This is a genomic window from Kribbella sp. NPDC051936 (assembly GCF_040680955.1).
Lineage (GTDB): Bacteria > Actinomycetota > Actinomycetes > Propionibacteriales > Kribbellaceae > Kribbella.
The window spans coordinates 55,508-111,282 of record NZ_JBFAXS010000015.1; the positions used below are offsets into that span (position 1 = coordinate 55,508).

The following is a 55,775-nucleotide window of genomic DNA, read 5'->3' on the forward strand; positions in this document are numbered from 1 at the left end:
CGACGACGACGTGCCACACGATCGTCAGCGTGCGCAGCGATCCGTCCAGGCGACGCCCGGCGACGCGGATCTCGCCGAGCCGGTCCAGGGTGTTCAACTCGTCAGCAGTCCAAGTACTCACGTTTCCGCCTCCACTGTGCGGGTCAGGCCTCGGGGATCGGGCGGCCGAAGGCGGTCAGGGTGATGTCGTCGGGCTCGGGGCCGCCGCGTTTGCCGGTTTCGAGGGTGTCGAGGGTGGCGAGTTCGCCGGGCGTGAGTTCGAAGTCGAAGGCGTCGAGGTTCTCGGCGATTCTCGCGGGCCTGGTCGACTTGGGGATGACCGAGCGGCCCTGCTGGAGGCCCCACCGGAGCATGACCTGGGCCGATGACTTGCGGTGGGCGGCGGCGATGCTGCCGATGACGGGATCTTCGAGGGCGCTGGCGTGGCCGCTGTCGCGGTAGAAGGTGATGCCGCCGATCGGCGACCAGGCCTGGTTGAGGATGCCGTGGTCGCGGTCGAACGCCTGAACCTCGCGCTGCTGGAAGTACGGGTGGATCTCCAACTGATTCATCGCCGGGACCACGGTGGTCGCGTCGAGGAGCGCGCGGAGGTGGTCGACCATGAAGTTGCTGACGCCGATCGCGCGGACCTTGCCGTCGGCAAGGAGCTTCTCCAGGGCACGGTACGCCTCTAGCGTCCGGCCGAAATCGCTCGGCAGCGCCTGGTGGAGGATCAGCAGGTCGATCTGCTCGACGCCGAGCTTGCCCGCGCTCTTGGCGAACCCGTGCACCTCGCGCTCGTTGCCGTACGCCGCGGCGGTGTCGATATGGCGGTAGCCGAGATCGAGAGCGGCCGCGACGGCGGCACGGGTCTCGTCGGGCGGCGTCTGGAACACGCCGAGGCCGAGCGCGGGCATCTGGACACCGTTGTTGAGCGTCAGGGTCTGCATCAAAGAGTCCTTCGGAGGGGCTCGCGTACGGTCCAACTGGCGAGGAGGTTCAGTGCCTCCTCGGCAGGCGAGTCGGGGGGTGCGGTGTAGATGTTGACGCGCTGGCCGGGATCGCCGGCGAGCTCGAACGCTTCGTAGTCGAGCTCGATGTCGCCGACGACCGGGTGGTGGAAGCGTTTGCGGCCGGTGCGGTGGTAGCGGACGTCATGGGCGGCCCAGCGGCGGCGGAAGTCCTCGCTGCGGGTGGACAGCTCGCCCACGAGGTCGGAGAGATCCTTGTCGTAGGGATCGCTTCCGGCCGCGGCCCGCAGGAACGCTACACAGTCGTTGGCTGCCTTGTCGTAGTCGACGAAGAACTCTGTCGCACTGGGGTCCAGGAAGCAGAAGCGGGCGCTGTTGGGCGGCCTGTGAGGCCCAGCCTGGTCGTACAGCGGGCTGTACAGGGCTCGGCCCAGGTCGTTGGCGGCGAGCACGTCGAAGCGACTGTTGCGCAGATACGCCGGCATCGGCATCTGGTCGAGAATGCGCTGGACGACCGGACGCACACGCTTCTTCCCCGGCGTACGGCGCGGTGCGTGAGTCGCGGGTGTGGCCGCCGTACGGACCAGGCGGTAGAGGTAGTCGCGCTCGGCCTCGTCGAGCTGCAGCGCGTGCACGAGCCCGTCGAGGACGCTCTCCGAGACGCTGCCGGCACTTCCGCGCTCCAGGCGGGTGTAGTACTCGACGCTGATCCCGGCAAGCAGGGCGACCTCTTCGCGCCGGAGGCCGGCTACCCGCCGGTTCGCGCCGTACACGGGTAGACCGGCCTGATCGGGGGTGAGCCTTGCCCGACGGGTGGTGAGAAACTCCCGCAGGTCGTTGTTGACGGCCATACCTTCACGCTACGTCGTCGCCACGCACCTACCAGACCCTGTCAGTACCCCTCTGACCAGGTGAGCGTGACGGGCGCCGCGGATCATCGCGAAGCTGGTCGCGGAGTCGAAGTACGACGTCGCTCAGCACGGCGGCCGCTCGGGCAGCCACCTGATCACGCGTCCACGGCACGTCGAACCTCCCGCGGCCGGGTCGTACGTTTCTCGATCGACTTCCGGCCGGCCTGCTCTGCCGTCAGCGGTACGACGCGCTGCACGAAAACACCTGGCAGGTGAATCGCGTCAGGGGCAAGCTCGCCGACCTCGACGACCTGCTCGGCCTCGACGATCGTCAGCCGGCCGGCCATCGCCGCGACCGGGTTGAAGTTGCGGGCCGAAGCGTGGAACACGCAGTTGCCGGCCCGGTCGGCGACTGCCGCGCGGACCAGGGCGACGTCGGTGACGATCGCCTCCTCGAGCACCATGTCCCGGCCCTGGATCGTCCGCACCTCCTTGGCCGGTGAGGCGACCGCGACGGTGCCGTCCGGCGCGTACCGCCACGGCAGCCCGCCCTCGGAGACCAGCGTGCCGACGCCGGTCGGGGTGAAGAACGCGCCGATCCCGGCGCCACCCGCGCGCAGCCGCTCGGCGAGCGTGCCCTGCGGTGTGAGTTCGACGGTCAGCTCGCCCGCGAGGTACTGCCGGGCGAACTCCTTGTTCTCCCCCACGTACGACGCGATCACCCGGCTGATCCGCCGGCGTTCGAGCAGCAGGCCGAGTCCGGCACCGTCGACCCCGCAGTTGTTCGACACCACGGTCAGATCACCGGCGCCCTGCTCCAGCAGCGCCTCGATCAGGAACCACGGGATCCCGGCCAGCCCGAACCCGCCGACCGCGACACTCGAACCGTCCGGGATGTCCGCGACCGCCTGCGCCGGGGTGGCGACGACCTTGTCGAGGCTCACGAGCCGTCCTCCGGGAGATAGGCGATGACGGCCGGCGTCACCGCGTCGGCCCGTTCGGCCTCCATCGGCGCGTCCGGGCGGCTGACCGCGCACGCGAGCTTCACCGGACGGCCTCGAAGATCGCGGCGATGCCCTGACCACCGCCGATGCAGAGGGTCTCCAGGGCGTACCGGCCGTCGCGCCGGTGGAGTTCGCGGGACAGGGTGGCCAGGATCCGCGCGCCGGTGGCACCGACGGGGTGGCCGAGGGAGATCCCGGAGCCGTTCGGGTTCAGGCGCTCGTCGAGCGGGTCGACCTTCCACTCGCGCAGGCAGGCGAGGACCTGGGACGCGAACGCCTCGTTGAGCTCGATCAGGTCCAGGTCGTCGAGGGTGAGGTCGGCGCGCGCGAGGGCCGCGGCGGTGGCCGGCACCGGACCGATCCCCATCACCTCAGGCCCCACACCAGCGACCGCCCACGAGCGCAGTGCCACGAGCGGGCGAAGGCCGCGGCGCTCAGCCTCCTTTCGGGTGGTGACGACGCAGACGGCGGCGCCGTCGTTCTGCCCGCTGGCGTTGCCCGCGGTGACGGTCGCGCCGGGGTCTTGTGCGAGCATGACCGGCCGAAGCGCGGCGAGGCCCTCGAGCGAAGTGTCGGGACGCGGGTGCTCGTCGGCGGTGACGAGCGTGCTCGTACCGCGCCGGCCAGGAACCTCCACCGGCACCACCTCGTCGGCGAACCGGCCTTCGGCCTGCGCGGCGACGGCGCGCTGGTGGGACCGCAGCGCGACCGCATCCTGCTCCGCACGGGAGATGCCGTAATCGCGGCGGACGTTCTCGGCCGTCTCCAGCATCCCGCCCGGCACCGGATGAAACTTGCCGCCGGCCGTTTCCCTGGCCCGAATCAGGCGGTCGCTCAGCTCCACACTGCCGCGGACGCCGGTCCGCAGACCGAGCGCGTAGTGCTCGACCTGCGACATCGACTCGGTGCCGCCGGCAACAACCAGCCGAGCCGCCCCGGTGGCGACCATGCCTGCCGCGTACAGCACGGCCTGCAGGCCCGATCCGCAGCGGCGGTCGACCTGCACCCCGGGTACGCCGACGCCGAGGCCCGCGTCGAGGGCGGCGATCCGCCCGATCGCCGGCGCCTCGCCGTTCGGGTAGCACTGGCCGAGCACGACGTCGTCGACATCACCTTCGCCCAGACCGGTCCGGCGGACGAGTTCGGTGAGAGCGGCCGTGGCGAGGTCGGCGGCCGACAGCGCGGCCAGCGCACCGCCGAAGCGGCCCACCGGGGTACGGATCGGTTCGCAGATCACCACATCGCTCATGCCCTCGACGGTAGGCCGCCAGGACCGATATGGAGAAATACTCATTTACGCTCGACTGAGACTCTGCCAGTATCAATCACGTGGAGCTCCGTCACCTGCGGTACTTCGTCGCCGTCGCCGAGGAACGGCACTTCGGGCGCGCCGCCGCCCGGCTGCACATGGCCCAGCCGCCGTTGTCGCAGCAGATCCGCCGGCTGGAGAGCGAGCTCGGCCTGCAGTTGTTCCGGCGTACGACGCGACGCGTCGAGCTCACACCCGCCGGCGAGTCGTACCTGGTCCGGGCCCGGCAGATCATCGCGGCGGTGTCGTCCGCGGCAGGTGAAGCCCAGCGGGTCGCGGCGGGGCTCCAAGGGCGGCTCGTGATCGGCTGCGTGGGCTCGGCGACGTACAGCCTGCTGCCGCATCTGGTGCGGACGTTGCGCGAGGAGCTGCCCGACGTGGAGGTCGCCGTCCAGGGCGAGATGCTCGCCCCCGAACAGGCCCAGGCGCTCGCGGACGGGCGGATCGACCTCGGGCTGCTACGGCCGCCGGTGGAGGACGAGTCGCTGCGGGTCGACGTACTGCGCTCCGATCCGCTGATCGTCGCCGTACCCGACGGCCATCGGCTGGCCGGTAGACGCCGCGTGCGGCTGGAGGAGCTGGCCGACGAGGACTTCGTGATCCACGCGGGCGCCGGGCGATCGGTGATGCACGACACCGTGCTCGCACGCTGCCGGGCGGCCGGGTTCGAGCCGCGGGTACGGCACGAGGTGGCGGAGACGTCAACGTTGGTGACCTTCGTCGCGGCCGGGCTGGGGATCGCGATCGTGCCCGCGCCCGTTGCCGAGCTGAAGGTTCCCGGGGTCGCCTACCGCGCGCTCAGCGGCTCGGCGACCGTCGAGCTGGCGGCCGCCACCCGAGCCGACGACGCAGCACCACACCTCGAGCGCGCACTGACGGTCCTCACAGGACTGGTTCAGTAGGTACGGCTTTCGTCGTCCTGCGAGCGTCGCTACGTCGCCGCAAGGGTCAGTTCGACCTCGTTGCGGTGGAGGGTTAGTTGGCCGCCGGCGGCTTCGGCGCAGCGGCGGGCGATGTCCAGGCCCAGGCCGGTGGAGCCTCGGTCGCTGCGGCCGCGTTCGCCGGCGCCGAGGGGGATGCCGGGGCCGTTGTCGGCGACGACGATGCGTACGACGCCGGCCGCCCGGGTCAGAGTGATCCGCGCGGGCGTGCCGTCGGGGGTGTGGGCGACGACGTTCTCCACCAGGGCGTCGAGTGCCGCGCCGAGGTCCTCGGCGGAGGAGCGCACGGTCGCGGGCGTGTCCGGCAGGTCCAGCGCCAGCTCGCGGCCCTGGTCCTCGAACAGCGGCTCCCAGAATGCGGCCCGCTGACGCGTCACCTCGACCGCGTCCGAGTGCGGCACGCGTCCTTCGCGTTGCGGTCGGCGGGCGGCGCTGATCACCGCGGTCAGCGTCCGTTCGAGACTGTTCACCTGGGTGTTCAGCTCCTCGGCGCTCTCCCGGTCCGGTAGCGCCTCGACCTGCAGGCGAAGCGCGGTCAGCGGCGTACGGAGCCGGTGCGACAGGTCCGCGACCGCCTCGCGTTCGACCGCGATCACCTCGTCGATCCGGTCCGCGAGTCCGTTCAGCGCGGCGCCGACCTTCGCCACCTCGGCGGGTCCGGTCGTCGGGGCCCGGGCGTCCATGTCACCGCGGGCCAGGCGTTCCGCCGTACTCGCGGTCTCCTCCAGCGGACGCGCGAGCCGGCGCGACACCAGCTCGGCGCCGGCGATGCTGAGCAGCAGTACGAGCAGGCTGCCGCCGATGAGGAACAGGACGCGCGGCACCAGGCCGTCGTACAACTCCTCGGCGGTCAGGAAGACACAGACCGAGGCGGGCCCGGCCGGCGTACCGACGCCGACGTCCACCGCGAGACCGCCGTCGACGTCGCGGTAGTCCGCGTCGCCGAGCTTCGGCGGCCCCTTGCCGTCGTCGCCGTCCGGGTCGTCGCCGTACCCGGCCGGAACCTCCTTCGGAGTCGGCACCCCGCCGGGCGGCGGCTCGCCCAGCGTCGTACCGTCCGGCATCCGCACCGAGATCCGCCCCGGCTTGTCCGCCAGACCGTTGATGTACGCCGTGATGTCGTCGTTCGTGCGGCCCTTCTCGCCGACGTAGTACGCGACGCTCTCGGCCAGGTACCGCGCCTTGTCCTTGGACTCGTTGGCCGTCGTACTGCGGAGCAGGACCACCAGCGGTACGGCGAACGCGAGCACGACCAGCGTGGTCATGCCGACCGAGAGCAGCAGGATGCGGCGGCGCATGCTCACCCGTCCGCCGCGAGCTTGATACCGACACCGCGCACGCTGTGGATGAACCGTGGAGCGGCGGCCGTCTCGCCCAGCTTCCGCCGTAGCCACGAAAGGTGTACGTCGACGGTCCGGTCGCCGCCGCCCCACGGCAGCCCCCAGACCTCCGCGAGCAGCTCCCGCTTGGTCACCACGGCCCCGGGCCGTCGCGACAACGCCAGCAGCAGGTCGAACTCCTTCCGGGTCAGATCCACCGCGGCGCCGTCCACGGTCACCTCACGGCTGCGCGGATCGATCCGCAGTCCGCCGATCTCGACCGTCGTCTCGCCTTGCTGGTCGTGCCCGAGCCGACGCAGGACGGCGCGGATCCGGGCATCCATCTGCGCCGCGCTGAACGGTTTGATCACGTAGTCGTCCGCGCCCGCGTCCAGCAGCCGTACGACGCTCGCATCGTCGTCGCGCGCCGTCGCCACGATCACTGGTACGTCGCTGACCGCGCGCACCATCGCGAGCACGTCGCGCCCGTCGAGATCGGGAAGCCCGAGGTCGAGCAACAGCACCTCCGGCCGCTCGCGCGCGACCGCGGCGACCCCGTCCGCGCCGGCCGCCACCGCCGACACGACATGGCCGGCCGCCGTGAGGGACTTCCCCAACGACGCCCGGATCGCATCGTCGTCCTCGACCAGCAGCACCCGCGCCATGCCACCGAGCGTATCCTCCGCCCGCTCAAGGCAACCTCAAGCCGGAATCAAGCGGACGCCCACCACTCACCAACCTCCGGCCCGGCCGCTCGGCCACGCCTGACGGCGCACTGAGCGCGGCCCAGACGTGGGGTTACTGAGTGGTGGAGATCCGGGGCGGCTTCAGTCCGGTGGAGCGCAGCTCCAGGCCGGCGAGCCGCGCGATCACGTCCGCGTCGCCGTCGCGCCAGGCGGCGACCGGGTCGTCGGAGATCTTCGCGAGCTTGTGCATCGGCTGGTTCGCCATCGCCCGGAGCGCGAACAGGTCCAGATCCGCCGCGCTGTCGATGAACCGCTGCGCCGCACCGGCCCGCCGCGCGAACCGGATCCGCCGCGGCACCCAGATCAGCACGGCGAACAGCACCGGCAAGCCGATCGTCACCGCCGCGAGCACGTACGCGAGTTGCTCCACCGCGTGCGCCTGGTCCCGCCCCGCCTGCGCCAGCTTCCCCGCGGCCCCGGCGGCGCCGTCGATCGGCGACCGCAACTGGTCCCCCACCGCCGGCACCTTCCCGATCGGCTCGGACAACCGCCGCAGATCCCCCGCCAGCCCGTCCCCCGCCTCGGCCGCCTTCCGCCCCGGCGCCCCCAACGCGTCGGTCACCTGGAAAACGACCTGCCCCAGCTGCACACAAACCCACACCCACGCCACCAGCATCACATCGCCGACCACCTGCCCGAAACGCTTCGCCCCGGTGTCGGCATAGAGCTTCATGGGCGGCCTTCCGTGGGCTACAGGTTGCTACGCAGGTTCCAGAGGAGCGGATAGTAGCGGAGGTCGAGGCGGCTGCGAAGGTAGGTGGCGCCAGAGGATCCGCCGGTGCCCGGTTTGGTGCCGATCATGCGTTCGACCATGACGACGTGGCGGGCGCGCCAGGCGGCGGCCAGTTCGTCGTGCTGGACGAGGGCCTCGGCGAGTTCCCAGACGGCGGCGTAGTGGGAGCGGTCGCCGGCGACCTTGCGGAGAGCGTCGCGGACGGCGTCCTCGGAGCCGGTGTCGAAGCCCGCCTTCCGGAGCACCTCGAGGTACGCGTCCCACAGTGTCGGCTCCTCCAGCCGACGCCGCAGGCGGTCCTTCTCGGCGTCGCTCAGACCGCGGAACCGGCGGACGAACGACGGGTCCTTCGCGCCGGACAGGAACTCGACCTCGCGGAACTGCACCGACTGGAACCCGGACGCCGGCGACAAACGGTGCCGGAACTCGCCGAAGTCCTGCGGCGTCATCGTCTCCAGGATGTCCACCTGCTGCGTCAGGACCCGCTCGATCGTGTGCACCCGCCGCAGCAGGTGCTCGGCCAGCCACAGCTCGCCGGCGAGCATCGCGTCCCGGGACGCGGTCAGCTCGTGCAGGACCTGCTTGAACCACAGCTCGTACACCTGGTGGATCGTGATGAACAGCAGCTCGTCGTGGGCCGGCGGGTCGGACTCCAGCCGCTGCTGGTCGAGCAGCTCGGCGAGCCGCAGGTAGCTGCCGTACGTCAGCCGCCCGCCTTCCTCACCGAAATTCACGTCGACCCCGCCCCACTGCCCCGCCACGCCGTCACCAGTGCTCATGACACGGAGACTAACCGACCACTTCGTGACTGGTCAGTGATTCGTTCGTTGGACCTTGGGTACGCCGAGTTGAGGAGCCGCATGTCCGCCACGGTCGAGACACCGATCGTCCCGGGGCCCGTCCAGGGTCCCACCAGGGAAGAGCCGCTGATCGAGGCGTTGCTGCTCGACGACTACCGGTCGCTGGTCCACCTCGCCTACCTGATCCTCCCGCCTTCGATCAGCCGGGCGAGGCGGGTGGCGGCGGCGCACGCCGTGGTCCAGCGGGCGCTCCCGGCGGGCCTCGCGCTGCCGGCCGATCTCGCGCTGCCGTCGAGCCTCACCGTGCCGCCGGACGTCCGGCTGCCGGCGACCAGGCACCGCGAGTTCATGCGCCGCCGGGTGATCGAGGAGGCGACCCGGCAGGCGGAGCGGCGCTCGTTCCCGGCGCGGCTCGGCGGCGTCCTCGCACCGTCCGACAAGCTCGGCTTCGACCCCTGCACCACGCGTCCCGACCGCACCGCCCACTCCCGCCGCCGCGCCCGCGGCCGCCGGGTGACGATCACGTTCACGCTTGTCCTCACCACCGCGATCGTCGCGGCGCTCCTGATGTCTTGACGTAGCGTCGCGACCCACCTACCTTCGGTCACACCGCTGCGCCGATTCCTTCCCCGCCCCACCACCCCAGTCGCTTCCTACCGCCCCAGGGAGATCTGTGATGTCCGTTGGAATCGTTTCCAGCCTGTCCCTGCTGATCGCTCTCGGCGCGCCGCCACCGGCGCCGGCTGAAACCCCACTGGTGACCATGACCACCCAGGCAACGATCTGCAACAAGTACTGCGATGCGCGCGACCCCGCGCTCGCGCCCGGCGACCGCGCCCCGGTCTCGACCACGCTCTTCGGCCGCACGATCACCCTGCACTTCGACGACAGCGACGCGATGGGCTGGGCCTCGATCGAGAACGGCAATCCGGGTGACGAGGTCTGGCTGGACCGCTCGATGGACGGCGGCCGCACCTGGTCCGGCGGGAGCCGCCTCGGCAACACCGCGATCCCCAGCGGGCAACGCGGCTGGCGCACGCAGATGTACAACGTCGACGACTGGAACAACCTCGGCGTCGGGGCCCTGCGCGCCTGCGGCAAGGCCGGCGACCGCGCCGACGTCGCCTGCACGCCCTGGGCCCGGACGACCTGGAACGCCTGGGACCGTCGTACGGCGGCCGCGACCGCGCTGATGCAGAACTACAACCTGTCCAGCGGACTGTTCGACACCACGGGCTGGTGGAACTCCGCGAACGCCCTCAACGCCCTGATCGACAACGCCCGGATCAGCGGGATGCCGAGCTACAAGTACGCGATCGGCAAGACGTACGACCTGAACCACGGCCAGTTCGAGGGCCAGTTCCGCAACGACTACATCGACGACACCGGGTGGTGGGGTCTCGCGTGGGTCGCGGCGTACGACCTCACCGGCGAGGCGCGGTATCTGCAGACGGCCCGCGTGGATGCCGACCACATGGCGGCGTACTGGGACGGCACCTGCGGCGGCGGTGTCTGGTGGAGCGAGGCGAAGACGTACAAGAACGCGATCACCAACTCGCTCTACATCCAGCTGAACGCGCAGCTGCACACCCGGATCGCCGGCGACACGACGTACCTGCAACGCGCGCAGGCCGGGTGGACCTGGTTCCAGCAGACCGGGATGATCAACGCCTCACACCTGGTCAACGACGGTATCGACCTGTCCACCTGCAAGAACAACGGCGACACCGCGTGGACGTACAACCAGGGTGTGCTGATCGGCGCGCTCACCGAGTTGTCGAAGGCAACGAACAACTCGGCGTACCTGACGTCCGCGCGCCAACTCGCCGACGCGGCCACCACCGCCGCCGCGCTGCACACCGCCGACGGCATCCTCCGCGAGCCGTGCGAGAACGGCGACTGCGGCGGCGACGGCCCGTCGTTCAAGGGCGCGCACGCCCGCGGCCTCGGCAAGCTGAACGCCGCGCTGCCGGACCACCCGTACACGTCCTACCTGCAACGCCAGGCCGACCGCGCGTTCGCGGCCGACCGGACCCCGATGGACCAGTACGGCCTGCGCTGGTACGGCCCGGTCGACAAACTCGACGCAGCCCGCCAGCAGTCGGCGCTCGACCTGCTCAACGCGGCACCATGACCTCGGGCGACGCCGGAAATGCCATGATGACCGCATGGAGCTGAAGATGTCGGCGTCGTACGACGCCACCCCTGAGGAAGTGTTCGCGATCGTGACGGACACCGCCTTCCGTGAGCAGGCCTGCGAGAAGACGAAGGCGCTGTCGTACGACGTGCAGGTCAGCACGTCGGGCGCCGACACCGTCGTCCGGGTCTCCCGGGAGATGGCGGCCACCGACATCCCGGACATGGCCCGGAAGTTCGTCGGCGAGACGCTGACCGTCGTGCAGACCGAGACCTGGCACGCGGCGGCCGCCGACGGCACGCGGACCGCCGACGTGTCCGGCGTGATCTCGAACACCCCGGTGACCCTCAAAGGAACGGCCCGGATCGCCACGGAGGGCGCGCAGACCGTCCAGTCGATCGACCTCGACATCAAGGTCGCGATCCCGCTGATCGGCAAGAAGCTCGAGCCGTTCGTCGTCGACGCGATCCGCTCCGGCCTGCAGAAGGAGCACGACCTCGGCCACGAGTGGAGTGGGAAGTAGACCGTGTCGTTGCGCTGACCGCGTCGCCTCCGGTGGCAACCTGAGAGGAAGTGTTGTCCCGGAGGTGACCGTTCCGATGCGAAGCACCCTGCGAAAGAAGCGGGATCGGACCCCGCCCGCGACCGGCGCCGACCAGTACTGCGCGTTCTGCGCCGCCGTGATGCCGTTCGAGCGGATCGACCCCTCGGACTACCTGGTCGACGAACCCGACGAGTGGATCTGCGTCAAGTGCGGCTCGGCCCTCCTGGTCGACCCACCCACCCAGCCACTCCACCGAACCGCCTGACCGCCGCGCCCAGCTAGCAGGTTGTTTCACCGCCGGCCCACTGCAACCCGCCAGCGGTCACACAACCCGCTATCTGGCCGACGTCGCGTCGGCGGCGGCCAGACCGGCCCGCATCGCCGCACGGACCTCGGCCGGCCACGCGCCGGTGTTGGTGAGCGGGATGTCGGTGATGAACCGGCGCTCGGCCTCGGGAATGCTCGCCGCGACCAGCCCCGGCTCGTCCAGGACCGCTGCGTACAGCCGCGGCCCGTCCGCGCTGAACAGGGCCGCCGCCACGAGACGCCCGTCCGCGGTGCGCATGATGTTGTCCGGGTTGTCGTCGAGGCTCGGCGCGAACCACGGCAGCTCCCGCGCCGCGCGCTCGTGCACCCGGCGTACGGCGTCCGTGAGCTCGGCGACCGCCGGCTCGCGCGCGGCCAATGCCCGGTGGAACCCGGCGGCCTCGTCCGCGTCGAGCGGATCGAGCCACTCCAGGAACTGCAGATCCCCGCCGCCTGCCAGCCGCCGATGGCCGAAGACCCGCGGAAGCTGACGGGTGTGCGCCGCCTCGCGATACAGCGCGATTGTGTAGGGCCCCGCCGGATCGAACGGACTGATCCGCGCCGCGGCCCGGCCGTCCGGCGCCCGCAACGCGACCGCCCAGTCCCCTGCACCGCAAGGCGTCCACCCGGACTCCCGCAGCACCCGCTCGACGTCGCGATGGTCAGCGTCCAGGTCGATCAGGTCCCCGTACGCGCCGCCCGTCATGCCGCTGAGCATAAGCAGCGACTCGCAGCCCTCGCCGCCGAATTACAGCGGCGGCCCGAAGGCACACACGACCGGCTTGGCGTGAGCGGGATCGAGCGCGTTGGCAACCAGTTGGGCCACGGTCGGGTCGAAAGTCAGGCCGACGTGACCGACCGTGTCCAGCGGGCAAGTGTCCTGGACGTACTGGTTCGTCACACCGGGCCCGCGGATGAACGACGTCTCGTGCGGCGTCACCAAGGCGTCGAAGCGCGAGGCGATCATCGTGTACTTCACACCAGGCTGCGCGATCGGGCCCTGCGTCAGCTTCGCGACCGCCGACCCGCCGACGATCAACTCGTCACAGGCCGGGCAACCGAACTGCCGCAGTACCTGGTCGACCAGCGGCCGGAGCCCCAGGTAGTCGCCCACGCTGACCAGCCCGCCGAACGTCGTACCGTGCGTGGGCGGCGCCAGCGCGACCACCTTGCCCACCTGGCCGGCGTACCCGCGGACCTTCGGGCCGTAGACCGACTGGAAGCCGCCCTCGCTGTGCCCGACGATGTCGACCCTCGCGGCACCGGTCGCCTGACGGACCCGCTGGACGAACGCGGCGACCTCGTGGGACGACTGCTCGATCGAGACCGTGCAGCAGGACGAGCGGGTTCGGATGCGCGGCTGACGGCTGGCAGGTCCAGTCGTCGAACCCGGCCGACGTGGCCGCGCCGGCAGGTGCGCTCAGCGTGGCGATGAGCAGAGACGCGGCAAGCAGGACCGTGGCGGTCCGGCGGAGGCGGTGACGCATGACAACTCCCCGTATGGTGTCGTTCGGTGATCAGTAGATCACGGGTAGTTCGCCGAGCGACGCGAGCGGCTGCTGGACGCGGCGCTCAAGCTGTTCGCCGACCACGGGTACCTCGGGACGTCGATCGAGCAGATCTGCAGCACGGCGCACATCGGGACGAAGAGCTTCTACGAGCTGTTCGCCAGCCGCGAGGAGTGCTATCTCGCGCTGCTCCGGCGGACCTCCGAACGCCTCGAGGAGCTCATGACCGGCGCCGCCGCGCAGGCGACCGGCAACGAGCGGCAGGAGGCGCCGCGGCTGCTCACGACATTCGTGCACGCCCTGGTCGACGACCCGCGGATCACCAAGGTCACCTTCGGCATGGCTTCCGGCATCTCGGCGTCGGTCGAGCGGCAGCGGCGCGCCAACCGCCGCTGGGCGGCGGGCTTCCTCGTCCAGCTCTGGGACCGGTACGACGAGCTCTGGGACCGGTACGACGGGCCGCAGCCCGACGACCAGCGCGCCGTCCGGCACGCTGTCGCGATCGGCCTGATCGGCGGCATGTTCGACCTGATCTCGGACTGGCTGCTGGACGCCGACCTCAGCGCCCCGCGGCAGATCGAGGCGCTGATCGACGACCTGACCACGTTCTACATCACCGTCCGGCGGGGTCTCGCCGACTAGTCGAACACGAGCGTGCGGAGGGCGACATGCCCTTCCTCGTCGATGACGTAGTGGGCGTGGCCCTCGTGGTCGACCGCGACGCCCTCGACGCGGCGGACGTCGCCGAAGTGGTGGATCACCTTGCTCCCGACAACCCCGCCGCCGGGCGGCAGCTCGAACCGCACGTGTTCCGACGCCGCGAGGGCTCCTTCCGGGTGGTCGGCGAGCACGGTGGCGGACTTGCCGGAGGCGTCGAGATCGCCGATCACCGCGTCGAACCGGTCCTCGCCGTGCGTGTCGAGACCGCGCAGCCCGGCCGGTGCGTCGACACCGCCGACGTCGCCGAGGATCCAGACGTCGCCGCAGACCGGGACCGCGTCCGGGTCGTCGAACAGCTCATCGACATTCGTCAGCTCGACCAGCAGCGGGTGCCCGTCGGCGGTCACGGGGTAGCGCAGCCCCAGCACGAGGTTGCCGTTGGCTAGGAACTCGGCCGCTTCGATGTTGACCGGGTGGTCCGCCGGGTGGATCGTCCCACTCCAGCTCTTGGCCTTGGCCAGACCGCGCTCGATCGTCGCGTCGACGTACGCCTGCTGCCCGAGCGGCCCGACCGGCACCAGCTCCACGTCCGCCAGCGCGTCGTTGATCGCGCGGTGCAGGCCGAAGCGCAGCCGCACGATCTCCAGCTCCGCGGGCTCGCCGGCGAGGATCGCCTCCTCCTTGACGCGCGCGATCCAGGACCGCTTGGCCGCCAACGGGCCGGCCTTCTTCCCGAACTGCGAGCCCAGCAGGTACACGTACCCGTTGAAGGACGCGCACGCCTCGGCGTCCTCGGTCTTGCCGGCGTGCACCCCGGCATCGGTCAGCACGCGGCGCGCCGACCAGCCTTCGTCCAGCGGGGCGCCGGCCGCGTGCACGAGCAGCGCCAGCGCGTCCTCGGCCGTCGCTTCGTCCAGGACCGTGACGAACGCGCGGTCCCAGCCGTTCCGGGCCAGGACGTCGGGCCCGAACACGCGGCAGAGGTCGGAGGCTTCGTTGGGCTCGAGGTGCAGGTCGGTCTCATGCATACCCGGACAACGAGAGCGTGGGCCGCGGCGCTCCCGCCGCGGCCCGATTCCCGGGTAATCCCTGACCGGTCCCTGGCTGGATCACCAGCCCGGGGCCTAGGTCCTAGCCCTGGTGCGGGTAGCGGTGGTCGGTCGGCGGGGCGAAGGTCTCCTTCATGGACCGCGGGGAGGCCCAGCGGATCAGGTTCCACATCGAGCCGGCCTTGTCGTTCGTCCCGGAGGCCCGCGCGCCGCCGAACGGCTGCTGGCCGACGACCGCACCGGTCGGCTTGTCGTTGATGTAGAAGTTGCCCGCCGCGAACCGCAGGTACTCCGACGCCGCCGCCACCGCGTGCCGGTCCTGCGCGATGACCGCACCGGTCAGCCCGTACGGCGCCGAGTGCTCCATCCCCTTCAGCACACTGTCGTAGTCCGCGTCGTCGTACACGTGCACGCCGAGGATCGGGCCGAAGTACTCGGTGCTGAAGATCTCGTCGGCCGGGTCGTCGGAGACCAGCAGGGTCGGGCGGACGAAGTACCCCTCACTGTCGTCGTAGGTGCCACCGGCAACGACCTGGATCGCGTCGGTCGCCGCGGCCCGGTCCAGCGCCGCCTTGTGCTTGGCGAACGCGCGGTCGTCGATCACCGCGCCGATGAAGTTCGACAAGTCGGTGACGTCGCCCATCGTGATCGCCTCGGTCTCGGCGACCAGGTCGTCACGGATCCGGTCCCACACCGAGCGCGCGACGTACGCCCGGGACGCCGCCGAGCACTTCTGGCCCTGGTACTCGAACGCGCCGCGCACCATCGCGGTCTTCAGCACCGCCGGGTCGGCCGACGGGTGCGCCAGGATGAAGTCCTTGCCGCCGGTCTCGCCGACCAGCCGCGGGTACGTCTTGTACGACGCGATGTTGGTGCCGACCGTGCCCCACAGGGACTGGAACGTCTTCGTCGAGCCGGTGAAGTGGATACCGGCGAGGTCCGGGTGGGTGAGCGCCGCCTTGCTGACGTCGATGCCGTCGCCGGTGACCAGGTTGATCACACCGGCCGGCAGGCCCGCGGCCTCGAACAGCCGCATCGTCCAGTGCGCGGCGAACTGCTGCGTCGGCGACGGCTTCCACACCACGGTGTTGCCCATCAGGGCCGGAGCGGTCGGCAGGTTGCCGGCGATCGCGGTGAAGTTGAACGGGGTGATCGCGTACACGAAGCCCTCGAGCGGCCGGTAGTCCACCCGGTTCCACACGCCCGGCGAGGAGATCGGCTGGTCGCTGACGATCTGCCGCGCGAACGCGACGTTGAACCGCAGGAAGTCGATCAGCTCGCAGGCGGCGTCGATCTCGGCCTGCTGGATCGTCTTCGACTGGCCGAGCATCGTCGCCGCGTTGAGCGTGTCGCGCCACGGGCCGGCCAGCAGGTCGGCGGCCTTCAGGAAGATCGCGGCGCGATCGTCGAAGGACAGCGAACGCCAGGACGGGGCGGCGGCCAGGGCCGCGTCGACGGCGGCCTTGCCGTCCGCCTCGGTCGCGTTACCGAGCGTGCCCAGCACGTGGGCGTGCCGGTGCGGCTGCACCACCTCGATCGGCGCGCCGCCGCCGAGCTTCTGCTCGCCGCCGATCGTGCAGGTCAGGTCGATCGCTCCCGCGGCGGTCAGCTCCTTGAGCTTCGCCTCCAGGCTCGCCCGCTCACCCGACCCGGGCGCATATCCCTTGACGGGCTCGTTGGCAGGCGTCGGTACAGCGGTGACGGCATCCATGGTGCAGGACTCCTCGATCGTGGGGTGGACCGTGTGGCACGCCGAGTGCGGATGGCTGGGCGTGACACCAGCATGGTGCCACGCCAGCACCGTCAACCACGAACGCGCCTGAGCTGCTTCCGCCTTACTTCCGCCACGGCATGTGCTGGAGCGCCCAGGTGTTGCCGTCGGGATCCGCGAACCAGGCGTAGAACACCCCGCCGAGGTCCTCGGTCTCGCTCACGTCGACCCCGCGGCCGATCAACTCCTGCCGAGCGGCTTCGATGTCCTTCACCACCAGGTGCAGGGCACGCAGCGAGCCGGCCGGCATCTCGGTCGCGGGCAGGCCGGTGGTGAGCGTGATCGAGCAGAACGAACCCGGTGGGGTGAGCTGCACGATCCGGACCCCGTCGGCGGGCGAGACGTCCACGTCCGGATGGAAGCCGCACTGCTCGGTGTAGAACCGCTTCGCCCGGTCGACGTCCGACACCGGCACCGGGATCAGCTCCAGCAGGTACGCGCCCGGCTTCACCACCACGGCGCTGGGATCGTCCGGGATCTCCGAGGCGTCCGTCGGGATCTCGGTCGTCGTCGGCGGCGTCGGCAGGTCACTCATGCGGACTTCTTGGTGGTCTTCTTGGCGGCCTTCTTGGCCGTCGTCTTGGCAGCTGTCTTCTTGGCGGCAGCCGCCTTCTTGGCCGGCGCCTTCTTCGCTGCGGCCTTCTTCGCCGGCGCCTTCTTGGCCGGCTCGGCCTCACCGGAGCCGCCGCCCGCACGCCGTGCCTTCGCGGCCTCGACCGAGGCACGCAGCGCGGCGACCAGGTCCACGACCTCGGCGCCCTCCGGCTCCTCCTCCTCGGACTCCGGCAGCGGCACGCCCTCGGCCTTGGCCATCACGACCTTCTCGAGCGCCTCGCGGTACTCGTCGTGGTACTGGTCCGGGTCGAACTCACCGCGCAGCGTGTCGATGTACGACGACGCCATCGCCTTCTCCTGGGAGCGGATCTCGACGTCCTCCGGCGGCGCTGCGAACGACTTGTCCCGGATCTCGTCCGGCCACAGCATCACCTGCAACACCAGCACGTCGTCGACGGTCCGCAGCAGCCCCAGGCTCTCCCGGGATCGCAGCGCGACCTTGACCAGCGCATACAGCTCGGAGCCGTCGAGCGCGTCCCGGAGCAGCACGTACGGCTTCGCGCCGGGGCCGCCGTCCGCGGCCAGGTAGTACGACTTGCCCAGGTACAGCGGGTCGACCTGGTCGGCCGGCACGAACTCGAGCACGTCGATGACCTTCTTGCTGGACAGCGGCAGGTCCGCGAAGTCGTCGGAGTCCAGCACCACCATCCGGCCGTCCGGCATCTCGTACCCCTTGCCGATGTCGGAGTACGGCACCTCCTCGCCGTCGACCGAGCAGATCCGCTTGTACCGGATCCGGCCCCCGTCGGCGACGTGCACCTGGCGGAACGAGATGTCCTTCTCCTCGGTCGCGGAGAACACCTTGATCGGGATCGTCACCATCCCGAACGAGATGGCTCCCTTCCAGATCGCCTGCATCGCCATCAGCTCCCTGTCAGCTCAGCCCGCTCCGCGGCCCCTCCGCCGCGAGCAGATCGGGGATCTCCTGTGTCGCGTACCACAGCAGGTCTTCACCCTCGCACGAATCCAGGGCAAAGATCGCGTCGTCGTCACCGCTCTGCGCCGCCTCCCACAGCTCGGCGGCTTTGCCGATCACCGCGGTCGCCTGCGGGGCGTCCAGGTGCACGGAGGCCACCGAGCGCCACGGGATCACCACGTGCAGCTCCAGCCGGGCGTCACCGAGCTCCACCGACCCGTCGGCCGGCGGCACGGCGCTCACCTCGGCCGCGATCACCACCCGCCGGCGCGCCGTCGCCAGGTCCGCGGCCAGCAGCCCCACCGAGGCGCGGGCCGCCTGCGCCATCGCGGCGAACTCCAGCTCCTCGTCGTCGCCCTCGGCGTACCACTCGCGCAGCGCCGGGGTCACGGCGTACGCCGTCAGTGGGGCCGGGCCGATCTCGCCGGCGTTGCACGCCGCCGCCAGCAACCCGAGCGTGGACGGTACGTAGACCCTCATGAGCCCGCCTTCTTGGTGGTGCCGCGGGGTTTCTTCCGGCCCCGGGAGGCGCGGTTCCGGCTGCCCCTGGTCGTTTCCAGCAACTCGTCCAGCGCGTCGGTCACGCACTGGGCGAAAACAGCGAGGTCCGGCATGGCGGTGCGGTCCGCGTTCAGACCGTAGTACACCCGGCCGTCGTAGGACGTGACGCCGACCGAGAGACCCTGGCCGGGCATCAACGGAACGACCGGGTACGACGCGAGCATCGGCGCGCCCTGTGCGTACAGCGGGAACTGCGGACCCGGGACGTTGGTGATCACCACGTCGTCGATCGGCCGGACCGTGGCGGTCGCGACCCGCGCCGCGAGCGCGTGCAGCGTGGTCGGGGCGAACCCGGCGATGCCGACCAGCGAGCGGGCGCTGACCGCCCGGCCGGTGTCCTTGTGCACCTTGGTCTGGTACGAGATCTGGTGCAGCCGCATGACCGGGGAGTTCTCACCGACGGGCAGGTTCACGCTCGAGGCGATCACCCGGGAGCCGAGCGAGGTGGGCTCCTCGTCCTCGTCGTCGCGGATACTGACCGGGACCACGGCCCGCACGCTCCGGGTCGGCCCGACGCCCTCGCCGCGGGTCATCATCCAGGCCCGGAACGCGCCCGCCACCACGGCGAGGATCACGTCGTTGACCGTGCCACCGTGCGCGGCGCGGATGGTCCGGTAGTCCTCCAGGTCGGTCTGCACGGTGGTGAACCGGCGCTGTCCCGACGTCTTCACGTGCAGTGAGCTCTCCTGCGCGTGCCGCTGCGCGGCCAGCGAGCCGACCACGCCGCCGAGCGCCTCGCGCACCGACATGGCCCCGGTCAGGCTCGCCATCTCGGCGCGTGCCAGCTCCAGGACCGCGGTCGGGTGCCGGGTCGCGTCGGTGAACACTCCGGCGAGCAGCTCGAGCGCGGACGGCGGGTGGTCCGGCTGCCAGGTGTCGGTCGGCGTGTCCCGGGGGTGCGCGGTCGAGTCCAGCACGACCTGGCCGATGTCGACCGTGCTGTTGCCGTCGACAAGCGCCTGGTGGGACTTCGCGATGATCGCGAACCGGTCGCCCTGCAGCCCCTCGACGAGATACATCTCCCACAGCGGGCGGGCCCGGTCCAACCGGCGCGACATGATCCGCGCGACCAGTTCGAGCAGCTGCGCGTGCGTGCCGGGGCGCGGCAGGGCGGACCGGCGGACGTGGAAGGTGATGTCGAACTCTTCGTCGTCGACCCAGACCGGCCCGGCGAAGCGGCCGGGGACCTGCTGGACCCGCTGCCGGTACCGCGGCACGAAGGCGATCCGGTCCCGGATCAGCGCGACCAGGCTCTCGTAGTCGAAGCCCTCGTCGCCGTGCACCGGCGGCTCGAAGATGTCCACCGTGCCGACGTGCATCGGAGTGGCCGGCGACTCGGCCTTGAGGAAGGTGAGGTCGAGCGACGTCAACCGGTCCGGCATCTGGCCACCTTCCTCTCAGTTCGACGGATTCTCACCCTAGCGGCCCCCACGGACAGTGGGCTGCGACACTGGCCGCAGAGGGCGTTCGGAGACACTGCGCCGTAGCGAGCAGGTGCTCGGCGGAGTAGGCGCAGTGTCTTCGAACGCCCTCTCAGGGAACACTGAGGTATCCGTGTTCGTCAGGCAAGAGGGTGTGTCCCGCACCCTGAGAACTCATTCGAACCCCCGAAAGGCTCCTGGACCGATGCGTTCGACGCTCACTCGCGGTGCCGCCACCGCTCTCCTGCCCACCCTCGGCCTGCTGCTCCTGGTCGGCTGCGGCGGGGACGACACCAGCGGCAGCAGCACTCCCTCGCCGAGCGCCCCGGCCAGTACGCCGACGTCGACCCTGCCGACCAACACGCCGACCCCGGGCTCGCCGAACACCAGTGCCCCGTCGAACACCGCGGACCCGTCCGGCGAGCAGGCCGACGTGACCGTCGACATCACCGTTGCCAACGGCAAGGTCAATCCGAGCGGTGCGACCGTCAAGGTGAAGGCCGGCCAGACCGTGCTGATCAAGGCCGTCAGCGACGCCGAGGAGGAGTTGCACATCCACGGCTACGACAAGGAGCTGGAGCTCACCCCGGGCAAGGCGGCCTCGGTCAAGTTCACCGCGAACATGAAGGGCACCTTCGAGGTCGAGACCCACAAGAGCGGCAAGCTCGTCGCCAAGCTCGTCGTCTCGTGAGCGTGCCGCTGCTGCTGCCACTGATTCTGCCGCTGCACGGGATCGGCGGGCGGCAGGACCTGCCGATTCCGTTCGGGCTGGCGGTCGGCGGCGCCGCGGTCGCGGTGGCGCTGTCCTTCGTCATCCTCGGGGTCGCCTGGCGCACCCCGAAGTACCGCGGCAACGCGTCCGGCGTACCGTTGCCTCCCGCAATCAGCTGGCTGATCGACGCCGGCTGGTTCCGGTGGCTGGTGCGGCTGTTCGGGTTGGCGACGTTCCTCTACGCGATGGTGGCGCTGCTGTTCGGCGTGGACCGGCTGACGAACCCGATCTTCGGGTTCATCTACATCCTGGTCTGGGTCGGGCTGGCGCCGATCTCGCTGCTGTTCGGCCCGGTCTGGCGGACCCTGAACCCGCTGCGCACCATCCATCTCCTGCTGTCGAAGCTCCTCCGCCAGCCGCCGTCGAAGGGCCTGCTCGAGCTCCCGTCCTGGGTGGGCCTGTGGCCGGCCGCGCTCGGCATCTTCGCGTTCGCCTGGCTCGAACTGGTCGCGCCGGACCGCGCGACGATCCCGGTGCTGCAGGCCTGGATCGCGCTGTACGCCGTGATCACGATGTTCGGCGCGGTGCTGTTCGGCGACCGCTGGTTCGCGCAGGGCGACCCGTTCGAGGCGTACGCGACGCTGATGTCGCGGCTGTCGCCGTGGGGCCGTCGGACCGACGGGCGCCTGGTGGCGCGGCGGCCGCTGGAGAACCTGGACGGCCTCCGCCCGCTGCCGGGACTCGTCGGCCTGGTCGCGGCGCTGCTCGGCTCCACGGCGTACGACGGGTTCTCGAACTCGTCCGCCTGGATCGGGTGGGCGCAGAACCAGGACATCTCGATGACCTGGCTCGGCACCGCCGCGCTGATCGTCTTCATCCTGTTCGTGCTGGTCACCTACTCCGGGGCGACGATCCTGGCGGGCCGCCTGTCCGACAGTTCACGGACGGCACTACCGGGCCTGTTCGCGCACTCGCTCGTACCGATCGTCTTCGGGTACGTCGTCGCGCACTACCTGACCCTGTTCATCCTGGAGGGCCAGCGGACGCTGATCTACCTGAGCGATCCGCTGAGCAACGGGGCGAACGTCTTCGGCACCGGTCTGCTCGCGGTGAACACCGGCATCACCAACCACAGCGCGACGATCGCGGTCGTCCAGGTCGCGGCGGTCGTGTTCGGTCACCTGCTCGGCGTCGTCTCCGCCCACGACCGCGCCGTCGCCCTGTTCCCCCGCGCGAAGGCCCTGGCCGGCCAGATCCCGCTCCTGGTGGTGATGGTCGGCTACACCTGCGGCGGCCTGCTCTTGCTGTTCTCCTCCTGAGGCTTCGCGAGGCCGCGGCTGGTGATCAGGAGGAGGACGAAGGCGATCATCCCGACGATCAGGTGCGAGTTGCCGGGGATCGACTGCCAGAAGCTCCAGCTGAGCTCGCGGTCGTCGCGGAACGGCACCCACCAGATCGAGCGCAGGACGAACAGGCCGTAGAACAGGACGCCGGTCACGACCGCCGGGTTGAGGCCCCAGACGCGGTTGACGCCCCGGATCACGCTGACGCCGAGCGGAATGATCCATACCCAGTGATGGCTCCACGAGATCGGCGACGCGTACAGCACGGCCAGCGCCATCACGGAGATCGCGGTGACGCGCTCGTCGGCGAGCCAGTACTTCCGGGCCAGCCACAGCACGAGCAGGCCGAACACGGCCGAGATCACGAACCAGGCCGGCTGCACCCAGCTCGCCTCGTCACCGATCCGGTGCAGGAAGCCGTTGAACGACTGGTTGCCGGTGTACGCGATCCCGCCGACCCGGTTCGCGTCCAGGATCACGTCGGTCCAGTACCGCCACGACTGGTGCGGCACGATCGCGAACCCGATCGCCATCGTGGCCAGCAGCCCGAGGACGGCGTTGCGCAACGCCCGCCACTGCTTCGTCACCACGAGCAGCGCCAGGAACGGCAGCGGCGTCAGCTTGATCCCGATCGCCACGCCGAGCCAGAACCCGCGCAGGCGCGCGTCGTTCGGCCGGATCAGGTCCAGCAGGATCATTGCGGTCAGCAACAGGTTGATCTGCCCGAACTGGATGGTCTGCCAGACCGGCTCGAGCAACAGCGACAGCGCGGTCAGCGCGACCAGCACCGCCGTCCGCTTGCGCTGGGTGATGAACGACCAGAACGTCTTGGTCAGGCTGGCCCGCCACAGCGCGGTGATGCCCAGCACCGAGATCGTCGTCCACGCCACCAGCGCGACCGCCCACGGTACGGCGGCCAGCGGGACCATCGCGATCGCGGAGAACGGCGGGTAGGTGAACGGGAGGTTCGAGCCGCCGGGCAGCTTCGCGTCGTACAGCGAGTCGCCGTGCAGCAGGACCGAGCCGCCCATCCGGTAGACGCGCAGGTCGATCATGCCGCCGTACAGATGGGTGATCCAGGCGCCGACGGCGACCAGGGCCGCGCACGCCAGGACGGCGATGACGATGCCACGGCGGCCGGCGGGACGGATCGAGGAGGATGCGGGGGTGGTCACGGTCACGTCAGGTCGGCTCCGAACAGGGTTTCCAGCGCTCGCCGGGTCTCGTCGTACTCGGTGTGCAGGATCGCGGTCATCCCGACCGCCAGGGCGCCGTCGACGTTGAGTTGCAGGTCGTCGACGAACACGCACTCGGCCGGTTCCAGGCCGAGCCGGCCGGCGGCCAGCCGGAAGATCTCCGGCTCGGGCTTGCGCAGCCCGACCTCGCCGGAGATGACGATGTCGTCGAACATGCCGTCCCAGGTGTCGCGCGGGTAGGTGTTGCCCCAGGAGTTGGACAGCAGCGCGGTCCGGATCCCGCGCTCGTTGGCGCGCCGGACGAGTGCGGACATCGCGGGCTGGTGCTCGAAGTGCGCGAACATCCGCTCGATCAGTCCCTCGGCGGGCACCGGCGTCCCGTCGTGGCGGACGAGCATCGAGGCAAGCTTGCGCTCGAAATCCGGGACGGCGAGCTGGCCGCGTTCGAGTGCGTGCACCGGGTTGAGCTCGGCGGTCACGCTCTCGCTGGGCAGCCACTTCATGACCGCCGCGAGGTAGGAGTCGAAGTCGAAACCGTCCAGCTCGGCCCAGCGCCGCAACGCCGGCTCCAGGCCCGAGGTGAGCACGCCGCCCCAGTCCACCAGCAGACCTCGGGGCACCGCCCGCACCTCAACCATGCGCGCAAGCCTACTCAGACGGCGGAGGCCCTCACCCTCCCGGCCCTCGCCCTCACGCCCCGTGTTCAATGGTTGTGGTTCAGTGGCTGTACTCGATGCTCACATCGCCCGAGGAGGTCTTCGCCCGGATCGTCCGGGTGGCGTTCGGATCGATCTTCACGTTCGCCGACTCGTCACCCGAGGACGTGTCGGTGTCGACCTTGTACGACTCGGTGCCGGACGGGATCCGGATGTCGACGTCACCCGAGCTCGTCTTCGCGTCGACCGTCTGCGGGGCGACGGTGAAGTCCAGCGCGACGCTGCCGGAGCTGCTGTGGGTCGTCACCGACGTCGCAGTCAGACCGTCGCCCTCGACGTCGCCCGAGCTCGACCGGAGCTCCAGCGGTCCGCCGACGTCGTGCACCTCGATGTCGGCCGAGCTCGTCTTCAGCACGGCCCCGACTTCGATCCCGGCGACGGTCACCTTGCCGCTGCTGTTCTCGACCGTCAGCTTCACGTCCCGCGGCACCGTCAGCACGTAGCTCGTCTTGCACCCGAACGACAGGAACCCGCACCCGCCGCTGTCCAGCTCGAGCTTGCCGTCGCCCTGGTCGTACCTCTCCTTCGGGTCCGAGCCGAACACGTTCCGCTCCGACTGGCGGTCGACCCGCACCTCGGTGCCGTCGCCAGGCCGCACCTCGATCGACGCCGAGCTGCCCTTCACCAGCAGCGCCCCGCCCTGCACCGGATAGCTGCTCTGGCTGCTCTTGGTGCCCTCGGTCAGGCCGGTGAGCGCCCAGTACACCCCGCCGAGGATGAGTGCGACGGAGATGGCGATCCCGTACCGCCGCTCGACGCTCATCGAGCTCCGCGGTCGGCCTTGGACATCGGACATGCCCCAACCCTGGCACATCGCGGCCCCGCTGTCGGTGGGGTTGTCCCCCGAATCATCCCTGAGTGAGCGGTCAGGCGGGGACCGAATGCAGGTCGTCGGCCACCGCGCCGGCGAGCTGCTGGAACGCCTTGCGGAGCTTGCTCGACCTGGCGGCCTCGGACAGGCTGCGCCCGTGCGCCACGGCGGTGTCCACCGCACCTAGGTCGTACGGCAAAAGGGCGGCGCGGTCGACACCGGCATACTGCCGCAGCGCGTCCAGGGCCGCGTCGGCGGGCGATCCGCCGAGCGAACCGGACCGCAGCCGGTTCACCACGACGCGGGTGGTGACGGACGGTACGACGGCGCGCAACTCGTGGACCGCGCGGATCAGGCGGGTCAGTCCGACCGGGTCCGCCGTACCGACCACGACGACCTCGTCGGCCTCCTCGAGCGTGGCGATGGTCGCCCCGTTGCGGCGCGGCGCCAGCGAGTCGAACGAGATCTCCTCGTCGGTCTCGACACAGAACCCGGCGTCGATCACCGTGATCGGCGCCAGCGAGCGCGCCGTCGACCAGATCGCCTCGACGGCCGCGGGCCGCAGCTCGGTCCAGCGGTCCGCGCGGCTGAGTCCGGTCAGGACGAGCAGGTGCGGGTTCAGCTCGCGGGCGTGCCGCGCGAGCGTCGTCACGTCGAGCGAACCGTTCGACGCCGAGCGCGCCGCGGCGGCCAGGCCGGAGGTCTCGTCGAGCATGCCGAGCATCTGGGCCACGGTCCCGCCGTACACGTCGACGTCGGCGAGGAGAGTCGGCACGCGGCGCACCGCCAGCTCGCAGGCCAGGTTCACCGCGACGGTCGTCCGGCCCGGCGCGCCGGTCGGGCCCCAGACCGCGACCAGCCGGCCGGTGCCCTGCGGGAAGGCGGGCGGTTGCGGGTTGGCCGCGGCCTCCGGGGTGAGCGGCACGAAACCGCCCGCGAAGTGCGAGCTCGTGATCGGAGGGCCGGACTCGACCGCGTCGGCCACCGCGCGGCCGAGGTCCGCCGGGCTCACGTCGGCCGGTAGGATCCGCTCGATCCCCATCCGGCTGAGCCGGTCCTCGGCGCCGAACGGCGCGCCGGTCTCGGTCGGGTCGACCAGGGCGAGCACGGCGATGCCGCGGGCGTGCAGCGCGGCGACCGCGTCGGACGACAACCGCGGCAGCGCGTCGGCGAGCAGGACGGCACGGGCCTGACCGCTCGCGGCGGCCGCCATCACGTCCGCGATGTCGACGCAGCGCCGGACGACGCGGATCCCGGGCGCTCGCTCGGTACGCCGGACGACGTCGGCCTCCCACGGCGCCCCCGTGACGGCCAGCAGGACTGGGACCGACATCAGCCGTCCTTCCGGACCAGGGTCGGCTCGCCCGCGCTGATCGCGGTGAGGGCGGCCGGGATGCGTGGCAGGTCGGTCGAGGCGAGCGCGATCGTCACCTGCCGGCGCGCCGTGCTGCCCGCGACCCCTTTCACCGAGTCGATCTGCAGCACGCGAACGCTGCTCCACAGCGGCCGCGCGGGCTGTCCTTCGGTCTTCGGCACCACCCAGACGTCGACCACGTCGCCCGGCGCGGTGTCGGACGGCAGGCGGCCGGAGGCCACCGAGAGCGGGAACTCGGTGCGGTCCTGGTCGGACGCGGTAACGGCGGCGTCCTTCGGCACGAACTCGCCCTGGCCGACCGTGCGACCGACGACGAGGCCCTTCAGGTCAGCGTCGGCCGACAGATAGCGCTTGGAGTCGTCGCCGCTGGTGAACCGGACCCGGACCGTCGTCAGGTCGTCGTCGGTCAGCGGGGTGCCGGTCTTCAGCTCGTGCTTGGCCGCCCAGATCGTCGTGGTGTCATCGGCGGACGACAGCAGTTTGGCGCCGGCCAGCGCGGTGACGGCGACCAGCAGCACGCCGAGCACCAGGCGGCCGTCCTTCCAGCGCGCCTTGCGGTTGCGCTGGGCCGGGGCGGACGGCGCCCCGAAGCCACTTCGCACTGCTGTCTCGACCACGTCGTCTCCCCAGTCGGTGGATCGGTGTCGGCCGACATTCTGCCTGGTCGCCGATCGCACGGTGAACGGTCATCCACAGGCTGTCACAGCCTGGGGACAAACTCGGTCATCCGTTCGCCAACCGTGGCAAACTGAAGGAACCAGCCACTATCCGAAGGAGACGACGATGCCGGGACCGCGATTCCTCCAGCTCGCCGACGTCGCCGAGGTCCTGAACATCTCCGCGAACCAGGTCTACGCGCTGGTCCGGCGCGGCGACATCCCGGCGGTGAAGATCGGTGGCCGCGGGCAGTGGCGCGTCGAGGCCACCGAGCTCGAGAAGTACATCGAGCGGCTCTACACCGAGACCAAGCAGTTCATCGACACCCATCCGTTCGGCGAGGAAGCCGACGCCACGGAGGACGCCCACCTCTGACCCGAGCTCTCCCGGCGGGCTGGCGCCGGGGGCGACGAGAGTCAGCGGCGGCGGAGGGCTCGGAGGGCCTGGGTGGGGACCAGGCGGACGTTGTAGACCTCGGTGCGCCGCCGCGGTGCGTCGAGCGGGTGCTCGGCGATCTCCAGGAAGTCGGCGCCGACGCGGTCGATGGTGCCGGTGACCGGACCCCCGCCGCTGCAGAAGAGCGTGACCGGTGAGCGATCCCGGGCGATTCCCCGCAGCAGGTGCGCGAGACCGAGCTTGCCCTCGACGGCCCCGACCGCCGGCTCCGCCCACGGTCCGAGCCGGTGGACCGCGATCAGCGCGTCGACCGGGATCAGCCACTCCTCGTAGCGCTCGGTCTCGATCAGCAGGCAGTCCTTCCCGACCCGGCTGAGCTGTCCGCGCACCGGGTCGGCGTCGTTCAGCTCGACGCGGACGACGGTGTCCACCGCGCCGCGGAGTCGGTCGAGCACGGTGATCTTCCCGACCTCGGCCCGGATCCGATCGGCCACTTCGCCGTACAGGTCACTGTCCTGGAGCGCCTCGAACTGCGACTCCAGGTCCGCGAACAACGCATCCCACCGCATGACCGTGAACCTACCGGTCGCGGGTGCCGCCCGGCCGTCACTGTCCGCAGTGGAAACCGACGCTGCGTGGGTTAAGGACTTGCAAAGCCGACGTAGAACCGGTCTATAGTGGTCAAGCCCAAGCAAACTAACGCAAACTCATAGGTTGGGAGCGAAGCGGGATGAACGCGATGATCCGGGTGGTCAAAGGCACGCTCGCGATCGTCGCGCTGGCCGGCGTCGGTCTCCTGCTGCGGTGGATCACCGCGGGCTCGATCACCGGCCTGCGGACGTACGACCTGGATTCGCTGACCGTCCTAGCGGTCGGCACGATCGCCTGGATCGCGTACGGCTGGCTGGTGCTGGCCGTGCTGCTCACCGTCCTCGAACAGATCCCCGGCACGATCGGCACCCTGTCCGGCGCCGTAGCCGGCCGGATCACCACCAAAACCGCCCGGACCCTCCTGCGCTCCGGCCTCGGCGTAGCAGCCGTCACCCCGCTCACCGTCGGCGTAGCGCAAGCCGCCCCCAACGACACCGCCCACGTCCACCAATGGACCCAGCCCGCCGCAAACTTCCGCACCACCGAAAGCGCCTCGTCCGTCCACCTCGGACCGGACACCAGCACCCACCGCACCAGCGCCGACAACGACCGCGCCACGGAGCCACGCTCGACCGTCGAGCTCGGTAGCTCAGGTCAGGCCAACACCGACTACCGCGCCACCGAACGCGCCTCCACCGTCCAACTCGGACCGGACACCAACACCCACCACACGAACACCGGCAGCACCGCAGCCGACCAGGCCACCGACAACTACCGCGCCACCGAGCCTGCCTCGACCGTGCAGCTCGGGGCGGACGCCGGCACCCACCGCACGAGCACCAGCAACACCACAGCCGACGACTCCGCCGACGACTTCCGAGCCACGGAGCCACGCTCGACCGTCGAGCTCGGTAGTTCCGATCAGGCTCACACCGACCGCCACGCGACCGAACCGCCGTCCGGAGTCCGCCTGAGCTCCACCCCCACCCCGCCGGACGACCCCACCCCGAACCGCCCCGTCGATCCCGGCAACTCCAGCAGCACGACGCAGAAGCCGGGCAGGACCGAGCGGCCGACGGGCGGGTCGCGGGTGGGAGTACCGGATCGGCCGGCCGACGGCGCGCCCACCCGGTACACCGAACTGCGACCGACCGTCCCGGTACGCGTCGTCGTACGGGAAGGCGACTCGCTCTGGAAACTCGCCGCCCGCGAACTCGGGCCAGACGCGACGGCGGAAGCGATCGCCGCACGCTGGCCGGCATGGTACGCCGCGAACCGCCACGTGATCGGGAACGACCCCGACCTCATCTACCCCGGGCAGGTCCTCCGCATCCCACCCACGCCGACCGGCGACCACCTCCCGCCCCATCACCAGGAGCAGTGACATGAGCCAGCCCCACAACCTCCAGCCGGAAGACCTCCCCCTGGACGACGTACGCCCCGCTGCTCCCCTAACCGCCGTCCCCACCCCCACGACGGACACCACCGACACCGCAGGCACCACCGGCACCGCAGGCGCTCGCCAAGACCCGACGCTCACCCGCCCGGACACACCGGAGGTTCAGATGGCCGTCACCCCAACCACGCCGACCACCTCAACCACGCCGACAGCGCGGCCCGCGCGGGTCGGCGCGCCGGCCGCCGTGGGAACCGCCGGGGACGCTCGGCAGATGCTTGCCGAGGTCGGCCGTCCTCGGCTGGCGTCGGTCGGCGGCGACGCGCACGGCGTGCCGGCCACGACGCGGTACGCCGATCAGTTGACGGACGGGGCTCTCGCGCTGCGCCTGGAGGCCGTACGGCGGCTGGGCATCGCATCCACCCCGGTCTCAGATGAGCCGCGCGACGCAGACGCGCCGAGCGTCGCCGGTGCGCGAGGGAAGGACCGGAAGCTCAGCGTGGTGCCGGAAGCTGCTGGCGCCACGCACGCGGTCGCGGCGCCTGGGCAACCTGACGGGGCCCAGGCGCCGCTCAAGGCAACCGCCGGCGCGCCAGCCGGTGCCAAGGCAACGGCAGCCAAGACAACCTCCGTCAAGACAGCCGCCGTCAAGACAGCCACCGAGACAACCGCCGAGACAACCGCAGCCGAGACGACAGCCGGCACGACTGCCCGCAAGACACCCGCCACGACCGGCGCCAAGGAAACCGGCGCCAAGGTCGCGCGGCCGGGCGGGGTTCCGGGGAGGGAGGCGCTTCGGCTGCCGGAGGTGCGGGCTTGGAGTGCCCGGCTGGCCCAGGCGATTTCCGAGGTGCTGGCCGGGGACCGGCCGATCTCGCAGCTTGTGCGGTTCGCCGACGATGCGGTCTTCATGGAACTGAACCGGCGGGTGCGGCTCCTGGGGATGAACTCGACGGCCGGCACCCGCGGGGCGAAGGAGAAGAGCGTCGTGCGCTCGGTGCGGGTGTTCATGCCGGAGCCGTTCATCGCCGAGGTCGCCGCACACGTACGCCACGGCAGCCGCTCCCGCGCAGTCGCCTTCCGCCTGGAAGTCCGCCGCAACCGCTGGGTCTGCACCGCCCTCGAACTCGGCTGACTCGAGCATGCGTGGCCGACCACCTTCGCGAAGGTCGACTGACCCCAACGGGCAGCTGCCCGCGCGCCGTCGACTGAACTTCACGGCGACCGCCAACGCATGCTCGCCTGACGCCTGGAAGTTCGCCGCGACCGCTGGGTGTGCACCGGCCGGCTCACCGTCGAGCGGGACCGACCAGTCGCGCGAAAGTCGGATGAGGTCCGCGGCAGCCGCTCCCGCGCGATTGCCCTCCGCTCCGAGCTTCGCCGCAACCGCTGGGTCTGCATCAGGCTGGCCGTCGAGCTTGGGATCGGGCGTGCGAAAGTCGGCTGAACTCGCGGCTCCACCCCTGCGTCATACCGGGCGCAATTTGATTGTGGTGGTTCTGTCATGTGGTTGGAGTCCCGGCGACGTACGGTGGCCGGGATCGTCTGGGTTCGGGGGAACGAGGATGTCGGAGAGCACAACCGCCACGTCGGCGTGGCAGGTCGGTGTGCGGGAGTTGAGTGTGGCCGAGCAGGCGCGCATTCTCCCGGCGGTACGGCGGCGGCGCTGGAGTGAGCGCGTGCGTCTGCTGTACCCGTTGGCCGTGCGGTACCACCGCGCCGTGAAGCGCCTGGACTGGATGACGTCCAGCACGCCGTACGCCGCAACGCACGGCGTGAAAGACCTGCCGGTGCGGATCAAGCGGCACAAGTCGTTGCTGCTGCGACAGCTCGGCGAGACCGAGATGTGGATGCAGCACAACAAGGTCGCGAACCTGAAGCTCGCCTGCGCACAAGTCGACGGCCTGTTGATCCGCCCCGGCGAGACGTTCTCGTTCAACAAGGTTGTCGGCAACGCGACCCGTCGCAAGGGTTATCTGAAAGGCATGCGGCTGTCGAACGGCGAGGCCAAGCCGGGGATCGGCGGTGGCATCTGCCAGCTCGCGAACCTGCTGCACTGGATGGTCCTGCATTCGCCGTTGACCGTGACGCAACGGTCCACGCACAGCTTCGACCCGTTCCCCGACAACGGCCGGGTGCTGCCGTGGGGCGTGGGCTGCAGCATCGTCTACAACTACGTGGATCTGCAGTTCCGCAACGACACCGACCAGACGTTCCAGCTGCGGGTCGGCGTCGGCGACCGCTACCTGGAGGGCGAGATCCTGGCCGACGTCCCGGCCGCGTCGTCGTACCGGGTGTTCGCCAAGGACGAGCGGTTCCTCCGGGTCGGCGCGGAGTACTTCCGCCGCAACGAGATCTGGCGCACCGTCATCGACCGGCGCACGGGGACGGCGGTCCGCGACGAGCTGGTCCGCGAGAACGTTGCCCTGGTCAAGTACCTGCCGGTCGACGTACCGGTCCTGGACGTCCTGGTCTGAATCACTCGAGCAACGCACACCCGTACTTCTCGAACAGCGCCGCGACGTCGCCGGAGAACCCGCCGTGCAGCTCGCGCAGCATCGCGTGCGTGGTCGCAGACATCACCAGCACGTACCGCGCCGGCTCCTCGCGCGGGTTCCCGAACGTGTGCGGCACCCCGCGCGGCCCGATGATCCCCGATCCGGCCGGTACGTCGTAGTCCTCGCCGTCGATCCGCATCCGCATCGTCCCGGACAGCACGTACCAGGCCTCGTCGTCGGTGTGGTGGACGTGCAGCGGCGCCTGCCACGCCACCTCGTCCGACGTCCGGCCGTCGGCCTCCCACTCGGCGAGCACCAGACCGGACCCCTCGGGCGCGATCGTACGGCCGAGCAGCGGAACCCCTGACAGATCGTCGCGACGCATCACACCATCTCTGATGCCCGAACACGCCGTCGCCAAACTGTCGGCGGCGCGTTGCAGACTGGAGAGGTGACTGTGGCCGTCGAGCCGTACCGGGAGCGCCCCGCGCGCATCGCCGGCGCCGACCTGTGGACACGGACGGCGGAAGGCGGTGAGTACCGGATCCTCCCCGACGGCTGCATGGACCTGCTGCTGATGGACGACGACCTGATCGTCGCCGGCCCGGACAACCGCGCCTGGACAGGCGCCGCGCCGCGCGGCACGCGGTATGCCGGGATCCGGTTCGCGCCGGGTGCCGCGCCGGGCTTCCTCGGCGTCCCAGCCCGCGAGTTGCTGAACCAGCGGGTCCGCCTCGCCGACCTGTGGTCGCCGAACCGGAGCCGGCGCCTGCTGGACCGGATCCGATCGGCCCCCGATCACGCGACAGCGCTCGACCTCGAGGTCGCGAGACTGCTCGAGGAGCCGACGGACCGGCTCACCACGCACGTACTGCGCAGTGTCCGCGGCGGTCTGCTGCGTGGCACGGCCGGCGTGGCCCGGCTGGCCGGGACGATCGGCCTAAGCGAGCGGCAGCTGCACCGCCGCTGCCTGGACGCCTTCGGGTACGGGCCGAAGATGCTCGACCGGGTCCTGTGGATGAACGTCGCCCTCGACCACGCCCGCACCGGACTCCCACTCGCCGACGTCGCCGTGCTCACCGGGTATGCCGACCAGGCCCACTTCTCCCGCGATGTGAAAGCCCTCACCGGTCTGCCACCGAAGATCCTGCTGGGCTGAGACACTGCTCTGCATGACCGAAGTCGGTACGACGACGTTGCGGCACAATCCGCTCAACGCGGTGACGGCGAACGTCGAACGGGTGACGTACGCCGACGGCCGGACCGCCGTACGCAAGGAGCTCCGGCGGCCCGCCGACACGTCCGGTCCGTGGGCCGCGTCGACCGACCCGCGGCACTGGAACTACTGGCGCCGCGAGCTCGAGGTCTATCGCGACGACGAGCTCCGCGAACAGCTCGCCGACGCCGGACTGGTGCTGCCCGCGGCGCAGACCGAGGACCAGCAGGACGGCGCCGTCCTGCTGATGGAAGACATCGACGGTACGCCGGGCACGCACTTCAGCCTCGCGGAGCATGCGGCGCTCGCCCGGGCCTGCGGTCGCTGGCAGGCCCGCCCCGCGCCCGAGCGGCCGTGGACGTCGATCGATTTCCTCCGCGACTACTCGACGACCCGCGACGTGCCGTGGCACCTGATGACCGACGACGCCGCGTGGCAGCAGCCGCTGATCCGCGACACCTGGCCGGCCAGACTTCGCGAGGCCTGGACCGGACTGCTGGTCCATCGCGACGCCCTGCTCGACCTGGTCGCGAGCCTCCCGCGGGCCCGCTGCCACCTCGACTTCTGGGTGTCGAACGTGATCCAGCGACCGTCCGGCGAGCTCGCGCTGTTCGACTGGTCGTTCCTCGGCGACGGGGCCCTCGGCGAGGACATCGGCAACTACATCCCCGACGCGGTGTTCGACCTGTTCTGGCCGGTCGAGCGCCTGCCCGAGCTCGCCGAGACCTGCATCGCCAACTACCTCGACGGCTTGCACGAGGCAGGCTGGCGCGGCGACCCGGACGACGTACGGCTCGCGGTGATGGCGTCCGGCGTGAAGTACGCGTGGCTGCTGCCAGGCCTGCTCGGCCGCGCCTCGGACGCGACGCACAACGCCTACCACCGCCAGGTCGACAGCCGGTATCTGTTCCACCAGCGCGGCCAAGCACTGCTGTACCTGGCCGACTGGTGTGCGGAGGCGCTCAGCCGAGCACGACGGTGAACCCATCCGGTACGACGAGCGGAGTGCCGCGGGCAACCAGCCGGCCGCTGGAGTCATACGAGTACGCACGCTTACCGGCACCGACCACCCGCGGACGAGTGTCGACGCTCACCAGGAGCGTCGCCGATCCGATCCTGAGGCTGCTGATGGTCGGAAGCAGCAGTACTGCATCTACCTGAGCCGTGCCTGTCGACTGCGCGCTGAGCGTGGTCGCGGTGGCAGGCAGCGGTTTGGCGAGTGTCAGCGGCTGAAGAGCACCGGGTGCCGCGGAGATTCCTTGCGGGCCGCAGCTGTGAGTCAGCGTACCGAGCGTCAGCCCAGCGCTCGTCCAGGTGGTCTTCGCCGGGTCGGGTGTGTCGACGAGGTTGACGACCGGGAGTACCAGTCGCGGGTGCGTCGACGCCGGCAGCGTCCAGGTCGCCGTACCGTCGAGGGACAGGTAGGCGCCGTTGCTCCACTGGGATTCCCCGGTCCAGGCCGAAGGTGGAGTGACGACCGCGCCGCCGGTGGCCGATTCCGCCTCGACGACGTGCAGGCCCTCGTACTCCGTTTCGCCCGACAGGCGAGCGACGTCTGGATGGGCCTCGAGGGCGAGCATCGAGAGCTGGCCGTGGATCGTGGACTCGGCGCCGGAGTTGCGGTTGATCACGCCGTCGCCGGAGATGCCGTCGTACGTGCGCCCGGTGGCCGCGTCGTACATCGGTTCGGCGGCGCGATTGGCGCCGAAGTACCAGGCGGCGGCGAAGGCGGCGAGGTGCTTCTGGCCGGGGCGGTCGATCGCGAGCAGTGCCTGCAGGCGCGCGTCGACGCCGTACGCGATCTGGGTGCGGTCGATCGGGACTGGTAGCCAGCCGTTGTCGGCGCCGCCTGCCGTGAGCAGGAGCGGCGTGAAGCCTGCCGTGTCGCCGATGGCCCCCGTGAGCAGGCCGGGATCACCAAGGGCGGTAGCGGCTGCGGCCAGGGCCGAGGGCATCTGGGCGCCCCACGCGTGCCAGTCCGAGATCGACTCGCCCCAGGGGAGGATCGCCCGGAACGGCCATTCGCGGGTGGATCCGGCCTGCATCTCTGCGATGCCTTGGGCGAAGCGGCTCAGGGCTCGACGCGCTCCCGGCGATCCGCCAGCCTCGATGTACGCCGACAGTCCGAGGACCGCTTCGGACGTGGCGTCGGCGCCGTTCACGATCAGCCAGGCAGGGAGCTTGCGGCCGTCGACCAGGTTGTACTGGCCGTAGCGGGTCAGGACCTGACGCTCCAGCGCGGCGATCGCCAGCTCGAGCCGTTCGCGGAGGAAGCCCGCGAAGGCCCGGTCGGTGCGGCGGAAAACGCTGTATCCCTCCCCCAGGGCCCAGACCGTGCGGGCCAGCCAGTACGACGGGCCGGAGTCGGACGGATCGGGCAGCTCGACCGGTTCGGCGCTGGGGTTCAGGGCGCCGTCGGGTTGCATCCACAGAACGACGTTTCCGTTGGGCGACTGCAGGAAAGCGAGTGCTCGCAGCAGGTCGCGGGCAGCCTGGAGCGAGCTCGTTTGGTGGAACAGCGTCCAGTGCCGCAGGTAGACGACGGCCGCCCGGGCGATGTCGTCCGCGTTGTACGCGCCCTGCCCGTAGGTGTTCGTCGCGGGATCGTAGGTGCCGCCACCGATCCGCTGGTAGGAGCCGTCGGCCTGGCGGTCGGCGTACGTCCACAGCACGCCGAGCGGAGCGGAGCCGTAGGTGGTGTGGCCGGCAGCGGGCGGCGGTGAGACCGACGTGCGGAGATAGTCGAGGTGGGCGAGGTTGGACAGGCGGGTGGGCGTGGCCGCAGCGGGGACGGTGACCGCCGAGGCGGCGGCCACCGCGAGTGCTCCGCCGAGGACGGTGCGGCGGGTCGGGTTCATGGCAGGCGGTCCAATCTGGCCACGCCGATCGCGGCGTCGGCCATGCCGTAGAAGACGTACCGCACGCCGTCGACCTCCTCGATCGCGGTCGGGAAAACGACGTTCCCCACCGTTCCGACTTTTTCCTCCTCGGTTTCCGGGACGAGCAGGGGTTCGGTGCTGCGGGCAACCACCCGGGTCACGTCCGCGGCGTCGAGGATGAGCGCGCCGGCTGCGTAGCAGACCTTCTGGGTGGTCGGGTCGAAGCCTTCGGGCTGCTCGCCGGTGACGCCGTGGTGGATCACCAGCCAGCCCTCGGGGATCCGCAGCGGCGCCGGCCCGGCGCCGATCTTCAGCTCCTCGAAGGGGTACTCCGACATCGCGACCAGCCGGTGCTGCCGCAGGTGGACGAGGTTGCGCAGGTCCTGCTCGACCGCCGACACCGGGACGAACGAGACCCAGATCCCCGGGCGGTCGTCGGTGACTCCGGCCGGCAGGTGGACGCCCTCGCCCTCGCGGAACCAGCCGAGGTCCCACATCGGCCGGTGCAGCATCGCGTACGCCGGTTCGCCGTCCGGACCGGGCACCGGCTCAGGGAAGAAAACAGTGTCCTTGTTCGGGAACAGGTTCAGGTCGGTGTCCAGATCCGGCTGGTACTCGAAGTGCAGCGGCCCCAGCCGCCGCCAGTCCCGCAGGTCCGACGAGACCGCGAGGGCCGGCTTCGGCCCGAGTGGACCGTAGGCGACGTACGTCATCACGTGCAGGCCGAGCGACGGGACGAACGTGACACGGGGGTCCTCGACGCCCGCGTTGTTCTTGCCGCGCTCCCAGCCTTCGTCCGGTGCGAGCACGACACCTTCACGCCGGACGCCGACCGGGACGCCGTCGGTCAGCTCGACCTCGGCCAGGCCGACGCGAGAGATGTTGCCGCTGGCAACCAGCCGTGGGAGCAGATACAGCCGGCCGTCGGGAGTGTGCCCGGTGGCGGGGTTCAGCACCCCCTCCGCCTCGAACTCGTTGCCCGGCTCGGGCGTCATCAGGACTCCGACACGGGTAAGGGTGTAAGGAACAGTCACGGAAAGCCCTTTCAGAAAATCAACACTGCAGTACTAGCCTTTGACGCCGGACGACAGGTTCGTCGAGATGAACCGGCGCTGGAAGACGATGAACAGGGCGACCGCGGGCGCGGCGAGCACGCAGGCGCCCGCAAGCACGGCGCCGAACGGGTTCGCGGCGCGGGCGGACACCGTGGTCAGGTAGTTCGACAGCGAGACCGCGAGCGGCTGCAGATCCTGCTGCTTGGTGATCAGGAACGGCCACAGGAACTCGTTCCACGGCCCGATGAACGTGAGCAGCACGCCGGTCAGCAGCGCGGGCCGGACCAGCGGTACGGCGACCCGCCAGAGGATGCCCAGCTCCGACGCACCGTCGATCCGGGCGGCGTCGAAGAGCTCGGCCGGCAACTGCAGGAAGTACTGCCGGAACACGAAGACCGCGGTCGAGTTGATCAGGAACGGCAGGGTCATCCCGAGATAGCTGTCGGCCAGGCCGTAGCTGCGCACGATCAGCACGTAGAGCGGGATCGTCAGCAGCTGGAACGGCACCACCTGGATGAGCAGCATCAGGTTGAACACGAGCGCGCGGCCGCGGAACCGCAGCCGAGCCAGCGCGTAGCCGGCGAGGACCCCGAACACGAGGGTGCCGAGGATGACCCCGCCGGTGAAGATGCCGGAGTTCAGCAGCGAGCGGCCGAGGTGGATGGCCTTGTTGATCTCGCCGTAGTTGTGGCCGGTCAGGTTGCCAGGTGACGGAAATGCTCCGGAAACCGTCGGATCCGGTTCGGCCTGTAGGGAGCCGATCAGCATGTAGTAGAACGGAAACAGGAAGACGAACGCACCGATCAGCAGCGCGACGAACTTGAGCTTCATCAGTCCTCCTCCCGCCCGACGAACCGCCGCTCGAGCAACGCGAGCACCAGCACCCCGATGACGAGCAGCACGCCGATCGCCGACCCGATATCCGGATTCCCCTGCTCGATCCCGCGCTGGTACATGATCAGCACCGGGGAGGCGGACGCTCCGTCCGGTCCGCCGCCACCGGTCAACAGGTAGGGCTCGGTGAAGAGGTTCGCGCCCGTCACCGTCGCGACGAGCACGACCAACGTGGTCGCCGGCCGCACCCCCGGAACAGTCACGTTGAGAAACGATTTCCACCGCCCGGCGCCGTCCATCGCCGCCGCCTCGTAGAGGTCCTTCGAGACGTTCTGCAGCGCGGCGAGGTACAGCAGGATGAAGAAGCCGAGCTGTTTCCACGTCACGTAGATCGCGACGGTCGGCATCGCCAAAGACGAGTTCACCAGCCAGGACGGATCGGGAGCCAACGGCCCCAGAACCGAATTGACCAGCCCGTTCGAGTTGAACAGGAAGAGCCAGACGCCGACCACCGCGACCGACGCGGTCACATACGGCACGTAGTACGAGACCCGGAAGAACGTCCGCCACCGGATCGCCGCGTTCAGCGCGTTCGCGAGCCCGAGCGACAGCACGACGGTCAGCGGAACATTGATCACCAGGAAGACCAGCACGTTGCCGAACGCCCGCCGGACCGCCGGATCCGACAGCACCGCCACGTAGTTGTCGAACCCGACGAACGGCCGGTCCACGATCGCGCCGGGCGCGGCGAAGAAGTAGTCGTGGAACGACATGTACACCGCGAACCCGAGCGGATACGCGAACACCGCGGCCAGGAAAACGACGTACGGCGTGACGAACGCGGTCCCGACCGGATGCTCACCGAGGATCCGGCCGAGCGGACCACGCGACCTCATGACTGCTTGACGAGTTGGTCGACCTTCTGTGCGGCGCCGTCGAGGGCCTGGCCGACGTCCTCCTGGCCGAAGATCACGGACTTGGAGTAGGCGTCGCGGAAGGTCTGCCAGATCGTGATCGAGTTCGGCACGTTCGGGACCTCGACGGTCCGCGACGCCTGGTCGGCGAACGTCTTGTAGTCCGGGTTCTTCGCGAAGTAGTCCGCGTACGCCGAGGCGACGTCCTTGCGCAGCGGCATCTGCCCGGTCGCGGCCAGGAACTTGCCGTCCTGGTCCTTGCTGGTCGCGAACTTCAGCACGTCCGCCGCCGTCCCGCGGTTCTTGCAGGCCGAGTACATCGCGACGTTCTTGGCGTCGGAAAACGTGTGAATCTCGGCGGCCGGCTTGCCCGCGGACGTCGGCACCGGGACGACGCCCCAGTCGACCTTGCCCTTGTACGTCGCGATCGCCCACGGACCGACCACGGCCATCGCCGCGGTGCCGTCCACGAACGCGTCCCCGGTGTACTTCTCCGGCGACGCCAGCTTGTCGGCGTACATCGTTCGCCAGAACTGCGCGACCTTCTTGCCCTCGTCGGACGCGAACGTCGCCTTGCCGTCGGCCACCAGCTGCTTGCCGCCGCTCTCGGCCGCGTACAACGGGTAGAAGTCGAACCAGGACTGGTAGAACTCGTTGCTCGGCGCCGGGTAGATGGCGAACTTCGCCGCCTTCGACGCCACGATCTTCCGCGACGTCGCGAGGAACTCGTCGTAGGTGGCCAGCGACGGGTTCGTGATGCCGGCCTTCGCGAACACCTTCTTGTTGTAGAAGATCATCACCGGGTTCGACTTCCACGGCAGCTGGTAGTACTTGCCGTCCGGCGACTTGTACTGCTGGGCGACGTCACCGGAGCGCTCCTCGATGTAGGACGCGTCCAGCGGCACCAGTCCGCCCTGCTTCTGGAACTGCGACACCGACGCCGGTGACGTGTTGAAGATCAGGCACGGCGCGTTGCCTGCCGTGATCGCGGCGCCGATCACCTCTTCGGACGACTTGCCGGTCGGGATCTCCTGCGCGGTGATCTTCTGGTCGGCGTGCTCGGCGTTCCAGGCCGCGACCATCTGCTTGCCCCAGGCCACTTCCTCGGCGTTGTTCGAGTACCAGATCGTGATCGGTCCGCGGGCCTTGGCCGCGGCGTCGGCGTCACCAGCGCCGTCACCGCCGCTCCCACACGCGGCGAGCGAGCCGGCCAGAACGACGGCCAGCAGTCCAGCTTGCAACTTCATAGGGGGTTCCTCCTAGGCAGGGGGTGCAGCAGTGGAGCGTCGTACGACGAGTTCCGCGGGCGGGAGCTCGACGTCGGGTACGTCGGTCTCGCCGTCGACGACCCGGTTGAGGGTCCGGGCCGCTGTCTCGCCGAAGCGGAACGGGTCGGCGCGGACCGTAGTCAGACCGGGATGCACGTACTCGGCGAGCTCGCTGTCGTCGAAGCCGGCGATGCTCAGGTCGTCCGGCACCGTCAGGCCGGCGGCCTGGGCGGCGCCCAGACCGGCGATCGCCATCCGGTCGTTCGCATAGACGATCGCGGTCGGCGGCTGCGGCAGCGCGAGCAACCGCCGCGTCGCCTCGATACCGCCGGCCGCGGTGAAGTCGCCGTTCTCGACCGCGACCGGCTCCAGCCCGGCGGCAGCCAGCGCCTCGACGAAGGCCGTGGAGCGGGCCGTGGCGTGCACGAACGCGGGCTGGCCGGCGACGTGCGCGATCCGGGTGTGCCCGAGCTCGACCAGGTGCTCGACGACCGCCCTCGTGCCGGGCCGGTCGTCGAGGGTGACCGCCGGGAACGGCGACTCGCCGTCCGGCCGGTTCAGCGTGACCGCGGGCAGGCCGAGCTCGACGAGCAACTCGATCCGCGGATCGTCGTGCCGGAGGTCGGACAGGAACACCCCGTCCACCCGCGCGTCCTGCGCGAGCCGCTGGTAGCCGTCCGCCTCCGAGCCGTCGGCGACCACCTGCAGGACCAGGGCCTGGCCTTGCGTCGACAGCACGCTCTCGACCCCGGCGATGAACGCCGGGAAGAACGGGTCCGACGAGAGCACGGCCGGATCCCGGGTGATCACCAGGCCGAGCGCGAACGCCTTCGAGATCGACAGCGACCGCGCCCGGTTGCTCGGCCGCCAGCCCAGCTCGTCGGCGGCCGCGAGGATCTTGTCCACGGTCGCCTGCGCCAGCCCCGGCCGCCCGTTGAGCGCGAACGACACCGATCCCTTGGACACGCCGGCCCGGCGCGCCACATCCGCGATTGTCGGTCGCTTGGTCACCCGAGATCTCCTTTAAACCGGTTTAAAGAGCATCTAAACCGGTTAAAACCGAGGCTGTCAAGATCTCGATCGATGCGCAGTACCGCAATCTGCGGCCAGTTCCGCGCACTCGTTTGCAGCTGATCGCTTGACGGCCGCGGCGGGCGAGGGATTGACTGGTCGGCAGCGACGCACCCAGCCGGTACCAGGCCGACGGCCTGAAGTCCGGTTTTCCGGCGCCAGGGTGGTGAGAAACCCGAGGCGGGGTCGCGTCCCCGGGACCGATGGAGCAATCGTGTCCAGACTCACCCGCCGCCTGCTCGGAGCAGCCGCGGCCACCGCCCTCGCAGTCGCCGTCACCATCACCGCCTCCACCCTCACCCGAACCGCCGCCGACGCGGCCGTCACACTGCCGCCGGCACACGCGAAGTTCGACTACCAGATCGGCGGCGCGTACACCCCACCTGCCGGCGTCCAGGTGGTCACCCGCGACCGGACCGCCGCGCCCGCCGCGGGCCTCTACAACATCTGCTACGTCAACGCCTTCCAGGTCCAGCCGGGCGAACAGGGCCAGTGGGCCGCCGACCTGCTGCTCCGCGATGCCAAGGGCAACCTGGTGATCGACGAGGACTGGGGCGAACCGCTCCTCGATCTCCGTACCGCCGACAAGCGGACCCGGATCGCCGCCAAGGTGAACGGCTGGATCGACGGCTGCGCCGCCAAGGGCTACCGGGCGATCGAGCCGGACAACTACGACAGTTACACGCGCTCGAAGAACCTCCTCACCGCCGGGCAGGCCAAGGCGTACCTGACCCTGCTGGCCACCCACGCCCACAGCAAGAACCTCGCGATCGGCCAGAAGAACACAGTCGAACTGGCCGGCGCGCGGACAGCCGTCGGACTCGACTTCGCAGTCGCCGAGGAATGCGGCCAGTACGACGAGTGCGGCGACTACGTCGATGCCTTTGGCAACAACGTGATCGTGATCGAGTACACCGACAGCGGCCGGCGGACAGCGTGTTCGCAGTACGGCGGAACGCTCTCGATCGTGCAGCGCGATGTGGACGTCTCCGTCCCGGGCGACCCCGGGTACGTCCGCAAGACCTGCTGAACTCCTTTCGTCCACACCTTTCTGGAGACCGTCATGTCTCAGCATGCTCGAAACCTGTCCCGCCGTGACGTCCTGCGCGCGGCCGCGGCCGTGGCGGCCGTCGGCACCGTGGGCGCCTGCGGCAAGAACGACGACGAGGGAGCCGATCCGAACGGCGTCGTGACGCTGGACCTGTGGCACGGCCAGGTTGACCTCGGCAAGGCCGCGATCGACTCACTGATCGCCGCGTTCAACCAGTCGCACCCGAAGATCAAGGTGGTCGGCGGCGGTGGCGGCGTGACCGCGGACAGCATGCTGCAGAAGGTCACCGCGGGACTGGCGGCGGGGTCCTACCCGGACATCGCGTACATCTTCGGGTCGGACCTCGCCAGCCTCACCAAGAGCCCCAAGGTCGCCGATCTCACCGGGCAACTGAAGGTCGACGGCTACTGGCCGGCCGTGAAGGACGCGGTCAGCGTCAAGGGCAAGGTCCGGGCCGCGCCGGCCCTGCTCGACTCGCTGTGCGTGGTCTACAACAAGAAACTGTTCGCGGCCGCCGGGGTGGCGCCGCCGGCGGCAGGCTGGACCTGGGACGACTTCGTGGCCACGTCGAAACAGCTGACCGATCCGGCGAAGGGCGTTTTCGGCACCGGCTGGCCGGGTGTCGGCGACGAGGACACGGTCTGGCGGATCTGGCCGATGATCTGGGACCTCGGCGGCGATGTGGTCAGCGGTGACGGCAAGAAGGCGGGCTTCGACGCGGTCGGCACGAAGGCCCTCGAAACCCTGGACCGGCTGCGCACCGACAAGTCGCTGTACGTCGACCCGAAACCGGGCAGCGAACAGCTGTACCAGGTGTTCCTCGGCGGCCGGATGGGAATGGTTGCCACCGGCCCCTGGCAGCTCCCCGAGCTGAAGGACGCCGGCCTCGACTACGGCGTCGTCCCGCTGCCGTCGTACTCGGGGAAGCCGATCACGATCTCCGGGCCGGACACCTGGACGATCTTCGACAACGGCAAGGCCAAGGTGCAGGCCGCCACCGAGTTCGTCAGCTGGCTGGCCGATCCGGCGCAGGACCTGCAGTGGGACATCAAGGGCGGCAGCCTGCCGATCACCAAGGCCACCGCGGAAATGCCCGAGTGGAAGAAGCATTCCGCGGCGACCCACGGGCTGGACGTGTTCGTCACCGCGCTCGACACCGCGAAGGTGCGGCCGACGATCTCGACGTACCCGCAGATCTCGCAGCACGTCGGCGAGGCGATCGCCGCCGTCCTGCTGGGCAAGCAGAGTCCGGCGGACGCACTCAAGCAGGCCGTCGACCAGTGCAACCAGGTGCTGGCGGTGCCGAGCTGATGGCCAGCGTGGTCGGGACCTTCACCGTCGATCCGCGGAGCCGGGCCGCCAAGCGGCGGGCGCGTGGTGAAGGTGCGACCGGGTGGGCGTTCGTGAGTCCGTCGGTCGTGCTCATCCTCGGCCTCGGTGTCGTCCCCGTGGTGTGGTCGCTGCTGTTGTCGTTCCAGGTGAACGATCTGGTGTCCCCGAGCCAGTGGGTCGGACTGGCGAACTACCAGGCGCTGGTGAAGGACCCGGCGTTCGGGTCGGCGGTCGTGCACACGCTGATCTACACGGCGCTCTACGTCCCGTTGAGTGTGGTCGCCGGGTTGGCGATCGCGATCGCACTGGACCGGAAGATCGCATTGATCGGGCTGTACCGGACGCTGGTGTTCGTGCCGTTCGTGGTGTCGGCCGCGGCGCAGGGTGTGCTGTTCTCGTTCGTGCTGGATCCTGAGTTCGGTGTCGCGAACTCCCTACTGCACAAGGTCGGGCTGCCGGCCCAAGGGTTCTTCAGCGATCCGGGCCAGGCGCTGTACCTGCTGGTCGCGATCTCGTTGTGGAGCGGCACCGGGTTCTGCGTGATCGTCTATCTCGCCGGTCTGCAAGGGGTTTCGACCGATCTCGTCGAGGCCGCGCGGATCGACGGCGCCGGCCGGTGGGGCGTCCTGCGGCATGTGACGCTGCCCGCGCTGACGCCGGTGACGATCTTCCTGCTGCTGTTCCAGACCATCAACGCGCTGCAGGTGTTCGACCTGGTGTTCGTCACCACCAAGGGCGGGCCGCTCGGCTCGACGACAGTGATCGTGTACTTCATCTGGGAGAAGGCCTTCAAGACGTTCACAGCCGGCTACAGCGCGGCGGCTGCGTACACCCTGGCGGTCGCCTTGCTCGTGATCGGTGTCGCCCTGCAGCTCTACCGGAAGCGGGTGGCTGCTCGATGAGGCGGATCAGCGGTTGGCACTTCGTCCTCGCGCCGCTGGCGCTCCTGTTCGCGTTGCCGCTGCTCTGGCTGCTGGTCAGTTCAGTGATGAGCAACGCGGAGATCAACCGTTTTCCGCCGGCGCTGTGGCCGCACGGGATCAAGCTGGACGGCTACCGGTACGTGCTCGGAAACGCTCTGTTTCCGCGGTGGTTCCTGAATTCCCTGGTGGTTTCCGCGGTGGCGGTGACCGCGAACCTGGTGCTCGGCTCGCTCGGCGGGTACGCGTTCGCGCGGATCCGGTTCGCCGGTTCGAAGCTCGTGCTCGGGCTGATGCTCGCGACGATGGTCGTCCCGTTCCAGCTGACGATGATCCCGACGTTCCTGGTGATGAAACAGCTCGGCCTGATCGACACGCTCGGCGCGCTCATCGTGCCGTCGCTGGTGACGCCGCTTTCGGTGTTTCTTTTCCGGCAGTTCTTCGTCTCGCTCCCCCGGGAGCTCGAGGAGGCGGCCTGGCTGGACGGCTGCGGACGGCTGCGGATCCTGGTGTCGATCGTGCTGCCGCTCGCGCGGCCGGCGTTGAGCACCGTCGCCGTCCTCACGTTCCTCGCGACCTGGAACGACCTGACCTGGCCGTTGATCGCGATCAACAGCGACTCCACCTACACCCTCCAGCTCGGACTGACCACGTTCCAGGGACAGCACCACACCCAGTGGTCGGCGGTGATGGCCGGCAACGTCATCACTGTCCTGCCCGTGCTGCTGGGGTTCCTCCTGGCCCAGAAGGCGTTCATCCGCTCACTGGCCTCCACCGGACTCAAAGGCTGAGACAAATATGTTCGATCTGCTCGTGATCGGTGACGCGAATCCCGACGTGGTCGTCGGGCCCGTCGACCAGCCGATCCTCTTCGGCCAACGGGAACGCCTCGTTCCCGGCGGCTCCCTGGTCCTCGGCGGCTCCGCGTCGATCATGGCCTGCGGCGCGGCCCGGCTCGGTCTCCGCGTCGCCTTCGCAGGCCGCGTCGGCGACGACCTGGCCGGTGACTTCGTCCGTACGTCGCTCGCGGACCGGGACGTGAATGTCGACGCGCTGGTGGTCGACCCATCGCTCCCGACGCCGCTGACCACCATCCTCACCTCGGGGGACGATCGCGCGATCCTGACGTCCCCCGGGTGTTTGCCGAACACTGTGGCGGAGGACGTCCCCACATCCCTCGTTCGGTCGGTGCGGCATGTGCATGCCGCCTCGTTCTACTTGATGCCGGAACTGGCGGCAGGACTGGCGGGGATCTTCAAAGAGGCCAAGGCGGCCAAGGCGTCCACCTCGCTGGATCCGAACGACGATCCGGCCGGCAAGTGGGACCGCATGATTCTCGACCCGGTCCTGCGGGTCACCGACTACTTCTTGCCCAACGCGGCCGAGGCTCTGGCCCTCACCGGCCACCATTCGGTCGAGGACGCCGCCGGCATCCTGGCCCGGCGCCTGGCTCGCCGCGGTACCCACGTGGTCGTCAAGAACGGCCCGGACGGCGCCTTGGCCCACGACGGGACCAGGGTGATCACCGCGCCGGCGTTGAAGGTGGACACGGTCGATGCCGTCGGCGCGGGCGACAGCTTCGACGCCGGCTGGGTCGCCGCCGTACTGAACGGCTCGAAACCCGAGCGTGCGCTGGCGATCGCGGCTGCCTGCGGCTCCCTCTCGACGCGCGCGGCCGGCGGTACAGCTGCCCAACCCGACTGGGACCTGGCCCTCGGGAGTGTGGCGCCATGACCAAGATCGCGTTCGTCGGGGCGGGCAGCGTGGTGTTCACGCAGGGTTTGCTGGCCGACCTGTTCGCGCTCGAGCTGGGTCCTGTGCACATCGCGTTGCACGACATCGACCCCGAGCGGCTCGACACCGCCGCGGCCGCGGCGTCGTACATCGCCCGGGAGCGCGGCATCGTCCCGCGGATCACCGCGCATCTGGAACGGCGGGCGGCGCTCGACGGCGCCGACTTCGTCATCAACATCGTGCAGGTCGGGATGAACGCGGCGACCCACGTCGACTTCGAGATCCCCGCCCGGTACGGGATCCGGCAGACGATCGGCGACACCCTCGGCGTCGGCGGCGTGTTCCGTGCGTTGCGGACGTTCCCGGTCCTGCGGGAGCTCGCGAAGGACATCGCCGAGGTCTGCCCGGACGCATGGCTGCTCAACTACACCAACCCGATGGTGATGAACGTCTGGTACCTGAAGGCGCTCGGGGTCCGCAACGTCGTCGGGCTCTGTCACTCGGTCTACTGGACGATGCAGGGGCTGTCCGAGCTGGTCGGCGTACCGTACGAGGACGTCAGCTACCTGGCCGCGGGCGTGAACCACCAGTCGTGGGTGCTGCGGTTCGAGCGCGGATCGGAGAACCTGTACGACCGGCTGGACGCGGCGATCGCGGCGGACCCGGAGCTACGCCGGCGGGTCCGGGTGGACATGTACCGCCGGCTCGGCTGCTACCCGACCGAGACGAGCGAACACTCCGCGGAGTACGTCCCGTGGTACCTCGGACACAGCTCCGAGATCGAACGCCTCCGCCTCCCGATCGGCGCTTACCTCGACATCGTCGCGGACAACCTCGCGTCCTACGAACACACCCGCGATGCCCTGAAGGCCGGCGATCCGGTCGACGTCGAACCCACCCTGGAGTACGCCCCCCAAATCATCCACAGCATCGTCACCAACACCTCCCGCACCATCTACGCCAACCTCCCGAACACCACCGGTGGCTTGATCTCCAATCTGCAGGCCGAGGGCGTCGTCGAGGTTCCTTGTCTGGTGGATGCTTCGGGGCTCCGGCCGGTCGCGGTTGGCGAGCTTCCGGCGCAGTGTGCGGCGCTCAACCGGTCGTACCTCAGCGTCGCCGAACTCGTCGTCCAGGCAGCGATCCAGCAAGACCCGCGCGCGATCCGCCAGGCGGTGATGGTCGACCCGGCGACCGCGGCCGCGCTACCGGTCGAGCGGATCTGGGAGCTGTGCGACGAGATGGTGCTTGCTCATCGCAACTACTTGGACACGCCGTTGAGGGCGGCGCTCAGATAGTCGCGGTACGTCGCGAAGCCGTCGAGGACCTCGGCGGCCGTCGGCTGACCGGTAAGCGCGCCGACGCCCTGGCCCGCGTAGATCGACGCGCGGGCCGGGTCGGCGGCGCTGGTTCCGTCGACGTACTCGGCATGACCCGCGTCGTCCGACTTCAGCTCCTGCTCGCGCCCCTCCCAGCTGTCGTAGTACGCGTTGCGGAGCGCCCGCCCGCCGAACTCGTCCGGCCAGCCCGCCCGCGACGCGGCGTCGAACACCGTGCCGTACACGGTGTCGGTCTCGTCCGCCTCGATGATCCGCTGCCGCGCCGGCTCCTTGGTCAGCGCCTCGACGCAGGTGAGGAACGCAGTACCGATCCACCCGCCCGCCGCACCCGCCGCCAGCACCGCGGCCAGCCCGCGCGGACCCGAGATCCCGCCGCCGGCGAGCACCGGCAGGTCGGTGAGGTCGAGGATCGCCTGCAGCAAAGGCAACGTGGCAACGGCGTTCCGCCCGTGCCCGCCGGCTTCGGCGCCCCGGGCAACGATCACGTCCACCCCGGCCGCCACCGCCTCGCGGGCATCGGCGACGGTGCCCGCCTGGGTCGCGACGACGATCCCGGCCGCCTGCAGCGTCTCGACGTACGGCCGGTAGTTCCCGAAGCTCAGCGACACCAGAGCGGGCTTCAGCTCCAGCATCGCCTCGAGATGCTCCGGGTGATCCTCGACGGACCAGGCCATCAACCCGATCCCGTACGGCGCCCCGCCGGCCGCGGCGATCGCGCCCTCGGTCCGGATCCAGTCGGCCGAGACCGCGGACCCCGCGCCGAGCATCCCCAACCCGCCCGCGGCCGAGATCGCCGCCGTCAGCTTCCCGCCGCTCACATTCGCCATCGGCGCCCCCACCACCGGCACCGCGAGCCCGAACCGCTCCGTCAGCCACATACCCCCAGCGCACCACACTCGCCGCCCCCACACCATGTCCCGCGCCACACCACGCGGGACGCAGAACGGCCGGCCCCCGGGATGGGGACCGGCCGTCGATGGAGCTGCGTCAGAACTTGTAGACGTCCGACTGGGGGTCGCCGTGGCAGCGCTTGTACTTCTTGCCGGAGCCGCACGGGCAGGCGGCGTTGCGCGGCGTGCCGGCGTACTCCAGCTTGCCGTCCTCGACGGCGTCGGTGTGCATCGCGACCTCGTCGTCACCGTCGATGGTCGGCGCCGAGTACGTCAGGCGCTGGGGCCGCTGCTCGTTGGTGAGCCCCTTGGCGCGCAGGCGCGGCGTGTCCCGCGGCCGCGGGGTGTCCTGCGGCCGCTCCTCGTCGGTGGTCCGGCCGGCGAACTCCGCGATCGGTGCGCCCGGGGTGAGGATGTCCTGGATCCGCTTGCCCTCGAGGCTGTCCTCGTCGGCCAGCGCCGCCTCGTTCGCGAGCTCCATCTCGGCGCGCATCGCCTCGACGTCGACCTCGACGTTGAAGATGAAGCCGACCGACTCCTCCTTGATGGACTCCATCATCGCGGCGAACATGTCGTACCCCTCGCGCTGGTACTCGACCAGCGGGTCACGCTGCGCCATCGCGCGCAGGCCGATGCCCTCGCGCAGGTAGTCCATCTCGTACAGGTGCTCGCGCCACTTGCGGTCCAGCACGCTCAGGACGACGCGACGCTCCAGCTCTCGCATCGCCTCCTCGCCGAGCAGCTCTTCACGCCGCTCGTACGCCGCGGTGGCGTCCTCGATGAACCGCTCGATCAGGAAGTCCTGCGTCAGGCCGGCCTTCTCGCCGCCGGCCTCCTCGATCAGCTCCTCCTCGGTGAGCTCGGTCTGGTACAGCGTCTTCATCGCGGTGAACAGCGCGTCCAGGTCCCAGTCCTCGGCGAAGCCGTCCGCGGTCGCGCCCTGGACGTAGCCGGTGACGGTCTCCTCGAGCATGTCCTGCACCTGCTCGCGCAGGTCGGCGCCCTCGAGCACGCGGCGGCGCTCGTCGTACACGACGTGCCGCTGCCGGTTCATCACGTCGTCGTACTTGAGGATGTTCTTCCGGGTCTCGAAGTTCTGCGCCTCGACCTGGCCCTGCGCGGACGCGATCGCCTTGGTGACGACCTTGTTCTCCAGCGGCTGGGAGTCGTCGTTGTTCCGCGACATCGCCCAGTCGACCATCTCGCGCTTGAACAGCCGCATCAGGTCGTCCTCGAGCGACAGGTAGAACCGGGACTTGCCGGGGTCGCCCTGGCGGCCGGCGCGACCGCGCAGCTGGTTGTCGATCCGGCGGGACTCGTGCCGCTCGGTGCCGAGCACGTACAGGCCGCCGAGCTCGCGGACCTCGGTCTGCTCCTCCTTGACCTGCTTCTCGAACTGCTCGAGCATCTCCGGGTACTCGGACTCGTACTGCTCGATGTCCTCGGCCGGGTCGATACCGCGGGCGCGCAGCTCCTTGTCGGCGAGGAACTCGGGGTTGCCGCCGAGGATGATGTCCGTACCACGGCCGGCCATGTTGGTGGCCACCGTGACCGCACCCTTACGGCCCGCCTCCGCGACGATCGCCGCCTCCCGCGCGTGCTGCTTCGCGTTCAGCACCTCGTGCTTGATGTTCTCCTTGAGCAGCTGCCGGGACAGCCGCTCGGACTTCTCCACCGACGTCGTACCGACCAGGATCGGCTGACCGGTGGCGTGCACGTCGACGATGTCCTTGACCACCGCGTCGAACTTGGCGTCCTCGGTGCGGTAGATCAGATCCCGCTCCTCGACCCGGATCATCGGCTTGTTGGTCGGGATCGGGACGACGCCGAGCTTGTAGACCTTGGAGAACTCGTTCGCCTCGGTCATCGCCGTACCGGTCATGCCGGCCAGCTTGTCGTAGAGACGGAAGTAGTTCTGCAGCGTGATCGTCGCGAGGGTCTGGTACTCCTCCTTGATCTCGACGCCTTCCTTGGCCTCGATCGCCTGGTGCAGACCCTCGTTGTAGCGGCGGCCGTGCAGCGTCCGGCCGGTGTGCTCGTCGACGATCAGGACCTCGCCGTTGTCGACGACGACGTAGTCCTTGTCCCGGTGGAACAGGTCCTTGGCCTTCAGCGCGTTGTTCAGGTAGCTGATCAGCGGGGTGTTGGCCGACTCGTACAGGTTGTCGATGCCGAGCCGGTCCTCGACCTTCTCGATACCGCGCTCGAGGATCGCGACCGTGCGCTTCTTCTCGTCCACGTCGTAGTCGGCGACCCGGCGCTTGGTCTCGTCGATCTCGAGGTCCGTGACCCGGGGGTTCTTCCGCTTCAGCTCCGCCTCGTCGGCCAGCGTCCAGGCCTTCAGCGTGTTCGCGATCCGGGCCATCTCGACGTACCAGCGCTGGGAGTCCTCGGCCGGGCCGGAGATGATCAGCGGGGTCCGGGCCTCGTCGATCAGGATCGAGTCCACCTCGTCCACGATCGCGTAGTTGTGCTCGCGCTGGACGCAGTCCTCGATGCTGCCCGCCATGTTGTCGCGCAGGTAGTCGAAGCCGAACTCGTTGTTGGTGCCGTAGGTGATGTCCTTGGCGTAGGCGATCCGGCGCTCCGCGGGCGACATCTCCGGCAGAATCACGCCGTAGTCGAGGCCGAGGAAGTGGTACACCCGGCCCATCCACTCGGCCTGGTACTTGGCCAGGTAGTCGTTCACCGTGACCACGTGCACGCCCTTGCCGGACAGCGCGTTCAGGTACGTCGGGAGCGTGCCGACCAGCGTCTTGCCCTCACCGGTCTTCATCTCGGCGATGTTGCCCAGGTGCAGCGCCGCGCCGCCCATGATCTGGACGTCGTAGTGCCGCTGGTGCAGGGTCCGCTTGGCCGCCTCCCGGACCACCGCGAAGGCCTCCGGGAGCAGCGCGTCGAGAGACTCCCCGTTCTCGTGCCGCTCCTTGAACTCCGCGGTCTGCGCGCGCAGCTCCTCGTCGGACATCGTGACGAAGTCGTCCTCGATGGAGTTGACCATCTTCGCGATGCCCTGCAGCTGGCGCAGGATCTTGCCCTCGCCGATCCGCAGGACCTTGTCGACAACCTTCATGGTGGGGAGTTCACTCCTTGCTGCTGAAGCCTGGGTTGCGGCCGAACGCCGACAGGGCGCGCCGACCCCTCCCGGGAAGGCGTGCGTCCCCCATCGTACGGGGCCGGGTGTGCCAAGCCACGCCCGCAGCGTGCCTCGAGCCTTACCGGACCCACGCGTGAGAGCGCCGGAAAGTTCCCGGGATCTGCTCAGGAGCCTCGCAGGGCGTCACTGAGCGCTGGCGAAAGGTCACCGCCGCCGGCCACCCGGACCTGGTCCAGCCCGAGCCATCCGGCCAGCTGGACCAGCTCCGCGGCCAGCTCCTCGGCGGTCTCCACCGGCGCCTTCGGCTCCGCGTGCGCCGACTGGACGAGCAGCACGCCGCCGGGGCGGTCGGCCTTCAGGTCCACCCGCGCGACCAGCCGGTCGCCGAGCAGGAACGGGAGCACGTAGTACCCGTGGATGCGCTTCTCGGCCGGCACGTAGATCTCGATCCGGTACCGGAAGTCGAAGAGGACCTCGGTCCGGGTGCGCTCGAAGACCAGCGAGTCGAACGGGCTGACCAGGGCCCGGGTGTTCACCCGGCGCGGCAGCCGGGCGTCGCGGTGCAGGTACGCCGGGCGCTTCCAGCCGTCGATCTGCACCGGCAGCAGCTCGCCCTCCTCGACCAGCTCCGCGATCGCCTGCAGCGTCGGCTCGGGCGCGGTCCGGAAGTAGTCCCGCAGGCACTGCGCGGTCGCCACCCCGTGCGCCCGGGCCGCGATCGACACCAGCCCGCGGTGCGCCTCGTCGAGCGTCGGCGTCGGCGTGTCGACCACCGCGCGGGGCAGCACCCGCTCGGGGACGTCGTACAGCCGCTCGAACTGCTGGTTGCGCCGGGCGACGGTGATCTCCCCGGCGAAGAACAGGAACTCCAGGGCGCGTTTCACGTCGGACCAGTTCCAGCCCCAGTTGTCCCGCGCCCGCTCCACGTCGTCGTCGATCTCGCGGGCGGTCAGCGGGCCGTGGGTCTGCACATCGGCGAGCACCTGCTTGATCAGGTCCGGCCGCTCCTTCGCGATCGACCGCGGGCCGCCCCAGGCCTCGGTCGTCGCGCGGGCCATCCGCCAGCGCATCAGCGGATGCGTCTCGACCGGGATCAGCGACGCCTCGTGCGCCCAGTACTCCACCAGGCGGCGCGGGGCCTTGCCGGCGGCGCGGTCCAGCAGCTCCCGCGGATACGGCCCGAGACGCGAGTAGAGCGGCAGGTACTGCGTGCGGCTCAGCACGTTGACCGAATCGATCTGGATCAGCCCGATCCGGCCGAGCACCCGGGACAGCGCCCGCGCGTCGGGAACGCCCTTCGGCCGGGGGTCCATGAACCCCTGCGCCGCCAGCGCGACCCGTCGCGCCTGAGCCGTAGACAGCACCTGAGTAGTCACGTCCCGCATTGTGCCGGGACCCACCGACATTTCCCCCCACCTTGGGCACCCACCAACCATTTCGACGGCTCGAAACCGGTTGAGGCGGGCTCAAGGTTGGCTCTGGAGCCGTGGGCATAACTCCGGAGTTACCGAAAGTGGGAGGTGCGCTACGCATGGTGTTCGGGAGAACCTGCCAGGAGGCCGTCCGCCCGTGCGGCCCCTATCACCCTGGAGTGAGGCATGACAGGAAAGAAGCAGGTGGTCCGCGCTGCCCTCGCGGCCGGCGTACTGACCGCGGTGTCCCTCGGTGCGGTGGCCGTAGCAGGCTCCGCGTCGGCCGCGCAGTCGCCGGACGGACCCGAGACCCGGATCGTCGGCGGCGCCATCGCCCACACCGCCGACACGCCGTGGGCCATCCAGCTGTCGAACAGCAACTCCCCCGACCCGACCGGTGAGTACTGCGGGTCGACGCTGGTGGCGGCGAACAAGATCGTCACCGCGGCGCACTGCTCCACCGAGGCCGCGTCGACGTACACAGCGATCCAGGGCCGCGACGACCTCGCCGACAAGTCCACCGGCAAGGAATCGAAGATCAGCAGCATCTGGGTGGACCCTGAGTACGGCAAGTCGCCCGGCCACGACGTCGCCGTGATGACGCTCGCGACCCCGTTCGAGGGTGTCGACACGCTGGCGCTGGAGACCGACAAGGCGGCTGACGCAGCCGGCGCCGCCTCGATCGTGTACGGCTGGGGCGAGACCGAGGGCACCGGCCCGGCGGCCACGTTCCAGAAGGTCGACGTACCGGTCCTCGGCGACGCGTACTGCGAGAAGGCGTACGCGAGCGAGGGCTACACGGCCGACGGCGAGATCTGCGCCGGGTACGAAGAGGGCGGCAAGGACTCCTGCCAGGGCGACTCCGGCGGCCCGCTGGTCCTGAACGGCCGCCTGTTCGGTGTCGTGTCCTGGGGCATCGGCTGCGCGGACGCCGGCAACCCGGGCGTGTACGCCGAGGTCGCGACGTACGCGGCGGAGCTGCAGCAGCAGATCGACAGCTAGGGCCTAAACCGAGCCGAAGCGTTCTGTGTGGATCCGGCGCAGCGGAACACCGAGTGCGGCCAGGTCGTGGCTGACCGAGGTCACCATGGGCTGCGGGCCGCACAGGTAATAGTGGAGCCGGTGGTACCGGCGCGGGAGATTGCGGCTGAGCACGTCGTGATCGATCCGCCCGGTCTCACCGGTCCACTCCGGTCCGGGCTCGCTCACCACCTTGACTACCTTGAGATGCAGCCGTGCTCGGACCTCCTCCACTTCGGGGAGCAGCATCAGTTCGCTCTCTCGGCGGGCCGCGAGGATCAACCGGACCGGACGCTGATCGCCGCGGTCGGCCATCGTCCGGAGCATGCTGAGCAACGGCGTGACCCCGACCCCGGCCGCGATCAGCACGAACCCCGGCGCGCTGTCGAGGCCCGCCATGGTGAAGCCGCCGTACGGACCGTCCAGAAAGACGCGCCGGCCGGGTCGCAGGCCGACGAGCAACTCGGTGAAGTCCCCGAGTGCCTTGATGGTGAACTCCATCCGGTCCGGGTGCTCGGCCGTCGAGGCGATGCTGAACGGATGCTCCTCGAAAACGAACGGCGTCGACCCGATCTTGAGCCAGACGAACTGTCCCGCGACGAACGGCAGCCCAGGATGCCCGTCCGCCTGGATCACCAGCGTCACACCGTCGCCCGGCACCGCGCGCACCGAAGCCACGACGTAGGCGTACCGGCGGGCGCGCATCGGCAGCACGATCCACCGGCGCACAGCCAGCCCTGCCACGAGCAGTCCGGAGAGGATGAACCAGGCGGCCAGCAGCGCGTGCGACACGAGATGCCGGAGCCACCAGACATGCAGCCACGCGGTGACCAGCACCACCGCGACCAGCCCGTTGTGCAGCAGCCGCCAGCCCTCGTACCGTGGCTGGCGCCGAACTCGCCGCAGCGCGAGTACGACGATCAGCACCAGCGCCACCGTCGACGTGACCGCGGCCCGGGCCGCCCAGGTCGTGTGCCAGAGCGCGAGGATCGACAGATGGCGCGGATCGAAGACCAGCACTGCGACCAGGTGTACGACCACGAGGACGACGGCGATCTTCGCGATCAAGCGGTGCACCGCGAGGATGGTCTCGATCCCGAACGACGAGATCAGCCACGGCAGCCGCGCGGGGAGGACGACGGCCACCACCAGCGCCGAGAACGCGACCAGTCCGGCGCTGAGCTCGATCGCCCCACCCGTATCCGACTCCGCGACCCCGATCGCTCCCCAGGCGAGGAGCAGGGGAATCACCAGCACGTCGAGGTAGAGCACGAACCACGCGAATCGCGACAGCGGACCGTGCAGCCGCGCCGAGACGCGGTGCCGGACCATGGCGGCCCGGCTTCCGGGGACGAGGGACTCCTTCCGCACCCTCGGAAACTACGCTGTCGCGCGCGGGCCGGGAAGGGAAAAGCGGTCGCCAGGAGCTGACCGATTCGGCATTCCCGCACCGAGCGTCAATCAGGCGTAAAAAAGCCGCGGACCGGGTTTGCCCGGCCCGCGGCTGCGGTATCTCCTCCCGAATCTCGCGAGGCTCGCCACCAACGAGCGAACGGTTCAGACGGCCAGCCTGATCACGCCGTAGTCGTAGCCGCGACGGCGGTAGACGACGCTCGGCTGGTTCTCGTCCGCGTCGACGAACAGGTAGAAGTCGTGCCCGACCAGTTCGAGCTCGTAGAGCGCCTGGTCCAGGGTCATCGGCTTGGCGGTGTGGGTCTTCTCGCGCATCACCAGCGGACCGTCGCCGGTGACCGTGAGAGATCCGTACTTGTGCGTCGCCACCTCGTCCTCGGCGACTGGTTCCTCCACTAGAGGTGCGTTGCCGGCAACCGGCTGCTTCGCGTTCACGTGCCGCAGGCCTTCCGGCGTCCGCTCACCCCGGTGCACCCGGCGCCGGTCGGCCGCCTTGC

General features: G+C 69.9%; 56 protein-coding genes and 1 pseudogene (2 of these 57 running past the window's edge). 22 read left to right on the plus strand and 35 right to left on the minus strand.

Annotated elements, in window-relative coordinates; translation table 11 throughout:
- The 5 genes from AB0L64_RS39195 to AB0L64_RS39215 form a co-directional block, all read right to left on the minus strand.
- Positions 1-121, minus strand: partial view of a DUF2255 family protein gene (locus tag AB0L64_RS39195; protein WP_363718039.1) — the 5' end (the start) only. It extends 248 nt beyond the left edge of the window; only the first 121 of its 369 coding nucleotides appear in the window; it begins with the start codon at positions 119-121; its stop codon lies beyond the left edge, outside the window.
- A gap of 22 nt (positions 122-143) precedes the next feature.
- Positions 144-929 carry an aldo/keto reductase gene (locus AB0L64_RS39200; protein ID WP_363718040.1) on the minus strand — a complete coding sequence of 262 codons (786 nt, stop codon included), beginning with the start codon at positions 927-929 and terminating at the stop codon, positions 144-146.
- Positions 929-1,801 carry a helix-turn-helix transcriptional regulator gene (locus AB0L64_RS39205; protein WP_363718041.1) on the minus strand — a complete coding sequence of 291 codons (873 nt, stop codon included), beginning with the start codon at positions 1,799-1,801 and terminating at the stop codon, positions 929-931. The genes AB0L64_RS39200 and AB0L64_RS39205 overlap by 1 nt, the downstream gene beginning before the upstream one ends.
- Before the next feature lie 155 nt (positions 1,802-1,956).
- Positions 1,957-2,745: a CoA transferase subunit A gene (locus tag AB0L64_RS39210; RefSeq protein ID WP_363718042.1), complete on the minus strand. Its 789-nt coding sequence runs from the start codon at positions 2,743-2,745 to the stop codon at positions 1,957-1,959.
- A 100-nt stretch (positions 2,746-2,845) separates the two neighbouring features.
- Complete coding sequence (locus AB0L64_RS39215; RefSeq protein ID WP_363718043.1) at positions 2,846-4,054, minus strand: acetyl-CoA C-acetyltransferase; 1,209 nt, start codon at positions 4,052-4,054, stop codon at positions 2,846-2,848.
- Positions 4,055-4,134: 80 nt separating this feature from the next.
- On the opposite strand from AB0L64_RS39215, the gene AB0L64_RS39220 reads away from it, so the two are divergent.
- Positions 4,135-5,016 (plus strand): LysR family transcriptional regulator, encoded by an 882-nt coding sequence (locus AB0L64_RS39220; protein ID WP_363718044.1) that lies wholly within the window; start codon positions 4,135-4,137, stop codon positions 5,014-5,016.
- A 29-nt stretch (positions 5,017-5,045) separates the two neighbouring features.
- Here AB0L64_RS39220 and AB0L64_RS39225 read toward each other — a convergent pair whose 3' ends face one another.
- From AB0L64_RS39225 to AB0L64_RS39240, 4 genes are all read right to left on the minus strand, one after another.
- The gene (locus tag AB0L64_RS39225) at positions 5,046-6,353 is read right to left on the minus strand and encodes a HAMP domain-containing sensor histidine kinase (RefSeq protein WP_363718045.1); all 1,308 of its coding nucleotides are present in this window, start codon (positions 6,351-6,353) and stop codon (positions 5,046-5,048) included.
- Between the two features lie 2 nt (positions 6,354-6,355).
- Positions 6,356-7,039: a response regulator transcription factor gene (locus tag AB0L64_RS39230; protein ID WP_363718046.1), complete on the minus strand. Its 684-nt coding sequence runs from the start codon at positions 7,037-7,039 to the stop codon at positions 6,356-6,358.
- Between the two features lie 133 nt (positions 7,040-7,172).
- A complete protein-coding gene (locus AB0L64_RS39235) occupies positions 7,173-7,793 on the minus strand; it encodes a hypothetical protein (protein ID WP_363718047.1) in 621 nt (206 codons plus the stop codon).
- Positions 7,794-7,810: 17 nt separating this feature from the next.
- Positions 7,811-8,632, minus strand: a complete 822-nt coding sequence (locus AB0L64_RS39240; protein ID WP_363718048.1) for a tryptophan 2,3-dioxygenase family protein — start codon at positions 8,630-8,632, stop codon at positions 7,811-7,813.
- Between the two features lie 81 nt (positions 8,633-8,713).
- Here AB0L64_RS39240 and AB0L64_RS39245 point away from each other — a divergent pair, with 81 nt between their 5' ends.
- From AB0L64_RS39245 to AB0L64_RS39260, 4 genes are all read left to right on the plus strand, one after another.
- A complete protein-coding gene (locus AB0L64_RS39245; protein ID WP_363718049.1) occupies positions 8,714-9,229 on the plus strand; it encodes a hypothetical protein in 516 nt (171 codons plus the stop codon).
- A gap of 100 nt (positions 9,230-9,329) precedes the next feature.
- The gene (locus AB0L64_RS39250) at positions 9,330-10,787 is read left to right on the plus strand and encodes a glycoside hydrolase family 76 protein (protein WP_363718050.1); all 1,458 of its coding nucleotides are present in this window, start codon (positions 9,330-9,332) and stop codon (positions 10,785-10,787) included.
- A gap of 34 nt (positions 10,788-10,821) precedes the next feature.
- Positions 10,822-11,313, plus strand: a complete 492-nt coding sequence (locus tag AB0L64_RS39255; RefSeq protein ID WP_363718051.1) for a DUF2505 domain-containing protein — start codon at positions 10,822-10,824, stop codon at positions 11,311-11,313.
- 76 nt (positions 11,314-11,389) lie between these two features.
- Positions 11,390-11,599: a hypothetical protein gene (locus AB0L64_RS39260; RefSeq protein ID WP_363718052.1), complete on the plus strand. Its 210-nt coding sequence runs from the start codon at positions 11,390-11,392 to the stop codon at positions 11,597-11,599.
- Between the two features lie 69 nt (positions 11,600-11,668).
- Here the strand turns inward: AB0L64_RS39260 and AB0L64_RS39265 are convergent, their stop codons facing one another.
- Positions 11,669-12,346 carry a hypothetical protein gene (locus AB0L64_RS39265; protein WP_363718053.1) on the minus strand — a complete coding sequence of 226 codons (678 nt, stop codon included), beginning with the start codon at positions 12,344-12,346 and terminating at the stop codon, positions 11,669-11,671.
- A 42-nt stretch (positions 12,347-12,388) separates the two neighbouring features.
- Positions 12,389-12,817, minus strand: a complete 429-nt coding sequence (locus tag AB0L64_RS39270; protein WP_363718054.1) for a hypothetical protein — start codon at positions 12,815-12,817, stop codon at positions 12,389-12,391.
- A 382-nt stretch (positions 12,818-13,199) separates the two neighbouring features.
- Between AB0L64_RS39270 and AB0L64_RS39275 the strand changes: the two are divergent.
- Positions 13,200-13,325, plus strand: a pseudogene (locus AB0L64_RS39275) (helix-turn-helix domain-containing protein); the annotation flags it as partial.
- Between the two features lie 45 nt (positions 13,326-13,370).
- Positions 13,371-13,790, plus strand: a complete 420-nt coding sequence (locus AB0L64_RS39280; RefSeq protein WP_363718055.1) for a hypothetical protein — start codon at positions 13,371-13,373, stop codon at positions 13,788-13,790.
- On the opposite strand, the gene AB0L64_RS39285 is transcribed toward AB0L64_RS39280, so the two are convergent.
- From AB0L64_RS39285 to AB0L64_RS39310, 6 genes are all read right to left on the minus strand, one after another.
- The gene (locus AB0L64_RS39285) at positions 13,787-14,836 is read right to left on the minus strand and encodes a hypothetical protein (RefSeq protein WP_363718056.1); all 1,050 of its coding nucleotides are present in this window, start codon (positions 14,834-14,836) and stop codon (positions 13,787-13,789) included. The two genes, AB0L64_RS39280 and AB0L64_RS39285, sit on opposite strands and share 4 nt — an antisense overlap.
- A gap of 103 nt (positions 14,837-14,939) precedes the next feature.
- Complete coding sequence (gene pruA, locus AB0L64_RS39290; RefSeq protein ID WP_363718057.1) at positions 14,940-16,568, minus strand: L-glutamate gamma-semialdehyde dehydrogenase; 1,629 nt, start codon at positions 16,566-16,568, stop codon at positions 14,940-14,942.
- Between the two features lie 124 nt (positions 16,569-16,692).
- Positions 16,693-17,163, minus strand: coding sequence for a VOC family protein (locus AB0L64_RS39295; protein ID WP_363718058.1), 471 nt, complete (start codon positions 17,161-17,163; stop codon positions 16,693-16,695).
- The gene (locus tag AB0L64_RS39300) at positions 17,160-18,107 is read right to left on the minus strand and encodes a Ku protein (protein WP_363718059.1); all 948 of its coding nucleotides are present in this window, start codon (positions 18,105-18,107) and stop codon (positions 17,160-17,162) included. The genes AB0L64_RS39295 and AB0L64_RS39300 overlap by 4 nt, the downstream gene beginning before the upstream one ends.
- A 10-nt stretch (positions 18,108-18,117) precedes the next feature.
- A complete protein-coding gene (locus tag AB0L64_RS39305) occupies positions 18,118-18,639 on the minus strand; it encodes a hypothetical protein (RefSeq protein WP_363718060.1) in 522 nt (173 codons plus the stop codon).
- Positions 18,636-20,102 (minus strand): wax ester/triacylglycerol synthase family O-acyltransferase, encoded by a 1,467-nt coding sequence (locus AB0L64_RS39310; protein WP_363718061.1) that lies wholly within the window; start codon positions 20,100-20,102, stop codon positions 18,636-18,638. Before AB0L64_RS39310 ends, AB0L64_RS39305 begins: the two co-directional genes overlap by 4 nt.
- 244 nt (positions 20,103-20,346) lie before the next feature.
- Between AB0L64_RS39310 and AB0L64_RS39315 the strand changes: the two genes are divergently transcribed.
- Positions 20,347-20,832: a cupredoxin domain-containing protein gene (locus tag AB0L64_RS39315; RefSeq protein WP_363718062.1), complete on the plus strand. Its 486-nt coding sequence runs from the start codon at positions 20,347-20,349 to the stop codon at positions 20,830-20,832.
- Entirely contained in the window at positions 20,829-22,172 is a 1,344-nt protein-coding gene (locus tag AB0L64_RS39320) for a hypothetical protein (protein WP_363718063.1), read from the plus strand. The genes AB0L64_RS39315 and AB0L64_RS39320 overlap by 4 nt, the downstream gene beginning before the upstream one ends.
- Here the strand turns inward: AB0L64_RS39320 and AB0L64_RS39325 are convergent.
- From AB0L64_RS39325 to AB0L64_RS39345, 5 genes are all read right to left on the minus strand, one after another.
- Positions 22,133-23,377, minus strand: a complete 1,245-nt coding sequence (locus AB0L64_RS39325; RefSeq protein WP_363718064.1) for a glycosyltransferase 87 family protein — start codon at positions 23,375-23,377, stop codon at positions 22,133-22,135. The two genes, AB0L64_RS39320 and AB0L64_RS39325, sit on opposite strands and share 40 nt — an antisense overlap.
- Positions 23,374-24,030, minus strand: a complete 657-nt coding sequence (locus tag AB0L64_RS39330; RefSeq protein ID WP_363718065.1) for an HAD family phosphatase — start codon at positions 24,028-24,030, stop codon at positions 23,374-23,376. The genes AB0L64_RS39325 and AB0L64_RS39330 overlap by 4 nt, the downstream gene beginning before the upstream one ends.
- Positions 24,031-24,109: 79 nt before the next feature.
- On the minus strand, positions 24,110-24,904 hold the full coding sequence (locus AB0L64_RS39335; protein ID WP_363718066.1) for a DUF4097 family beta strand repeat-containing protein: 795 nt from the start codon (positions 24,902-24,904) through the stop codon (positions 24,110-24,112).
- A 70-nt stretch (positions 24,905-24,974) separates the two neighbouring features.
- Entirely contained in the window at positions 24,975-26,252 is a 1,278-nt protein-coding gene (locus tag AB0L64_RS39340) for a hypothetical protein (protein WP_363718067.1), read from the minus strand.
- Complete coding sequence (locus tag AB0L64_RS39345) at positions 26,252-26,911, minus strand: SAF domain-containing protein (RefSeq protein ID WP_359935417.1); 660 nt, start codon at positions 26,909-26,911, stop codon at positions 26,252-26,254. The genes AB0L64_RS39340 and AB0L64_RS39345 overlap by 1 nt, the downstream gene beginning before the upstream one ends.
- Before the next feature lie 166 nt (positions 26,912-27,077).
- Here AB0L64_RS39345 and AB0L64_RS39350 point away from each other — a divergent pair, with 166 nt between their 5' ends.
- Positions 27,078-27,326, plus strand: a complete 249-nt coding sequence (locus AB0L64_RS39350; RefSeq protein ID WP_359935415.1) for a helix-turn-helix domain-containing protein — start codon at positions 27,078-27,080, stop codon at positions 27,324-27,326.
- Between the two features lie 41 nt (positions 27,327-27,367).
- On the opposite strand, the gene AB0L64_RS39355 is transcribed toward AB0L64_RS39350, so the two are convergent.
- Positions 27,368-27,916, minus strand: a complete 549-nt coding sequence (locus AB0L64_RS39355) for a hypothetical protein (RefSeq protein ID WP_355696749.1) — start codon at positions 27,914-27,916, stop codon at positions 27,368-27,370.
- Between the two features lie 161 nt (positions 27,917-28,077).
- Here AB0L64_RS39355 and AB0L64_RS39360 point away from each other — a divergent pair, with 161 nt between their 5' ends.
- From AB0L64_RS39360 to AB0L64_RS39370, 3 genes are all read left to right on the plus strand, one after another.
- A complete protein-coding gene (locus tag AB0L64_RS39360) occupies positions 28,078-29,322 on the plus strand; it encodes a LysM peptidoglycan-binding domain-containing protein (protein WP_363718068.1) in 1,245 nt (414 codons plus the stop codon).
- Position 29,323: 1 nt separating this feature from the next.
- Positions 29,324-30,469, plus strand: coding sequence for an Rv3235 family protein (locus AB0L64_RS39365; RefSeq protein ID WP_363718069.1), 1,146 nt, complete (start codon positions 29,324-29,326; stop codon positions 30,467-30,469).
- 430 nt (positions 30,470-30,899) lie between these two features.
- Positions 30,900-31,811, plus strand: coding sequence for a VanW family protein (locus AB0L64_RS39370; RefSeq protein WP_363718070.1), 912 nt, complete (start codon positions 30,900-30,902; stop codon positions 31,809-31,811).
- Between the two features lies 1 nt (position 31,812).
- On the opposite strand, the gene AB0L64_RS39375 is transcribed toward AB0L64_RS39370, so the two are convergent.
- Positions 31,813-32,217: a cupin domain-containing protein gene (locus AB0L64_RS39375; RefSeq protein ID WP_363718071.1), complete on the minus strand. Its 405-nt coding sequence runs from the start codon at positions 32,215-32,217 to the stop codon at positions 31,813-31,815.
- Between the two features lie 66 nt (positions 32,218-32,283).
- Here AB0L64_RS39375 and AB0L64_RS39380 point away from each other — a divergent pair, with 66 nt between their 5' ends.
- Positions 32,284-32,991, plus strand: a complete 708-nt coding sequence (locus AB0L64_RS39380) for a helix-turn-helix domain-containing protein (RefSeq protein ID WP_363718072.1) — start codon at positions 32,284-32,286, stop codon at positions 32,989-32,991.
- A 13-nt stretch (positions 32,992-33,004) separates the two neighbouring features.
- A complete protein-coding gene (locus tag AB0L64_RS39385) occupies positions 33,005-34,030 on the plus strand; it encodes an aminoglycoside phosphotransferase (RefSeq protein ID WP_363718073.1) in 1,026 nt (341 codons plus the stop codon).
- Here the strand turns inward: AB0L64_RS39385 and AB0L64_RS39390 are convergent.
- The 6 genes from AB0L64_RS39390 to AB0L64_RS39415 all read right to left on the minus strand — a co-directional run bounded on the left by AB0L64_RS39390 (position 34,011) and on the right by AB0L64_RS39415 (position 41,009).
- Entirely contained in the window at positions 34,011-35,906 is a 1,896-nt protein-coding gene (locus tag AB0L64_RS39390; protein ID WP_363718074.1) for a hypothetical protein, read from the minus strand. The two genes, AB0L64_RS39385 and AB0L64_RS39390, sit on opposite strands and share 20 nt — an antisense overlap.
- Positions 35,903-36,922: a glycosidase gene (locus AB0L64_RS39395; protein ID WP_363718075.1), complete on the minus strand. Its 1,020-nt coding sequence runs from the start codon at positions 36,920-36,922 to the stop codon at positions 35,903-35,905. Before AB0L64_RS39395 ends, AB0L64_RS39390 begins: the two co-directional genes overlap by 4 nt.
- Positions 36,923-36,994: 72 nt before the next feature.
- The gene (locus AB0L64_RS39400; protein WP_363718076.1) at positions 36,995-37,813 is read right to left on the minus strand and encodes a carbohydrate ABC transporter permease; all 819 of its coding nucleotides are present in this window, start codon (positions 37,811-37,813) and stop codon (positions 36,995-36,997) included.
- Positions 37,813-38,712, minus strand: a complete 900-nt coding sequence (locus tag AB0L64_RS39405; protein WP_363718077.1) for a sugar ABC transporter permease — start codon at positions 38,710-38,712, stop codon at positions 37,813-37,815. Before AB0L64_RS39405 ends, AB0L64_RS39400 begins: the two co-directional genes overlap by 1 nt.
- A complete protein-coding gene (locus tag AB0L64_RS39410) occupies positions 38,709-39,977 on the minus strand; it encodes an extracellular solute-binding protein (RefSeq protein WP_363718078.1) in 1,269 nt (422 codons plus the stop codon). Before AB0L64_RS39410 ends, AB0L64_RS39405 begins: the two co-directional genes overlap by 4 nt.
- Positions 39,978-39,989: 12 nt before the next feature.
- Positions 39,990-41,009, minus strand: a complete 1,020-nt coding sequence (locus tag AB0L64_RS39415) for a LacI family DNA-binding transcriptional regulator (RefSeq protein WP_363718079.1) — start codon at positions 41,007-41,009, stop codon at positions 39,990-39,992.
- Between the two features lie 274 nt (positions 41,010-41,283).
- Between AB0L64_RS39415 and AB0L64_RS39420 the strand changes: the two genes are divergently transcribed.
- The 6 genes from AB0L64_RS39420 to AB0L64_RS39445 are packed head-to-tail and all read left to right on the plus strand — an operon-like array spanning position 41,284 to position 47,404.
- Positions 41,284-42,099 (plus strand): endo alpha-1,4 polygalactosaminidase, encoded by an 816-nt coding sequence (locus tag AB0L64_RS39420; RefSeq protein WP_363718080.1) that lies wholly within the window; start codon positions 41,284-41,286, stop codon positions 42,097-42,099.
- Between the two features lie 33 nt (positions 42,100-42,132).
- On the plus strand, positions 42,133-43,431 hold the full coding sequence (locus tag AB0L64_RS39425; RefSeq protein WP_363718081.1) for an ABC transporter substrate-binding protein: 1,299 nt from the start codon (positions 42,133-42,135) through the stop codon (positions 43,429-43,431).
- Positions 43,431-44,354 (plus strand): sugar ABC transporter permease, encoded by a 924-nt coding sequence (locus tag AB0L64_RS39430; protein ID WP_363718082.1) that lies wholly within the window; start codon positions 43,431-43,433, stop codon positions 44,352-44,354. Before AB0L64_RS39425 ends, AB0L64_RS39430 begins: the two co-directional genes overlap by 1 nt.
- Positions 44,351-45,163: a carbohydrate ABC transporter permease gene (locus AB0L64_RS39435; protein WP_363718083.1), complete on the plus strand. Its 813-nt coding sequence runs from the start codon at positions 44,351-44,353 to the stop codon at positions 45,161-45,163. The genes AB0L64_RS39430 and AB0L64_RS39435 overlap by 4 nt, the downstream gene beginning before the upstream one ends.
- A 7-nt stretch (positions 45,164-45,170) precedes the next feature.
- Positions 45,171-46,106 carry a carbohydrate kinase family protein gene (locus tag AB0L64_RS39440; protein ID WP_363718084.1) on the plus strand — a complete coding sequence of 312 codons (936 nt, stop codon included), beginning with the start codon at positions 45,171-45,173 and terminating at the stop codon, positions 46,104-46,106.
- Entirely contained in the window at positions 46,103-47,404 is a 1,302-nt protein-coding gene (locus AB0L64_RS39445; RefSeq protein ID WP_363718085.1) for an alpha-glucosidase/alpha-galactosidase, read from the plus strand. Before AB0L64_RS39440 ends, AB0L64_RS39445 begins: the two co-directional genes overlap by 4 nt.
- On the opposite strand, the gene AB0L64_RS39450 is transcribed toward AB0L64_RS39445, so the two are convergent.
- The 3 genes from AB0L64_RS39450 to AB0L64_RS39460 form a co-directional block, all read right to left on the minus strand.
- Positions 47,368-48,324 (minus strand): nitronate monooxygenase, encoded by a 957-nt coding sequence (locus tag AB0L64_RS39450; RefSeq protein ID WP_363718086.1) that lies wholly within the window; start codon positions 48,322-48,324, stop codon positions 47,368-47,370. The two genes, AB0L64_RS39445 and AB0L64_RS39450, sit on opposite strands and share 37 nt — an antisense overlap.
- Positions 48,325-48,433: 109 nt before the next feature.
- The gene (gene secA, locus AB0L64_RS39455) at positions 48,434-51,409 is read right to left on the minus strand and encodes a preprotein translocase subunit SecA (RefSeq protein ID WP_363718087.1); all 2,976 of its coding nucleotides are present in this window, start codon (positions 51,407-51,409) and stop codon (positions 48,434-48,436) included.
- 188 nt (positions 51,410-51,597) lie between these two features.
- Positions 51,598-52,818 (minus strand): crosslink repair DNA glycosylase YcaQ family protein, encoded by a 1,221-nt coding sequence (locus AB0L64_RS39460; protein WP_363718101.1) that lies wholly within the window; start codon positions 52,816-52,818, stop codon positions 51,598-51,600.
- A gap of 213 nt (positions 52,819-53,031) precedes the next feature.
- Between AB0L64_RS39460 and AB0L64_RS39465 the strand changes: the two genes are divergently transcribed.
- The gene (locus AB0L64_RS39465; protein ID WP_363718088.1) at positions 53,032-53,847 is read left to right on the plus strand and encodes a serine protease; all 816 of its coding nucleotides are present in this window, start codon (positions 53,032-53,034) and stop codon (positions 53,845-53,847) included.
- Positions 53,848-53,850: 3 nt separating this feature from the next.
- On the opposite strand, the gene AB0L64_RS39470 is transcribed toward AB0L64_RS39465, so the two are convergent.
- Together AB0L64_RS39470 and raiA are read right to left on the minus strand one after the other, a co-directional pair.
- Positions 53,851-55,236 (minus strand): ferredoxin reductase family protein, encoded by a 1,386-nt coding sequence (locus tag AB0L64_RS39470; protein ID WP_363718089.1) that lies wholly within the window; start codon positions 55,234-55,236, stop codon positions 53,851-53,853.
- A gap of 186 nt (positions 55,237-55,422) precedes the next feature.
- Positions 55,423-55,775, minus strand: partial view of a ribosome-associated translation inhibitor RaiA gene (gene raiA / locus AB0L64_RS39475; protein WP_359935366.1) — the 3' portion only. The gene runs 274 nt beyond the window's last position; 353 of the gene's 627 nt are visible here — the last part of the coding sequence; its start codon lies off the right edge, out of view; its stop codon occupies positions 55,423-55,425.

Coding starts and splice junctions, on each gene's coding strand:
- AB0L64_RS39200 (WP_363718040.1), bottom strand. CDS start 929: ATGCAGACCCTGACGCTCAACAACGGTGTCCAGATGCCCGCGCTCGGC.
- AB0L64_RS39205 (WP_363718041.1), bottom strand. CDS start 1,801: ATGGCCGTCAACAACGACCTGCGGGAGTTTCTCACCACCCGTCGGGCA.
- AB0L64_RS39215 (WP_363718043.1), bottom strand. CDS start 4,054: ATGAGCGATGTGGTGATCTGCGAACCGATCCGTACCCCGGTGGGCCGC.
- AB0L64_RS39225 (WP_363718045.1), bottom strand. CDS start 6,353: ATGCGCCGCCGCATCCTGCTGCTCTCGGTCGGCATGACCACGCTGGTC.
- AB0L64_RS39230 (WP_363718046.1), bottom strand. CDS start 7,039: ATGGCGCGGGTGCTGCTGGTCGAGGACGACGATGCGATCCGGGCGTCG.
- AB0L64_RS39235 (WP_363718047.1), bottom strand. CDS start 7,793: ATGAAGCTCTATGCCGACACCGGGGCGAAGCGTTTCGGGCAGGTGGTC.
- AB0L64_RS39240 (WP_363718048.1), bottom strand. CDS start 8,632: ATGAGCACTGGTGACGGCGTGGCGGGGCAGTGGGGCGGGGTCGACGTG.
- AB0L64_RS39245 (WP_363718049.1), top strand. CDS start 8,714: ATGTCCGCCACGGTCGAGACACCGATCGTCCCGGGGCCCGTCCAGGGT.
- AB0L64_RS39250 (WP_363718050.1), top strand. CDS start 9,330: ATGTCCGTTGGAATCGTTTCCAGCCTGTCCCTGCTGATCGCTCTCGGC.
- AB0L64_RS39255 (WP_363718051.1), top strand. CDS start 10,822: ATGGAGCTGAAGATGTCGGCGTCGTACGACGCCACCCCTGAGGAAGTG.
- AB0L64_RS39260 (WP_363718052.1), top strand. CDS start 11,390: ATGCGAAGCACCCTGCGAAAGAAGCGGGATCGGACCCCGCCCGCGACC.
- AB0L64_RS39265 (WP_363718053.1), bottom strand. CDS start 12,346: ATGACGGGCGGCGCGTACGGGGACCTGATCGACCTGGACGCTGACCAT.
- AB0L64_RS39280 (WP_363718055.1), top strand. CDS start 13,371: ATGACCGGCGCCGCCGCGCAGGCGACCGGCAACGAGCGGCAGGAGGCG.
- AB0L64_RS39285 (WP_363718056.1), bottom strand. CDS start 14,836: ATGCATGAGACCGACCTGCACCTCGAGCCCAACGAAGCCTCCGACCTC.
- pruA (WP_363718057.1), bottom strand. CDS start 16,568: ATGGATGCCGTCACCGCTGTACCGACGCCTGCCAACGAGCCCGTCAAG.
- AB0L64_RS39295 (WP_363718058.1), bottom strand. CDS start 17,163: ATGAGTGACCTGCCGACGCCGCCGACGACGACCGAGATCCCGACGGAC.
- AB0L64_RS39300 (WP_363718059.1), bottom strand. CDS start 18,107: ATGGCGATGCAGGCGATCTGGAAGGGAGCCATCTCGTTCGGGATGGTG.
- AB0L64_RS39305 (WP_363718060.1), bottom strand. CDS start 18,639: ATGAGGGTCTACGTACCGTCCACGCTCGGGTTGCTGGCGGCGGCGTGC.
- AB0L64_RS39310 (WP_363718061.1), bottom strand. CDS start 20,102: ATGCCGGACCGGTTGACGTCGCTCGACCTCACCTTCCTCAAGGCCGAG.
- AB0L64_RS39315 (WP_363718062.1), top strand. CDS start 20,347: ATGCGTTCGACGCTCACTCGCGGTGCCGCCACCGCTCTCCTGCCCACC.
- AB0L64_RS39330 (WP_363718065.1), bottom strand. CDS start 24,030: ATGGTTGAGGTGCGGGCGGTGCCCCGAGGTCTGCTGGTGGACTGGGGC.
- AB0L64_RS39335 (WP_363718066.1), bottom strand. CDS start 24,904: ATGTCCGATGTCCAAGGCCGACCGCGGAGCTCGATGAGCGTCGAGCGG.
- AB0L64_RS39340 (WP_363718067.1), bottom strand. CDS start 26,252: ATGTCGGTCCCAGTCCTGCTGGCCGTCACGGGGGCGCCGTGGGAGGCC.
- AB0L64_RS39350 (WP_359935415.1), top strand. CDS start 27,078: ATGCCGGGACCGCGATTCCTCCAGCTCGCCGACGTCGCCGAGGTCCTG.
- AB0L64_RS39355 (WP_355696749.1), bottom strand. CDS start 27,916: ATGCGGTGGGATGCGTTGTTCGCGGACCTGGAGTCGCAGTTCGAGGCG.
- AB0L64_RS39360 (WP_363718068.1), top strand. CDS start 28,078: ATGAACGCGATGATCCGGGTGGTCAAAGGCACGCTCGCGATCGTCGCG.
- AB0L64_RS39365 (WP_363718069.1), top strand. CDS start 29,324: ATGAGCCAGCCCCACAACCTCCAGCCGGAAGACCTCCCCCTGGACGAC.
- AB0L64_RS39370 (WP_363718070.1), top strand. CDS start 30,900: ATGTCGGAGAGCACAACCGCCACGTCGGCGTGGCAGGTCGGTGTGCGG.
- AB0L64_RS39375 (WP_363718071.1), bottom strand. CDS start 32,217: ATGCGTCGCGACGATCTGTCAGGGGTTCCGCTGCTCGGCCGTACGATC.
- AB0L64_RS39385 (WP_363718073.1), top strand. CDS start 33,005: ATGACCGAAGTCGGTACGACGACGTTGCGGCACAATCCGCTCAACGCG.
- AB0L64_RS39390 (WP_363718074.1), bottom strand. CDS start 35,906: ATGAACCCGACCCGCCGCACCGTCCTCGGCGGAGCACTCGCGGTGGCC.
- AB0L64_RS39395 (WP_363718075.1), bottom strand. CDS start 36,922: ATGACGCCCGAGCCGGGCAACGAGTTCGAGGCGGAGGGGGTGCTGAAC.
- AB0L64_RS39400 (WP_363718076.1), bottom strand. CDS start 37,813: ATGAAGCTCAAGTTCGTCGCGCTGCTGATCGGTGCGTTCGTCTTCCTG.
- AB0L64_RS39405 (WP_363718077.1), bottom strand. CDS start 38,712: ATGAGGTCGCGTGGTCCGCTCGGCCGGATCCTCGGTGAGCATCCGGTC.
- AB0L64_RS39410 (WP_363718078.1), bottom strand. CDS start 39,977: ATGAAGTTGCAAGCTGGACTGCTGGCCGTCGTTCTGGCCGGCTCGCTC.
- AB0L64_RS39425 (WP_363718081.1), top strand. CDS start 42,133: ATGTCTCAGCATGCTCGAAACCTGTCCCGCCGTGACGTCCTGCGCGCG.
- AB0L64_RS39430 (WP_363718082.1), top strand. CDS start 43,431: ATGGCCAGCGTGGTCGGGACCTTCACCGTCGATCCGCGGAGCCGGGCC.
- AB0L64_RS39435 (WP_363718083.1), top strand. CDS start 44,351: ATGAGGCGGATCAGCGGTTGGCACTTCGTCCTCGCGCCGCTGGCGCTC.
- AB0L64_RS39440 (WP_363718084.1), top strand. CDS start 45,171: ATGTTCGATCTGCTCGTGATCGGTGACGCGAATCCCGACGTGGTCGTC.
- AB0L64_RS39445 (WP_363718085.1), top strand. CDS start 46,103: ATGACCAAGATCGCGTTCGTCGGGGCGGGCAGCGTGGTGTTCACGCAG.
- AB0L64_RS39450 (WP_363718086.1), bottom strand. CDS start 48,324: ATGTGGCTGACGGAGCGGTTCGGGCTCGCGGTGCCGGTGGTGGGGGCG.
- secA (WP_363718087.1), bottom strand. CDS start 51,409: ATGAAGGTTGTCGACAAGGTCCTGCGGATCGGCGAGGGCAAGATCCTG.
- AB0L64_RS39460 (WP_363718101.1), bottom strand. CDS start 52,818: ATGCGGGACGTGACTACTCAGGTGCTGTCTACGGCTCAGGCGCGACGG.
- AB0L64_RS39465 (WP_363718088.1), top strand. CDS start 53,032: ATGACAGGAAAGAAGCAGGTGGTCCGCGCTGCCCTCGCGGCCGGCGTA.